54 protein-coding genes (1 of these 54 running past the window's edge) are annotated in these 56,156 nt (G+C 59.9%); 30 read left to right on the top strand and 24 right to left on the bottom strand.

Annotation, left to right across the window (positions count from 1 at the left end):
* The 3 genes from ccoM to ACEN8Z_RS08995 form a co-directional block, all read right to left on the bottom strand.
* Positions 1-100, bottom strand: partial view of a cytochrome c oxidase subunit CcoM gene (ccoM, locus tag ACEN8Z_RS09005; RefSeq protein WP_007998356.1) — the 5' portion only. The gene continues 11 nt to the left of window position 1, outside the view; the window shows 100 of its 111 coding nt (coding positions 1-100); the start codon lies at positions 98-100; its stop codon lies beyond the left edge, outside the window.
* 144 nt (positions 101-244) lie between these two features.
* Entirely contained in the window at positions 245-406 is a 162-nt protein-coding gene (locus tag ACEN8Z_RS09000; RefSeq protein ID WP_007998358.1) for a hypothetical protein, read from the bottom strand.
* 99 nt (positions 407-505) lie between these two features.
* Positions 506-847 carry a hypothetical protein gene (locus ACEN8Z_RS08995; protein WP_007998360.1) on the bottom strand — a complete coding sequence of 114 codons (342 nt, stop codon included), beginning with the start codon at positions 845-847 and terminating at the stop codon, positions 506-508.
* Positions 848-1,064: 217 nt separating this feature from the next.
* Between ACEN8Z_RS08995 and rapA the strand changes: the two genes are divergently transcribed.
* On the top strand, positions 1,065-3,911 hold the full coding sequence (gene rapA, locus ACEN8Z_RS08990; protein ID WP_495597405.1) for an RNA polymerase-associated protein RapA: 2,847 nt from the start codon (positions 1,065-1,067) through the stop codon (positions 3,909-3,911).
* A 168-nt stretch (positions 3,912-4,079) separates the two neighbouring features.
* Here rapA and ACEN8Z_RS08985 read toward each other — a convergent pair whose 3' ends face one another.
* Positions 4,080-5,429 carry a spinster family MFS transporter gene (locus ACEN8Z_RS08985; RefSeq protein ID WP_495597404.1) on the bottom strand — a complete coding sequence of 450 codons (1,350 nt, stop codon included), beginning with the start codon at positions 5,427-5,429 and terminating at the stop codon, positions 4,080-4,082.
* A 267-nt stretch (positions 5,430-5,696) separates the two neighbouring features.
* Between ACEN8Z_RS08985 and ACEN8Z_RS08980 the strand changes: the two genes are divergently transcribed.
* Positions 5,697-6,062: a YkgJ family cysteine cluster protein gene (locus tag ACEN8Z_RS08980; RefSeq protein WP_495597403.1), complete on the top strand. Its 366-nt coding sequence runs from the start codon at positions 5,697-5,699 to the stop codon at positions 6,060-6,062.
* 146 nt (positions 6,063-6,208) lie between these two features.
* Positions 6,209-8,425, top strand: a complete 2,217-nt coding sequence (locus ACEN8Z_RS08975) for a putative bifunctional diguanylate cyclase/phosphodiesterase (protein ID WP_495597402.1) — start codon at positions 6,209-6,211, stop codon at positions 8,423-8,425.
* On the opposite strand, the gene ACEN8Z_RS08970 is transcribed toward ACEN8Z_RS08975, so the two are convergent.
* The gene (locus tag ACEN8Z_RS08970) at positions 8,382-9,278 is read right to left on the bottom strand and encodes an NAD(P)-dependent oxidoreductase (protein WP_495597401.1); all 897 of its coding nucleotides are present in this window, start codon (positions 9,276-9,278) and stop codon (positions 8,382-8,384) included. The genes ACEN8Z_RS08975 and ACEN8Z_RS08970 overlap by 44 nt on opposite strands.
* A gap of 197 nt (positions 9,279-9,475) precedes the next feature.
* Between ACEN8Z_RS08970 and ACEN8Z_RS08965 the strand changes: the two genes are divergently transcribed.
* Positions 9,476-11,674, top strand: a complete 2,199-nt coding sequence (locus ACEN8Z_RS08965) for a hypothetical protein (RefSeq protein WP_495597400.1) — start codon at positions 9,476-9,478, stop codon at positions 11,672-11,674.
* A 285-nt stretch (positions 11,675-11,959) separates the two neighbouring features.
* On the opposite strand, the gene ACEN8Z_RS08960 is transcribed toward ACEN8Z_RS08965, so the two are convergent.
* Complete coding sequence (locus tag ACEN8Z_RS08960; protein ID WP_108227850.1) at positions 11,960-12,265, bottom strand: DUF2288 domain-containing protein; 306 nt, start codon at positions 12,263-12,265, stop codon at positions 11,960-11,962.
* Between the two features lie 351 nt (positions 12,266-12,616).
* Between ACEN8Z_RS08960 and ACEN8Z_RS08955 the strand changes: the two genes are divergently transcribed.
* From ACEN8Z_RS08955 to ACEN8Z_RS08935, 5 genes are all read left to right on the top strand, one after another.
* Positions 12,617-13,744 carry a branched-chain amino acid ABC transporter substrate-binding protein gene (locus ACEN8Z_RS08955; protein ID WP_007996776.1) on the top strand — a complete coding sequence of 376 codons (1,128 nt, stop codon included), beginning with the start codon at positions 12,617-12,619 and terminating at the stop codon, positions 13,742-13,744.
* 227 nt (positions 13,745-13,971) lie between these two features.
* Entirely contained in the window at positions 13,972-14,895 is a 924-nt protein-coding gene (gene livH, locus ACEN8Z_RS08950) for a high-affinity branched-chain amino acid ABC transporter permease LivH (protein WP_204930031.1), read from the top strand.
* On the top strand, positions 14,892-16,148 hold the full coding sequence (locus tag ACEN8Z_RS08945; RefSeq protein WP_495597399.1) for a high-affinity branched-chain amino acid ABC transporter permease LivM: 1,257 nt from the start codon (positions 14,892-14,894) through the stop codon (positions 16,146-16,148). Before livH ends, ACEN8Z_RS08945 begins: the two co-directional genes overlap by 4 nt.
* Complete coding sequence (gene livG / locus ACEN8Z_RS08940) at positions 16,145-16,912, top strand: high-affinity branched-chain amino acid ABC transporter ATP-binding protein LivG (protein ID WP_495597398.1); 768 nt, start codon at positions 16,145-16,147, stop codon at positions 16,910-16,912. The genes ACEN8Z_RS08945 and livG overlap by 4 nt, the downstream gene beginning before the upstream one ends.
* Positions 16,913-17,614, top strand: a complete 702-nt coding sequence (locus tag ACEN8Z_RS08935) for an ABC transporter ATP-binding protein (RefSeq protein ID WP_495597397.1) — start codon at positions 16,913-16,915, stop codon at positions 17,612-17,614. It begins immediately after the preceding gene.
* A gap of 186 nt (positions 17,615-17,800) precedes the next feature.
* Here ACEN8Z_RS08935 and ACEN8Z_RS08930 read toward each other — a convergent pair whose 3' ends face one another.
* On the bottom strand, positions 17,801-18,709 hold the full coding sequence (locus tag ACEN8Z_RS08930) for a LysR family transcriptional regulator (protein WP_495597396.1): 909 nt from the start codon (positions 18,707-18,709) through the stop codon (positions 17,801-17,803).
* A gap of 107 nt (positions 18,710-18,816) precedes the next feature.
* On the opposite strand from ACEN8Z_RS08930, the gene ACEN8Z_RS08925 reads away from it, so the two are divergent.
* Entirely contained in the window at positions 18,817-19,416 is a 600-nt protein-coding gene (locus ACEN8Z_RS08925) for a short chain dehydrogenase (protein ID WP_495597395.1), read from the top strand.
* A gap of 35 nt (positions 19,417-19,451) precedes the next feature.
* On the opposite strand, the gene ACEN8Z_RS08920 is transcribed toward ACEN8Z_RS08925, so the two are convergent.
* Positions 19,452-19,820, bottom strand: coding sequence for a hypothetical protein (locus ACEN8Z_RS08920; RefSeq protein WP_495597394.1), 369 nt, complete (start codon positions 19,818-19,820; stop codon positions 19,452-19,454).
* Between the two features lie 177 nt (positions 19,821-19,997).
* Between ACEN8Z_RS08920 and ACEN8Z_RS08915 the strand changes: the two genes are divergently transcribed.
* The gene (locus tag ACEN8Z_RS08915; protein ID WP_495597393.1) at positions 19,998-20,666 is read left to right on the top strand and encodes a COG3650 family protein; all 669 of its coding nucleotides are present in this window, start codon (positions 19,998-20,000) and stop codon (positions 20,664-20,666) included.
* Positions 20,667-20,761: 95 nt separating this feature from the next.
* Positions 20,762-22,375 (top strand): NAD(P)/FAD-dependent oxidoreductase, encoded by a 1,614-nt coding sequence (locus ACEN8Z_RS08910; protein ID WP_495597392.1) that lies wholly within the window; start codon positions 20,762-20,764, stop codon positions 22,373-22,375.
* Positions 22,376-22,518: 143 nt separating this feature from the next.
* Here the strand turns inward: ACEN8Z_RS08910 and ACEN8Z_RS08905 are convergent, their stop codons facing one another.
* A complete protein-coding gene (locus ACEN8Z_RS08905; protein WP_495598106.1) occupies positions 22,519-23,616 on the bottom strand; it encodes a PLP-dependent cysteine synthase family protein in 1,098 nt (365 codons plus the stop codon).
* A 247-nt stretch (positions 23,617-23,863) separates the two neighbouring features.
* Here ACEN8Z_RS08905 and nhaA point away from each other — a divergent pair, with 247 nt between their 5' ends.
* Positions 23,864-25,051: a Na+/H+ antiporter NhaA gene (nhaA, locus tag ACEN8Z_RS08900; protein WP_495597391.1), complete on the top strand. Its 1,188-nt coding sequence runs from the start codon at positions 23,864-23,866 to the stop codon at positions 25,049-25,051.
* Between the two features lie 104 nt (positions 25,052-25,155).
* On the opposite strand, the gene ACEN8Z_RS08895 is transcribed toward nhaA, so the two are convergent.
* Positions 25,156-25,620 (bottom strand): outer membrane lipoprotein, encoded by a 465-nt coding sequence (locus tag ACEN8Z_RS08895; protein WP_495597390.1) that lies wholly within the window; start codon positions 25,618-25,620, stop codon positions 25,156-25,158.
* Between the two features lie 164 nt (positions 25,621-25,784).
* On the opposite strand from ACEN8Z_RS08895, the gene ACEN8Z_RS08890 reads away from it, so the two are divergent.
* On the top strand, positions 25,785-26,021 hold the full coding sequence (locus tag ACEN8Z_RS08890; protein WP_495597389.1) for a hypothetical protein: 237 nt from the start codon (positions 25,785-25,787) through the stop codon (positions 26,019-26,021).
* A 5-nt stretch (positions 26,022-26,026) separates the two neighbouring features.
* Here ACEN8Z_RS08890 and pdxH read toward each other — a convergent pair whose 3' ends face one another.
* From pdxH to dinG, 5 genes are all read right to left on the bottom strand, one after another.
* Positions 26,027-26,674: a pyridoxamine 5'-phosphate oxidase gene (gene pdxH, locus ACEN8Z_RS08885; RefSeq protein WP_007996798.1), complete on the bottom strand. Its 648-nt coding sequence runs from the start codon at positions 26,672-26,674 to the stop codon at positions 26,027-26,029.
* 24 nt (positions 26,675-26,698) lie between these two features.
* A complete protein-coding gene (locus ACEN8Z_RS08880; RefSeq protein WP_495597388.1) occupies positions 26,699-27,706 on the bottom strand; it encodes an OmpA family protein in 1,008 nt (335 codons plus the stop codon).
* Positions 27,707-27,819: 113 nt separating this feature from the next.
* A complete protein-coding gene (locus ACEN8Z_RS08875; RefSeq protein ID WP_495597387.1) occupies positions 27,820-28,965 on the bottom strand; it encodes a serine hydrolase domain-containing protein in 1,146 nt (381 codons plus the stop codon).
* Positions 28,966-29,206: 241 nt separating this feature from the next.
* Positions 29,207-31,594, bottom strand: coding sequence for a beta-agarase (locus tag ACEN8Z_RS08870; RefSeq protein WP_495597386.1), 2,388 nt, complete (start codon positions 31,592-31,594; stop codon positions 29,207-29,209).
* 96 nt (positions 31,595-31,690) lie between these two features.
* Positions 31,691-33,835, bottom strand: coding sequence for an ATP-dependent DNA helicase DinG (gene dinG, locus ACEN8Z_RS08865; RefSeq protein WP_008016067.1), 2,145 nt, complete (start codon positions 33,833-33,835; stop codon positions 31,691-31,693).
* 99 nt (positions 33,836-33,934) lie between these two features.
* On the opposite strand from dinG, the gene ACEN8Z_RS08860 reads away from it, so the two are divergent.
* Positions 33,935-34,402: a CopD family protein gene (locus ACEN8Z_RS08860; RefSeq protein ID WP_495597385.1), complete on the top strand. Its 468-nt coding sequence runs from the start codon at positions 33,935-33,937 to the stop codon at positions 34,400-34,402.
* Positions 34,403-34,472: 70 nt separating this feature from the next.
* Here the strand turns inward: ACEN8Z_RS08860 and ACEN8Z_RS08855 are convergent, their stop codons facing one another.
* The 4 genes from ACEN8Z_RS08855 to ACEN8Z_RS08840 all read right to left on the bottom strand — a co-directional run bounded on the left by ACEN8Z_RS08855 (position 34,473) and on the right by ACEN8Z_RS08840 (position 37,141).
* Positions 34,473-35,231: a hypothetical protein gene (locus ACEN8Z_RS08855; protein WP_007996807.1), complete on the bottom strand. Its 759-nt coding sequence runs from the start codon at positions 35,229-35,231 to the stop codon at positions 34,473-34,475.
* A complete protein-coding gene (locus tag ACEN8Z_RS08850) occupies positions 35,224-35,502 on the bottom strand; it encodes a DUF1145 domain-containing protein (RefSeq protein WP_007996809.1) in 279 nt (92 codons plus the stop codon). The genes ACEN8Z_RS08855 and ACEN8Z_RS08850 overlap by 8 nt, the downstream gene beginning before the upstream one ends.
* Before the next feature lie 148 nt (positions 35,503-35,650).
* Complete coding sequence (locus tag ACEN8Z_RS08845) at positions 35,651-36,361, bottom strand: PA1041 family peptidoglycan-binding anchor lipoprotein (protein ID WP_495597384.1); 711 nt, start codon at positions 36,359-36,361, stop codon at positions 35,651-35,653.
* A 90-nt stretch (positions 36,362-36,451) separates the two neighbouring features.
* Positions 36,452-37,141 carry a PA1041 family peptidoglycan-binding anchor lipoprotein gene (locus ACEN8Z_RS08840; RefSeq protein WP_495597383.1) on the bottom strand — a complete coding sequence of 230 codons (690 nt, stop codon included), beginning with the start codon at positions 37,139-37,141 and terminating at the stop codon, positions 36,452-36,454.
* Positions 37,142-37,330: 189 nt separating this feature from the next.
* Between ACEN8Z_RS08840 and ACEN8Z_RS08835 the strand changes: the two genes are divergently transcribed.
* The 4 genes from ACEN8Z_RS08835 to ACEN8Z_RS08820 all read left to right on the top strand — a co-directional run bounded on the left by ACEN8Z_RS08835 (position 37,331) and on the right by ACEN8Z_RS08820 (position 39,101).
* Positions 37,331-37,828, top strand: a complete 498-nt coding sequence (locus ACEN8Z_RS08835) for a DUF6231 family protein (RefSeq protein WP_495597382.1) — start codon at positions 37,331-37,333, stop codon at positions 37,826-37,828.
* A 4-nt stretch (positions 37,829-37,832) separates the two neighbouring features.
* Positions 37,833-38,309 carry a YchJ family protein gene (locus ACEN8Z_RS08830; RefSeq protein ID WP_007992374.1) on the top strand — a complete coding sequence of 159 codons (477 nt, stop codon included), beginning with the start codon at positions 37,833-37,835 and terminating at the stop codon, positions 38,307-38,309.
* An 88-nt stretch (positions 38,310-38,397) separates the two neighbouring features.
* Positions 38,398-38,892: an LEA/WHy family protein gene (locus tag ACEN8Z_RS08825; protein WP_007996870.1), complete on the top strand. Its 495-nt coding sequence runs from the start codon at positions 38,398-38,400 to the stop codon at positions 38,890-38,892.
* On the top strand, positions 38,889-39,101 hold the full coding sequence (locus ACEN8Z_RS08820; RefSeq protein ID WP_495597381.1) for an SEC-C metal-binding domain-containing protein: 213 nt from the start codon (positions 38,889-38,891) through the stop codon (positions 39,099-39,101). The genes ACEN8Z_RS08825 and ACEN8Z_RS08820 overlap by 4 nt, the downstream gene beginning before the upstream one ends.
* A gap of 160 nt (positions 39,102-39,261) precedes the next feature.
* Here the strand turns inward: ACEN8Z_RS08820 and ACEN8Z_RS08815 are convergent, their stop codons facing one another.
* A complete protein-coding gene (locus ACEN8Z_RS08815) occupies positions 39,262-39,816 on the bottom strand; it encodes a cysteine hydrolase family protein (protein ID WP_495597380.1) in 555 nt (184 codons plus the stop codon).
* A 194-nt stretch (positions 39,817-40,010) separates the two neighbouring features.
* Between ACEN8Z_RS08815 and ACEN8Z_RS08810 the strand changes: the two genes are divergently transcribed.
* From ACEN8Z_RS08810 to ACEN8Z_RS08785, 6 genes are all read left to right on the top strand, one after another.
* Entirely contained in the window at positions 40,011-42,461 is a 2,451-nt protein-coding gene (locus tag ACEN8Z_RS08810) for a penicillin acylase family protein (RefSeq protein WP_495597379.1), read from the top strand.
* Between the two features lie 477 nt (positions 42,462-42,938).
* Positions 42,939-43,721, top strand: a complete 783-nt coding sequence (locus ACEN8Z_RS08805) for a transporter substrate-binding domain-containing protein (protein ID WP_007996874.1) — start codon at positions 42,939-42,941, stop codon at positions 43,719-43,721.
* A 56-nt stretch (positions 43,722-43,777) separates the two neighbouring features.
* Positions 43,778-44,506, top strand: a complete 729-nt coding sequence (locus ACEN8Z_RS08800) for an ABC transporter permease (protein WP_495597378.1) — start codon at positions 43,778-43,780, stop codon at positions 44,504-44,506.
* Positions 44,503-45,213: an ABC transporter permease gene (locus tag ACEN8Z_RS08795; protein ID WP_495597377.1), complete on the top strand. Its 711-nt coding sequence runs from the start codon at positions 44,503-44,505 to the stop codon at positions 45,211-45,213. Before ACEN8Z_RS08800 ends, ACEN8Z_RS08795 begins: the two co-directional genes overlap by 4 nt.
* Positions 45,214-45,239: 26 nt before the next feature.
* The gene (locus ACEN8Z_RS08790; protein ID WP_495597376.1) at positions 45,240-46,358 is read left to right on the top strand and encodes a succinylglutamate desuccinylase/aspartoacylase family protein; all 1,119 of its coding nucleotides are present in this window, start codon (positions 45,240-45,242) and stop codon (positions 46,356-46,358) included.
* 13 nt (positions 46,359-46,371) lie between these two features.
* Positions 46,372-47,136 (top strand): ABC transporter ATP-binding protein, encoded by a 765-nt coding sequence (locus ACEN8Z_RS08785; RefSeq protein ID WP_495597375.1) that lies wholly within the window; start codon positions 46,372-46,374, stop codon positions 47,134-47,136.
* Positions 47,137-47,266: 130 nt separating this feature from the next.
* Here ACEN8Z_RS08785 and ACEN8Z_RS08780 read toward each other — a convergent pair whose 3' ends face one another.
* Entirely contained in the window at positions 47,267-47,476 is a 210-nt protein-coding gene (locus ACEN8Z_RS08780; RefSeq protein ID WP_442095644.1) for a hypothetical protein, read from the bottom strand.
* Positions 47,477-47,583: 107 nt separating this feature from the next.
* Positions 47,584-48,150, bottom strand: coding sequence for a dCTP deaminase (dcd, locus tag ACEN8Z_RS08775; protein ID WP_007940589.1), 567 nt, complete (start codon positions 48,148-48,150; stop codon positions 47,584-47,586).
* Between the two features lie 353 nt (positions 48,151-48,503).
* Between dcd and ACEN8Z_RS08770 the strand changes: the two genes are divergently transcribed.
* Positions 48,504-48,713, top strand: a complete 210-nt coding sequence (locus ACEN8Z_RS08770; protein WP_002554837.1) for a cold-shock protein — start codon at positions 48,504-48,506, stop codon at positions 48,711-48,713.
* A gap of 149 nt (positions 48,714-48,862) precedes the next feature.
* On the opposite strand, the gene ACEN8Z_RS08765 is transcribed toward ACEN8Z_RS08770, so the two are convergent.
* Positions 48,863-49,870 (bottom strand): DUF481 domain-containing protein, encoded by a 1,008-nt coding sequence (locus ACEN8Z_RS08765; protein ID WP_495597374.1) that lies wholly within the window; start codon positions 49,868-49,870, stop codon positions 48,863-48,865.
* Positions 49,871-50,033: 163 nt separating this feature from the next.
* On the opposite strand from ACEN8Z_RS08765, the gene ACEN8Z_RS08760 reads away from it, so the two are divergent.
* The 4 genes from ACEN8Z_RS08760 to ACEN8Z_RS08745 all read left to right on the top strand — a co-directional run bounded on the left by ACEN8Z_RS08760 (position 50,034) and on the right by ACEN8Z_RS08745 (position 54,823).
* Entirely contained in the window at positions 50,034-50,387 is a 354-nt protein-coding gene (locus ACEN8Z_RS08760; protein ID WP_495597373.1) for an MGMT family protein, read from the top strand.
* Positions 50,388-50,431: 44 nt separating this feature from the next.
* Complete coding sequence (locus ACEN8Z_RS08755) at positions 50,432-51,991, top strand: AmpG family muropeptide MFS transporter (RefSeq protein ID WP_495597372.1); 1,560 nt, start codon at positions 50,432-50,434, stop codon at positions 51,989-51,991.
* A 143-nt stretch (positions 51,992-52,134) separates the two neighbouring features.
* Positions 52,135-53,850 (top strand): proline--tRNA ligase, encoded by a 1,716-nt coding sequence (locus ACEN8Z_RS08750; protein ID WP_495597371.1) that lies wholly within the window; start codon positions 52,135-52,137, stop codon positions 53,848-53,850.
* Positions 53,851-53,869: 19 nt separating this feature from the next.
* Complete coding sequence (locus ACEN8Z_RS08745; protein WP_495597370.1) at positions 53,870-54,823, top strand: hypothetical protein; 954 nt, start codon at positions 53,870-53,872, stop codon at positions 54,821-54,823.
* A gap of 119 nt (positions 54,824-54,942) precedes the next feature.
* On the opposite strand, the gene dinB is transcribed toward ACEN8Z_RS08745, so the two are convergent.
* The gene (gene dinB / locus ACEN8Z_RS08740; RefSeq protein WP_495597369.1) at positions 54,943-56,004 is read right to left on the bottom strand and encodes a DNA polymerase IV; all 1,062 of its coding nucleotides are present in this window, start codon (positions 56,002-56,004) and stop codon (positions 54,943-54,945) included.
* Between the last annotated feature and the right edge of the window lie 152 nt (positions 56,005-56,156).

Here is a 56,156-nt window from a genome sequence, read left to right as displayed (position 1 = left end):
TCTGCGAATCCTTCCAGATAAAAAGTCCGAACCCTGCAAAAAACACGAACATGAGGCTGACAGTCAGCACTCCGGCGATCACCACGTTGTCGAAAAACATGACGCGTCTCCTGCACCTAGCCTGTTGCGATAGGGCTAAGTTAACCAAACGGGCAGGAGAGAATATTGACCGGGATCAATGTCGCCCGAGACTGGGCAAGAGGAAGGGGAAAATTTGACCCGCATCAATGAATGCGGGGGGACTTCAGCGCTTTTTCGGTTTGTTTTTCGGCTTTTTCTTTGCCTTGCCCAACGGCATGGCCTGCTCGAACGCCTGGCGGACTTCATTGAGCCGCTTGTCATTGAGGTCATGGATACGCTTGGCGCGTTCAGCGTTGAGGTCAATCAGTTTGTCATCTTGGCTCATGGCGGTCAGTGCATCGCTTGAAATGAATTTCAGCCACCGTAGCGTTCGGCAACCCTGCGCCAATAATGCGGCCTGACGGCCGCGCTGACCAGCCTGCGCTCAAATCTCGATATCGACCCACAGCCCCTGCCGCGGCTGATCTTCCATCAGCGGCGCCACCGGCACGGTGTTGTCGGCATTGAGTTCATCGCCGGGAATCGCCAGGTGCGCCTCGGGGTCATTGTCGGCCTCACGGCGGCGCCGTTCCTGCTCCTGCCTGCGGCGCTGTTCCTCGCGCAGCACTAACCCGTCTTCCTCAGGATTGCGCTTTTGCAGGTCAATGGTGCTTTCACTGGAGCTTTCCTGCACCGGCACCACCGGTGGAATATCCGGACGCTGGCGGATCGGGTCAGTCTGTGAAGTGATCGGCACGGCACTCAAGGGGAGCATCGGTGGCAGCATGGTTTTCGGTCTCCTGTCAGCAGGCTGTCGGCTGCGGGGATGGCGACTTGAGCCATCGGTCGCAAACTGTGACCCAATTGGCACTCATTAGTGCACTGAGCGGCGCGTCATGCACAGGTGGGCTAACGTATGACTGTGAGTTTTTCTGAGAGTCCTTTGGCCCTGAAGCGCTCATTCCGTTAAGATAGCCCGCTTTTTCAGGTGGGAGTCAGGCAGCATGGCGCAGCAGTATCAACCGGGGCAACGCTGGATCAGTGACAGCGAAGCCGAGCTGGGTTTAGGCACCGTTCTGGCACAGGACGGCCGCTTGTTGACCGTGCTCTACCCGGCCACTGGCGACACCCGCCAGTACGCGCTACGGAATGCGCCTCTGACCCGTGTGCGGTTTTCGCCGGGTGACACCATCACTCACTTCGAAGGCTGGAAACTGACCGTACGCGAAGTCGACGACGTTGATGGCCTGCTGGTTTACCACGGCCTCAACGGGCAGAGCGAAGTGGTCACCCTGCCGGAAACCCAGCTGTCGAACTTCATCCAGTTCCGCCTGGCCAGCGACCGTCTGTTCGCCGGCCAGATCGATCCGCTGGCCTGGTTCTCCCTGCGCTATCACACCCTGGAACACACCAGCCGCCAATTGCAGTCCTCGCTGTGGGGTCTGGGTGGCGTGCGTGCGCAACCGATCGCGCACCAGTTGCACATTGCCCGCGAAGTCGCCGACCGTATCGCGCCACGGGTTCTGCTGGCCGACGAAGTGGGTCTGGGCAAAACCATCGAAGCCGGCCTGGTGATCCATCGCCAATTGCTCTCGGGCCGTGCCAGCCGTGTGCTGATCCTGGTTCCGGAGAACCTGCAGCACCAGTGGCTGGTAGAGATGCGCCGCCGCTTCAACCTGCAGGTCGCGCTGTTCGACGAAGAGCGCTTCATCGAAAGCGATGCCAGCAACCCGTTCGAAGATACCCAACTCGCGCTGGTAGCGCTTGAGTGGCTGGTGGACGACGAGAAAGCCCAGGACGCACTGTTCGCGGCAGGCTGGGACTTGCTGGTGGTCGACGAGGCTCACCACCTGGTGTGGCACGAAGATCAGGTCAGCCCTGAATACTCGCTGGTCGAGCAACTCGCCGAAACCATTCCTGGCGTGCTGCTGTTGACCGCCACCCCGGAACAACTTGGCCAGGACAGCCACTTCGCGCGTCTGCGCCTGCTCGACCCGAACCGCTTCCACGACCTGCAAGCCTTCCGCGCCGAGAGCGAAAACTATCGCCCGGTGGCTGAAGCCGTTCAGGAGTTGCTGGATCAGGGACGCCTGTCGCCGCAAGCCCACAAGACCATCCACGGGTTCCTCGGCAACGAAGGCGACGCCCTGCTGGCCGCCGTCAACGATGGCGACACCGAAGCCAGCGCCCGCCTGGTGCGCGAGCTGCTCGACCGTCACGGCACCGGCCGCGTGCTGTTCCGTAACACCCGCGCCGCCGTGCAAGGCTTCCCGGAGCGCAAGCTGCACCCGTACCCGCTGCCGTGCCCGGACGAATACCTTGAGCTGCCGTTGGGCGATCACGCCGAGCTGTACCCGGAAGTCAGTTTCCAGGCCCAGCCGGATGCCAGCGAAGAAGAACGCTGGTGGAAGTTCGACCCGCGCGTCGAGTGGCTGATCGACCAGCTGAAAATGCTCAAGCGCACCAAAGTGCTGGTGATCTGCGCCCACGCCGAAACCGCCATGGACCTGGAAGACGCCCTGCGCGTGCGCTCCGGCATCCCGGCCACGGTGTTCCATGAGGGCATGAACATCCTCGAGCGTGACCGCGCCGCCGCCTACTTCGCCGACGAAGAGTTCGGCGCGCAAGTGCTGATCTGCTCGGAAATCGGCAGTGAAGGTCGCAACTTCCAGTTCTCCCATCACCTGGTGCTGTTCGACCTGCCATCCCACCCGGACCTGCTGGAACAACGCATCGGTCGTCTGGACCGGATTGGCCAGAAGCACATCATCGAACTGCACGTGCCATATCTGGAAACCAGCCCGCAAGAGCGTCTGTTCCAGTGGTACCACGAAGCGCTGAACGCGTTCCTCAATACCTGCCCGACCGGCAACGCCTTGCAGCACCAGTTCGGCCCGCGCCTGCTGCCACTGCTCGAAGAAGCCGACGATGGCGAGTGGCAAGCGCTGATCGACGAAGCCCGCACCGAGCGTGAGCGCCTGGAGGCCGAACTGCACACCGGCCGTGACCGCTTGCTGGAGCTGAACTCCGGTGGCGCGGGCGAAGGCGATGCGCTGGTGGAAGATATCCTTGAGCAAGACGACCAGTTCGCGCTGCCGATCTACATGGAAACCCTGTTTGACGCCTTTGGCATCGATAGCGAAGACCATTCGGAAAACGCCCTGATCCTCAAGCCGAGCGAAAAAATGCTCGACGCCAGCTTCCCGCTGGGCGACGACGAAGGCGTGACCATCACTTACGACCGTAACCAGGCGCTGTCTCGTGAAGACATGCAGTTCATCACCTGGGAGCACCCGATGGTTCAGGGCGGCATGGATCTGGTGCTGTCCGGTTCCATGGGCAACACCGCCGTGGCGCTGATCAAGAACAAGGCACTCAAGCCGGGCACCGTGTTGCTGGAACTGTTGTATGTCAGCGAAGTGGTTGCACCACGCTCACTGCAACTGGGCCGCTACCTGCCGCCGGCTGCCCTGCGCTGCCTGCTCGATACCAACGGCAACGACCTGTCGGCCCGCGTGTCGTTCGAAACCTTGAACGATCAGCTCGAAAGCGTGCCCCGTGCCAGCGCCAACAAGTTCATCCAGGCCCAGCGTGACCAACTGACGCCACGGATCAATGCCGGTGAAGCGAAGATCCTGCCTCGCCACACTGAACGTGTCGCCGAGGCGCAGCGTCGCCTGGCTGCCGATACCGAAGAAGAACTGGCACGTCTGACCGCGCTGCAAGCGGTCAACCCGACCGTGCGCGACAGCGAACTGGTGGCCCTGCGCAATCAACGCGAGCAAGGCCTAGCCATGCTCGACAAGGCTGCGCTGCGACTGGAAGCGATTCGGGTGCTGGTGGCGGGTTAATCCCCTTCTTTGCCCTGTTAAATAGAAGGCCTGCAGCGATGCGGGCCTTTTTGTTTACTTCAATTTCAGTAGTGCTGCTGATGGCCTCTTCGCGGGCAAACCCGCTCCCACAGGGATCTCATATGCACTGAAGATCCAATGTGGGAGCGGGCTTGCTCGCGAAGGCGATCAGGCAGTCACCGCAGAACCTTCAGGCTCAACCACCGCCACCAACCCTGCCTTCATCCGCTTGGCATCGCGCACAAAACAACGCGAAGCCAGGAACAGAAACACCACGGTGAGCAACAGCGCCACCGGAATCAGGTACATCGCGTCATGCAGGCCGACCGCCTTGAAGGCTTCGGTCATCTGTTCCGCCCCCGCCGCAAGCATCGCCGTGTGCGCAAAGTGATCCGACAAGGCCCCGACCACCACCGGCCCCAGGCCACCGCCCAACAGGTAGAGCCCGGCAAAGAACAGCGCCATCGCCGTTGCCCGCAACCGCGGCTCGACCACATCCTGAATCGCCGTGTACACGCAGGTGTAGAAGTTGTAGGCGAACAGCCAGCCGACACTGAATACAGCGACAAATACTCCGATTTCGATGCGCCCGGAATGCAGCGCCCAAGCAGTGCAGAGCGTCGAAATCATCAGGCTGAAGGCCGCAAACAGCAGGCGCCCGTTGGCGACCCGTTGGTGAATCTTGTCCGCGATCCAGCCCCCCAGAGTCAGGCCGAACAGCCCGGTCACGCCGACAATAACCCCGGTGGCGACCGCAGCTTCCTGCAATGGCATCAGGAAATACCGTTGCAGCATCGGCACCAGAAACGAGTTACAAGCATAAGTGGCGAAGTTGAAACACAGGCCGGCCATCACCAGCCACAGGAAGGTCGGCACGGCCAATACCCGACGGATCGGCCGATCGATCTTTTCCTGCGAAACCTGAACGCTCTCGGCAGCGCCGCGTTTCGGTTCCTTGATGAAAAACATGAAGATCGCGAGGATCAGGCCGGGCACCGCCGCGATAAAGAACGGCGCGCGCCAGCTATCGAAGGCCTTGACCATCGCACCGATGGTGAAGAACGCCAGCAACAGCCCCAATGGCAGCCCGAGCATGAAGATGCCCATGGCCCGCGCCCGGCGGTGAGCGGGGAATAAATCGCCGATCAGCGAGTTGGCGGCCGGCGCATAACTGGCCTCGCCGATGCCGATGCCCATGCGCACGATCAGGAAGCTCCAGAAACTGCCCACCATGCCGTTGACAGCCGTCAGCCCGCTCCACACCGCCAGCCCCCAGCCCATCAGTTTGCTGCGCGAGCCGGTATCGGCCATGCGCCCCAGCGGCAGGCCGGCAATCGCGTAGACGATGGTGAATGCCGTCCCGATGATCCCCAACTGGAAATCACTGAGGTGCCATTCCATGCGAATGGGCTCGATGATGATGGCCGGGATGGTGCGGTCGAAAAAATTGAACAGGTTGGCCAGGAACAACAGGAACAGAATGCGCCAGGCATTGGCCGCTTGGGTCGAGTTCTGCATGGGTCCGTCTCTTTTATTGTTTTTGGGGCGTCACTGCCCCCGGACTTTGCAATCTAGACAGGCCGGCCAAAACTGTCTTTCATTATTCGCCAGGCTGATACCAACCCATGGGACGCAACCTGTAGGAGCTTTCGCAGGGTGGGCATTTCGCAGTTCGTCCGGCCGATAAAAAATACCTTTCACCCCCCCTTCCCAAGCCGTTGGCGAAGCCTAGAATAGCGGCCTTGTTTCCCCCTGTGTCTCCACTCCTCCTTACGATAATCGCCCATGTCCGAAGCCAGTCCGTGTCTGAATTGCGGTGCCTGCTGTTCTCATTTTCGCGTGTCATTTTTCTGGGGTGAATGCGCTTCGTCCGGGGGGACGGTACCCGATGAGCTTGTCGAGCAGATCAGCCCCAGTCGGGTCGCGATGCTCGGTACCGGCTGCAAACCCGTACGCTGCACCAGCCTGGTGGGAGAGGTGGGCAGTACGGTGCAATGCTCGATTTACGAAAAACGCTCCAGCACCTGTCGGGAGTTCGAAGCGTCCTGGGCCGATGGCGTGGCTAATCCCGATTGCGACGCGGCCCGTGCCGCTTTCGGCTTGCCGGCCCTGCAACCCGTATTCGAGACGCCTCAGAAGCAATTCGCCTGAGTCATAGCACTAATCGCTATCAGGCTAATATCAAAAAGATTGGCATCAATGTGCCACTACCGCTTGCGCTCCATCCATGCCCTCTATACTCCAAGGCATTCGCCGGCGCTCCTTGCGCCAGCCTGAGGATAACAATGGGGCATGCTATGGAATGGCTTGGTTTGCATTTCCTTACCGAGCTACCAGAGAGTGGGCAGGTCGTACTTAATTGCACACATGACCCTTTTCTGGTGCTGCTGGCTTACCTGGTCGCCTGTGTCGGCTGTTTCGCGACACTGGACATGGCCGAACGGGTTGCTCACGCTGAAAATTCCGCTTCCAAGACACGCTGGCGCTGGGTTGGCAGCGGATGCCTGGCCGGCGGTATCTGGGCCATGCACTTCGTCGCGATGTTGGCATTCCAGACACCTATCGATCTTCACTATCAACTGCCTGTCACAGTGTTCTCACTAACCATCGCGCTGCTCGCCGCGTGGCTGGCCATGCACACCCTCAGCCTTCCTGAGCTGAGTTTTCGACAGTGCCTCACATCATCGATCGGGATCGGCCTGGGTATCGCGACCATGCATTACGTGGGCATGACGGCCATGCACTCCAATGCCGAGGTCTATTACCATCCGGGCCTGTTCGCCCTTTCGATCGCGATCGCGATCGGTGCCGCGCTGGCAGCCTTGTTGCTGGCATGGTATCTGCGCGACGGCACCGGCATGCTGCATCAGCTCTTCAAATACAGCGCCAGCCTGTTGCTCGGGGCTGGCATCCTCAGCATGCACCTCACTGCGATGGCCGCCTTCAACATGGTGCTGCCCGGCGACAGCCTGCCAGCGCAAACCGGCGAACACAGCCAACTGCAACTGGCACTGACCGTAACGGTCATGGCCCTGCTGATCATCGGCAGCAGCATCAGCGCGGCACTGGCGGACAAGAAATTGCAACACAAGGATCACGACCTGCAGCGGGTCAACTCCCTGCTCAGCCAGCTGGACCAGGCACGCATGTCACTGCAACAGGTGGCGCACTACGACCCGCTGACCAACCTGATCAACCGCCGCGGGTTCAACCAGATCTTCGCCGAAAAACTCATGGAGAAAACCAACGAAGGCGGGATGCTGGCGGTCATGTTCCTGGACATCGACCATTTCAAGCGGATCAACGACAGCCTTGGTCACGATGCCGGTGACGATCTGCTCAAAGTGCTTGCGCAACACATCAAGAGCTCGATTCGCAGTCACGAGGATGTGGTCGCGCGCTTCGGTGGTGACGAGTTCTGCCTGCTCATCAACCTGCATGATCGTGAGGAGGCGCGGCATATGGCCCAACGCATCATGCTGAAAATGAAGGAGCCCATCGAGCTGGCCGGCAGGCGCATGGTCATGACCACCAGCATTGGCATCAGTCTGTTTCCGGAAGACGGCAAGACGTGTGAGGAACTGCTGAAGAACGCCGACCTGGCGCTGTATCAGTCCAAGGGCAGCGGCCGCAACGGCCTGAGTTTTTTCAGTGCCAATCTGAAAACCCGCGCCACACTTGAGCTGCAACTGGAAGAAGAACTGCGCCACGCCCTGCGTGAAGACACCGGACTGATGCTCTATTACCAGCCGATCTATGACCTCAAGACCGGTCAGGTCAGCAAGCTCGAAGCCTTGATTCGCTGGCAACACCCGGTCCATGGTTTACTCGTACCGGATCGTTTTATCGCCATCGCCGAGGCCAACGGCCTGATCGCCGAGCTGGACAACTGGGTGCTGCGCAAGGCCTGCGAGGACCTGGGCGAGTTGTCGCGCAAAGGCTGTGAAGACCTCAAGATCGCCGTGAATTGCTCGCCGCTGAACCTCGCACGCGAAGAACTGGCCGATGAAATCGAGTACGCATTGCGGGTCGCCGGTGTGGCGCCCAACCGGCTGGAACTGGAAGTCACGGAAAACGCCTTGATGGGCAATATCGCCAACACACTGGTGTTGCTGCGACAGATTCGCGCCCTCGGCGTTTCGCTGTCGATCGATGACTTCGGCACCGGCTATTCATCCCTGGCCTACCTCAAGCGCTTGCCACTCAACACGCTGAAAATCGACCGTTCCTTCATCCAGGACATCCCCAAGGCCACCCAGGACATGGAGATTGTCCAGGCGATTATCGTCATGGCCCATACCCTGCACCTGCAAGTGGTCACCGAAGGAGTCGAAACCTTCGAGCAGTATCAGTTCCTGGAAAACCACGGCTGTGACTTCGTCCAGGGCTATCTGCTGAGCCGGCCGGTACCACTGGCCGAGCTGCATCCGGTGCTGAACGAAATCAACCAGCGCAAGCACGCCTATACCGTCACGACGCCGAGCCTGGCTCACGGTACATCTGCACTAACGTAGACGGATCTTTCTCAAGGAAACCCTGACTCCCATGCAGGCGCATCAACTGCGCGGCCAGACCGCTGATCGGTGTTGCCGAGCCTTGTTCGCGGGAAAACTTCACCGCCGTATCCAGATCCTTGAGCAACGTGCGCACATGCCACTTGACCGGTTCGAAACGGTTTTCCGCCATCTGCGGTGCCAGGATCTGCAACGGTTTCGAATCAGCAAAGCCGCCGGCCAGCGCTTCGGCGATCAGGCTCGCATCAACCCCAGAACGCTCCGCCAGCGCAACCACTTCGGCAATCACCAATGCATTGCAGGCGACGATCATCTGATTGCACGCCTTGGTCACCTGCCCTGCCCCGACGCCACCCATGTGCGTCACACGCTGCCCCAGGGTCAATAGAACAGGCCGGACCCGTTCCAGATCCTGTACGTCACCGCCGACCATGATCGCCAGGCTCCCGGCTTCAGCCCCCACCACGCCGCCGGACACCGGCGTGTCGAGCCAGTGCATGCCGGTTCTACCGGCGAGGTCTGCGGCCATCTCCCGCGTTGCGTTGGGCTCCAGGCTGGAAAAATCCACCAGTAGCTGGCCTTTTTTCGCCCCTTCGATAATGCCTGTCGGACCAAACACTACCTCGCGTACGACCGACGTATCCGCCAGGCACAACATCACCACGTCAGCGTGCCGGCACAGTTCGGCCGGGCTGGCGGCCTGACGGGCGCCTGCTTCCACCAGCGGCTCGCACTTGTCCGGGTTGCGATTCCATACCGCCAACGGATAACCCGCGGCCAGCAGGCGCCGGCACATCGGCAACCCCATCAGGCCGATCCCGGCAAACCCTAGTGAAGGTAGCATTGACATCATTTAGCCTCCTTTTGATTAAAGATCACTGAATACTGGCCGATTCATCATGACTTAGGAAAGGATTCCCCCCCGAGTGATGCTCAGGCTAAAGACCAAGGCATGGTCCGAGTACGCGCTGAAAAAAGACGCGATTCTATTCCGTGACGGTTCGACGACAGCGAGTCGGCCAACCAATCAGCCCAGGTAGATGGCGAACAATGACTTCTAAAAACAACCCGGCCACTGCGGTAACCGATCTGACGTTGAGCCCCGCGGCCAACAGCCCGTCATCACCGAAGCCATTGATTCAATCCCGTCCGTTGGCGACCCAGCAGTACCTGTACTTCACGGAAACCAACACCGACCGCATCCTCGACAACCTCGACGGCCTGCGCGACATGGTGTTCCCGCGCGCACCGCATCTGGAAGGCGACAGCGAACAGCACAACGATCAGGAATTCCCCTCGGTGTGCCTGATCGGTCTGGGCCGCTGCGGCTCGAACATTGCGCTGGACGTGGCGGAGCTGGTGTACAACGCCCGCAAGTTCTACCTCAACGAATTCAACAACGAAGATCGCCTGTCACCGGACAAGCGTTTTGCCGAAAAGGGCTACAGCCCGGCCCAGTGGATCCGCAACAACCTGCGCCTGGGCCAGAACAAAAACACCAAGCCGGTGTTTCTGGTCGAGCCACTGGTGATGCTCGGCGACCTGGACAAGGACATTGCCGGACGCATCCGCTTCTCGCGCAAGGGCGAAAAAAGCGGCTTCCTGCGCGACTACAGCAAGATGAAAATCATGGACTTGTCGGAAGTCCACGCCGGTGGCGCCGGTAACGCGCCGATCCTCGGCCAGTATCTGGCCAAGATCATCCTGAACAAGGACACCCAACGTTTCTCCAGCCCTGACTGGAAAATGATTCACTCGTACCTGATCGACAGCTGCGGCATCAAGGCCAACCAGTCGCGCCTGTATTTCTCGATCTTCAGTGCCGGCGGCGGTACCGGTTCGGGCATGGCCTCGGAATTCGGCCTGGCCCAGCAGCACTCGTACATGAACAAGACGTTCGACACAAAGCCGATGGACGAGCACGACAGCAAGAGCGGCCACTCCTTCGTCTTCGAACCGATCTTCACCAGTGGCATCTGTGTACTGCCGAACATTTCCGATCACCGCAGTGAAATGTCCGAGGCGCTGCACATCAATGCCGGCCGCCTGCTGTGCAAATACCTGTCGGAAGAGTGGGACTTCTCCTACAACTTCGCCAACGAAGACAGCAGCGAAGCCAGCGTCATGGGACGCATCCGCCCATGGAACGCGATGATGCTGATTTCCAACGACATCATGCGTTACGCCGAAGAGAACGATGACGGCAATATCCAGAACATTGATGTCAATGCCATGGAAAAGCATGCCAACCAATATATCTCGCAGCAGATCTTCAACATTCTGACGGCCCAGGCGGTAACCACCGACTACGACCAGAACTATTTCCGTCGCGCCGGCATCGACATCGGCGAAACCATCCGCCTGGACGCCAACGACCTGTTCATGAGCCTGGCCGGCCCTGTGGCGATTGCCTATGCCGAGTCCGTGGTGCCGGAAACCCCGCCGCCGAGCAGCGACAAATTCAAGGTATTCGAGAAAGAGCCGCAACGCCTGAACATCGACGACCTGTTCTTCCGTTCGATCGACCTGCCGCATTTCAACAAGGTCACCCAGGCCATCGAAGGCATCAGCCTGTTGCCGATCGAATCCAAGCGCTATCGTGCGTCGCTGGAGCAGTACAAGAACTCGGGGTACGACGCGGCTGCCCTGCATGACCTGCACTTCTTCAAGAATTGCTCGTCGGTGGTGTCGATCGTTTCCTTGCCGAAAGACTACAAGCTGTCCTATATGGATCTGAACCGGTTGAAGACTCACCTCAACAGCCTGTTCCCCAACACCACGCTCAAGCGCTACGCGCTGGTGATCGGTGCTTCGGCCAACCTGTCGCTGACCACCCTGATCGCCAAGAGCCCGTGCCTGTCGGACGACTTCCTGACGCTGATCGTGGCCTTCATCAAGCGCTGCTTTGCGAAGCCTGCGTACCGTTTCGACGAAACCCTGGACAACTCGATCCTGGATTTCATCGTCCAGGAGGAATTCGATGAGGACCGCATCGACGACTTGCTCAACGAATTCGAGAACCCGGCGAAGATCCTCGATACCAACTGGTACGCGATCAAGCCGATGTACGAGAAGAAGTACCGCGAGCTGATCAACGACAAGGAAAAATTCGTCTCGATCAACGACATCCGCCTGTCGCGCGACTGTGTGAAGAAATCAATCAAGTACCTGCGCGAGATCTACCGTCACCGCATTGGCAAGACCAAGGTTATTTCGCTGAATAACCATACGGGCAAGACTGCTTACTAAGCGTCGCCCCCATTCGCGAGCAAGCCCGCTCCCACATTCGACTGCATTCCTTCTGAAAAAACGCGGTCACCTGTGGGAGCGAGCCTGCTCGCGATGGCGTCCTCAAACGCACCACTTAATCAACATCCAGAAACAATTGATCAGCCGTTCAGTTGCGCTCTCAACTGTTCCCGTTACGTTTACGTCACCGTGAAGCTGTGGCCTTTCTCTACGGCAACATGCCATCACGCTACTCGGCTACACACTTTTCCCTTTGCAAAGAGCGCACCAAGAAGGTGCAACCTTTTAAGCCTGCGCCCTTTCCTGGATCAGAATCCACGGCGAAACAACCACCGCCCACAACTGCGGATCACGTTCAAAAAGGTCCAGCGCCCGCGTTTCAGACAGTTTGGCGAGCTTGTCAGCGGCCAGCCAGGCAGCCACTTTCTCCCCTTCATCCTGGGCCACGGCCTCGGCTGCAGCGATCAAATCCAGGCCGGGATCGACCCACAATAGGGCACCCTTGGCGAAGAACGGCTCCAGCTCTTTCCAGGTAATAGATGCAGTTTCACCAAGCAGCTTGGCATAGAGGGTGCTAGGTTCTTGATTCATGGGACTGTCCGGAAAAGAAATCGACGCGAATGATAACGTCGGTGGTCCGGCAGAAAAACCCGGATGCAATTGAGTGACCGAAATGAAAAACGCAGGAAAGCCAGGGAATGCAATGAATCCGGCTATAAGCCTCTCAATGTCCCCGCCGCAATTCTGTCTTTTACTTTCAATAAAGCGACACTCGCAGGTTTTGCCCCTCGGCGCCGCCTTCCCAGGCTGACAATCGGCGCTCTACACTGTACCGGTACAGTTGCCGAGGGGCTTTTCCGGGGAATGTCGCAGCTATCTGACCCGGTTCTGCTGCCCAAGGCGCCAGGACTATAAAAACTACAACAGTAAGAGTGGAGCACTATGACTAAGGCTACTAAGCAGATTTCCAAACTGTTTGCCGCTATGGTTCTGGCCGGGGTTGCCAGCCATTCGTTCGCAGCTGACACCATCAAGATCGGCATCGCCGGCCCTAAAACCGGCCCGGTCACTCAATACGGCGACATGCAGTTCATCGGCGCCAAGATGGCCATCGAGCAGATCAACGCCAAGGGCGGCGTCGACGGCAAGATGCTCGAAGCCAAGGAATACGACGACGCGTGCGACCCTAAACAAGCCGTGGCCGTCGCCAACAAAGTGGTCAACGATGGTGTGAAATTCGTTGTAGGTCACCTCTGCTCCAGCTCCACTCAACCGGCTTCGGACATCTACGAAGACGAAGGCGTGATCATGATCACCCCGGCCGCCACCAACCCGGACATCACCACCCGTGGTTACAAACTGGTGTTCCGCACCATCGGTCTGGACAGCGCCCAGGGCCCTGCCGCCGGCAACTACATCGCCGACCACGTCAAGCCGAAGGTCGTAGCGGTACTGCACGACAAACAGCAGTACGGTGAAGGCATCGCCACCGCCGTGAAGAAAACCCTCGAAGGCAAAGGCGTCAAGGTTGCCGTGTTCGAAGGCCTCAATGCCGGTGACAAGGACTTCTCCTCGATCATCCAGAAGCTCAAGCAAGCCAACGTCGACTTCGTTTACTACGGCGGCTACCACCCGGAGCTGGGTCTGATCCTGCGCCAGTCCCAGGAAAAGGGCCTGAAAGCCAAGTTCATGGGACCTGAAGGCGTCGGCAACGACTCCATCTCGCAAATTGCCCAGAACGCTTCCGAAGGCCTGCTGGTGACCCTGCCGAAATCCTTCGACCAGGACCCTGCCAACAAGGCGCTGGTACAAGCCTTCGCCGACAAGAAGCAGGACCCGAGCGGCCCGTTCGTGTTCCCGGCCTACTCGGCCGTCGAAGTGATCGCCGAAGGTATCAAGTCCGCCAAGAGCGAAGACACCGCCAAGGTGGCTGAAGCCATTCACAAAGGCACCTTCAAGACTCCGACCGGCGACCTGTCGTTCGACGAAAAGGGCGACCTGAAGGACTTCAAGTTCGTGGTCTACGAGTGGCACTTCGGTAAACCAAAGACCGAAGTTTCGCCTCAGTAAGCGGGCTCCATGAGTCATAAAGCCCACTGCGCGAGCAGTGGGCTTTGTTTTACGAGATTAATGGGTCAGGGTCCCGTGATCCGGGAACTGATTCACCTGAAAATCTTAAAACCGTCACCAGCGGTTCGCTGGCAAACGTTCGAGCAAAAGTGGCCACAGACCACAGCGCCCGGGCTGGAACATGACTCCACCAGTGAAATGCGTATCAGGTTTTTAGGAGCGTTGTAATGCCTGAGATCTATCACTTCTTCCAACAGCTGGTTAATGGGATGACCATTGGCAGCACCTATGCCTTGATAGCCATTGGCTACACAATGGTTTACGGCATTATTGGAATGATCAACTTCGCCCATGGCGAGGTCTACATGATCGGTTCCTACGTGGCCTTCATCGTCCTTGCCGGACTGGCCATGCTGGGTTTCGATTCACTGCCGCTGTTGATGACCGCCGCTTTCCTGGCGACCATCGTTGTTACCAGTGCCTACGGCTACAGCATCGAACGGATCGCCTACCGCCCCCTGCGGGGCAGTAACCGCCTGATCCCGCTGATCTCGGCCATCGGCATGTCGATCTTCCTGCAAAACTCCGTACTGCTCTCGCAGGACTCCAAGGACAAATCGATCCCCAACCTGATTCCAGGCAGCTTCAGCTTCGGTCCGGGCGGCGCACAGGAAGTGCTGATCTCCTACATGCAGATCCTGGTGTTCGTGGTGACCCTGGTGGTGATGCTCTGCCTCACCGGGTTCATCTCGCGTTCACGCCTGGGACGTGCCTGCCGGGCCTGTGCCGAAGACATCAAGATGGCCAACCTGCTGGGCATCAACACCAACAACATCATCGCCCTGACCTTCGTCATCGGTGCCGCCCTGGCGGCCGTGGCGGCTGTACTGCTGAGCATGCAGTACGGCGTGATCAACCCCAACGCCGGCTTCCTGGTAGGTCTCAAGGCCTTTACCGCAGCGGTTCTGGGTGGCATCGGCAGCATTCCGGGCGCCATGCTCGGCGGGCTGGTGCTGGGGGTGGCAGAAGCATTCGGCGCCGATGTATTCGGTGACCAGTACAAGGACGTGGTGGCTTTCGGCCTTCTGGTTCTGGTGTTGTTATTCCGGCCAACCGGCCTGCTGGGCCGTCCGGAGGTTGAGAAAGTATGACTAGGAATCTTAAACAGGCGCTGTTCAGCGCATTGCTGGTATGGGCCGTGGCCTATCCGGTGCTCGGTCTGAAACTGTCCATCGCCGGTATCAACCTCGAAGTGCAAGGTGCCAGCACCTCCACCCTGATCATCATCGCTACCTGCTCGGTGCTGATGTTCCTGCGTGTGCTGTTCGATCGCCAATACTCGGCGGCCATGCGCTCCATGCCCACGGGTAAACTGATCCCGGCCAGCGCGAGCCACTTCCTGACCCTGCCGACAACCCAGCGCTGGATCATCATGGCGTTGATTGTCGTTGCACTGGTCTGGCCGTTCTTCGGCTCACGCGGCGCGGTGGACATTGCCACGCTGATCCTGATCTACGTACTGCTCGGCCTGGGCCTGAACATCGTGGTCGGTCTGGCCGGCCTGCTCGACCTCGGCTACGTCGGCTTCTACGCCGTGGGTGCCTACAGTTATGCACTGCTGTCGCACTACTACGGTCTGAGCTTCTGGATCTGCCTGCCGATCGCCGGGCTGATGGCGGCCACCTTCGGTTTCCTGCTGGGTTTCCCGGTACTGCGTTTGCGCGGTGACTACCTGGCGATCGTGACCCTGGGCTTCGGTGAAATCATCCGTCTGTTCCTGCGCAACCTGACCGACCTCACCGGCGGACCGAACGGCATCAGCAACATTCCCAAACCGTCGCTGTTCGGCCTGAGCTTCGATAGAACGGCCACCGAAGGCATGCAGACCTTCCACGAGTTCTTCGGCCTGACCTACAACCCCGTCAGCAAGGTGGTTTTCCTCTACCTAGTTGCGTTGTTGCTGGCGCTGTTCGCGCTGTTCGTGATCAACCGCCTGCTGCGCATGCCGATCGGCCGTGCCTGGGAAGCCTTGCGCGAAGACGAAATCGCCTGCCGTGCCCTGGGCCTGAACCCGACCGTGATCAAGCTGTCGGCCTTCACCCTGGGTGCCTGCTTCGCCGGTTTCGCCGGTAGCTTCTTCGCCGCGCGTCAAGGGCTGGTCACGCCGGAGTCGTTCACCTTCATCGAGTCGGCCACCATCCTCGCCATCGTGGTGCTGGGCGGCATGGGCTCGCAGCTGGGCGTGGTCCTCGCGGCTGTCGTGATGATCCTGTTGCCCGAGCTGATGCGTGACTTCAGCGAATACCGCATGTTGATGTTCGGCGCCCTGATGGTGCTGATGATGATCTGGCGTCCTCAAGGTCTGCTGCCCATGCAACGTCCTCACATGGAGCTGCGCAAATGAGCCGCGAGATCCTGAAGGTAGAAAACCTGAGCATGCGCTTCGGCGGTTTGCTGGCGGTCAACGGCGTAGCCTTGAGCGTGAAGGAAAAACAGGTCGTGGCCTTGATCGGCCCTAACGGCGCCGGCAAGACCACCGTGTTCAACTGCCTGACCGGCTTCTACAAGCCGAGCGGTGGCAGCATCCAGCTCGATGGTGAGTCGATCGAGGGCATGCCCGGTCACAAGATCGCCCTCAAAGGCGTGGTGCGTACCTTCCAGAACGTACGGTTGTTCAAGGACATGACGGCGGTCGAGAACCTCCTGATCGCCCAGCACCGCCACCTGAACACCAACTTCCTGTCCGGCCTGTTCAAGACCCCGGCGTTCCGCAAAAGCGAACGCGAGGCCATGGAATACGCCGAGTACTGGCTGGAAAAGGTTCACCTCAAAGAGTTCGCCAACCGCCCGGCCGGTACCTTGGCCTATGGTCAGCAACGTCGCCTGGAAATCGCTCGCTGCATGATGACCCGTCCGCGGATCCTCATGCTCGACGAACCGGCTGCCGGCCTGAACCCGAAGGAAACCGAGGACCTCAAGGCGCTGATCGGCATGCTGCGTGAAGAGCACAACGTCACCGTACTGCTGATCGAACACGACATGAAACTGGTCATGAGCATTTCCGACCACATCGTCGTGATCAACCAGGGCACGCCCCTGGCCGACGGCACGCCGGAACAGATCCGTGACAATCCTGAAGTGATCAAAGCCTACCTGGGGGAAGCGTAAATGCTGCAGTTCGAAAACGTTTCCACCTTCTACGGCAAGATCCAGGCCCTGCATGGCGTCAACGTCGAAGTCCGCCAGGGCGAGATCGTGACCCTGATCGGTGCCAACGGTGCCGGCAAGTCCACGCTGCTGATGACCCTGTGTGGTTCGCCACGCGCTCACAGCGGCAGCATCCGCTACATGGGTGAGGAACTGGTCGGCCAGGACTCTTCGCAGATCATGCGCAAGAGCATTGCCGTGGTGCCGGAAGGTCGTCGGGTGTTTTCCCGCCTGACCGTGGAAGAGAACCTGTCCATGGGTGGTTTCTTCACCGCCAAAGGCGATTATCAGGAGCAGATGGACAAGGTCCTCGGACTTTTCCCGCGCCTGAAAGAACGCTTCGCCCAGCGTGGCGGCACCATGTCCGGCGGCGAACAGCAAATGCTCGCCATCGGCCGTGCGCTGATGAGCAAGCCCAAGCTGCTGCTGCTCGACGAACCTTCCCTGGGCTTGGCGCCAATCATCATCCAGCAGATCTTCGACATCATCGAACAGCTGCGCAAGGACGGTGTGACCGTGTTCCTGGTCGAGCAGAACGCCAACCAGGCGCTGAAGATCGCTGACCGCGCCTACGTTCTGGAGAACGGCCGGGTGGTGATGCAAGGCACCGGTGAAGCGCTGTTGACCGACCCGAAAGTGCGTGAAGCGTACCTCGGCGGTTGAGCCATTGCGGTAAACAAAAGACGGCCTTCGCGGGCCGTTTTTTATGCCCGCCACAATCTCGGGTGATGACGAAAATCCTTGTGGGAGCGAGCTTGCTCGCGATAGCGGTGGGTCAGGCAACATCTCTTTTGAATGTGAAATTGCTATCGCGAGCAAGCTCGCTCCCACAGTGTGCTTTGTGATGATTTAGAGCCGATCCAGAGCTTCCCCGCTGCGCTTGAACCACCCGATCAAATAATCCGCCAGTACCTGCGTGCGCTTGGGCAACCCACCCTGATACAGATGCACCAGGTACATCGGCATGCTGCGGGTCTGATAATCGCGCAGCAGCCAGCGCAAACGCCCGTCGGCCAGTTCGGTTGGCAAACAGTAGGATGGCAGGCGCGCAATACCGGCGCCGACCAGTGCGGCTTTCTTCAACAGGTTGTAGTGGTTGCTGGCGAACGGCCCCGACACCCGCACCCGCAACAACTCGTGCTGCTGGTGATATAGCCATTCTTCGCGGCCGCTGTAGTGGCTGTTGAGCAGGCAGCGATGCTCTGCCAGCGCCTGGGGCGTTTGCGGTTCACCGTATTGCTGCAGATAGGCCGGGCTGGCACAGGTCAGTTCTTGCCACGCCAGCAACGGGCGCGCCACCAGTCGCTGGTCAATGGCCACGTCAGAGCGAATCGCCAGGTCGAAGCCGTCGCGGGACAGATCGCGGTAGCTGTTGTTGAGCTCCAGCTCGATCTGCACCTGAGGGTATTTGGCGGAGAACTCCAGCAACAGACCATCGAAGAAGGTTTCACCGAGCGACACCGGCACCGTCATCCGCACCGGACCAGCCATGTCGTCCTTCAGACGCGCCAGGGCCTGACGCGCCCGCTCGACTTGCACCACCAGCGCCTGTGCCTGTGGCAACAACGCCGCACCGGCTGCAGTCAGGCTCAAGCGGCGAGTGGTACGTTGCAACAGCACCACGGAAAACTGCGCTTCCAACTGGCTGATGCGCTTGGACAGCTGGCCTTTGCTGCAACCGAGCTGTTGCGCCGCCAGGGTGAAACTTCCCGCTTCGATCAATACGGCGAACGCGGCCAGGTCATCCATCTCGCTCACGGATTGTTTCCATTTGAAAACCAAAGGTTGCCTATTAGTGCGCTTATCTAGGGAAAAAACCACCCTAAACTGATACCTCGTTCAACCCACAACGAGGATCAGCCTCCATGAAAATTCTTTTGATCGGCGCAGGCGGCACCATCGGTTCGGCCATCGACAAGGAACTGTCGCAACGCCACGAAATCATCCGCATCGGTCGCACCAGCGGCGACTTTCAGGTGGACATCAGCGACAGCGCTTCGATTCGCAAACTGTTCGAACAAACCGGCAAGTTCGATGCGCTGGTCTGTGCCGCCGGCAACGTAACCTTCGCACCGCTCAACGAGATGACCGAAGAGAGCTTTGCCCTGGGCCTGAAAGACAAACTGATGGGCCAGGTCAACCTGCTGCTGATCGGCCGCGAGTTTGCCAATGACGGTGCCTCGTTCACCTTCACCACTGGTGTGCTCAGTCACGATCCGATTTACAGCGGTACCTCGGCAGCGCTGGTCAATGGCGCGCTGGACAGTTTCGTCCGCGCCGCCGCCATCGAGCTGCCCCGCGGCCTGCGCGTCAACTCGATCAGCCCCAACGTGCTGGTCGAAGCCATGGGCAAGTACGCACCGTATTTCCGCGGCTTCAAGCCGGTTCCTGCAGCAGATGTGGCGTTGGCCTATGCCAAAAGTGTCGAAGGATTGCAGACGGGCCAGACGTTTCACGTGGGTTGAACTGGCTCGGCATGCGGCGCTGCTTCAGCGTCGCATCAGGGTGTCGAAGGCTCCAGCAATGTGGGCAGAAGATCGCGTGCAATTTTACGCGGCACGGCTATCACCAGCCCCGGGCCTTCGATCACCGAATGAATCATCGAGTTCGATACCGCTATGTTGTTGATCGATAGCTGCAAATATTTATGCATTTCCTGGCGCGTTACGAGAGCCAATCGGCGCTGCGCGTCGGGGCTGAGCATCACTCTTAGCTCCATGCTATCCGGATTCAAATTGTCAGCCTGTCTGAGCTTCAGCGTCATTTCGGTAAAGTCCGTCTCCGACGAAAGCGCGATTTCTGCCGCTAGACTCTGCTGCGCTCCCAACATTGCCAACACTGCAAAAACCAGCTTGCCTGCACTTTTCATACAACCTCCTCCCACGAAAAAGGACGACGAGGTTACGCCAAAATCCCTCTCGCCCTGATGCCTGAAGTAAAGCCGAATGTTACTTGCGCAGCTTCGGTCCGGTGACAAGTCCAACTCATGGGTTGTGATGAACGGTCAGCCTGAGTAACGTGGCGGCACTTGTCAGGAGACCCCAAGATGCGTGTTGCCCGTTCCTTAGTCCTCGTTGCCCTGCTTCCGCTGTTCGCCGCTTGCCAGTTGTTCGAGGGTGAGCGGCAGAGCGCCTCCCATGTCGGCCAGACGCGCATGCAAGGCCAGTTGACCGCGGCGGACGGCAAACTGGTGTTCCAGCCGTGCAACCAGGCAAACCGCTATGTGGTCAACGACACGGGCGGTACCAGCGTCCTGCAGCAGGCCGCAAACCTGGCGGACAAGCAGGGCAAGCTGTTTGCCGACGTGCGCGGGCGGGTTGTAGCCGGCAGCGGTGGTGACGGCCAGCTCGATCTTGAGCAGTTGTACCGCGTCGAGCGCTCGGGCACCGCGTGCGACGATCCGAACTTCAAGCAACTGATCCTGCGCGCCACCGGCCACGCCCCGGAATGGAGCGTGAAAGTCAGCGGTAAAGGCATGGTCATCGACCGCGCCGGTCAGCCTCCCCTCGCCGTGCCCTACGTCGAAGAACAACTGGGCGACGGCCGCTTCAACCTCAGCACCGAAGCCAACAATCAGCACGTCGAGTTGTGGGTCGCACCGCAACGTTGCGTCGATAGCAGCACCGGCAGCATCCAGCACATGAGTGCCGAACTGCGTATCAACGGCCAGGTGCAGCGCGGTTGCGGGTATTTCGGCGGATCGCGCGACGACTGATCGTTTAGGCCTCACGGGACTGCGCCATTGCGGCTTATAATCGCCGGCTTCAAACGCCCTGGCGCAGTTGTGCGCCCCGCGAACCGGATCCCGTCATGTTACGAATTACCGAACTCAAGTTGCCGATCGACCATCCCGATGAAGACCTGCGCCCTGCCATCGTGCAGCGCCTGGGCATCAACAGCGATGACCTGCTCGATTTCACCTTGTTCAAACGCAGCTACGATGCGCGTAAAAAATCCTCCGAGCTGTGTTTCATCTACACCATCGACCTTGAAGTTCGCGATGAGGCGGCGGTGCTGCACAAGTTCGCCGATGACCGTAACGTCAACGTGGCACCGGATGTCAGCTACAAAATGGTTGGCCAGGCACCGGCCGACCTGAGCGCACGTCCGATCGTCGTCGGCTTCGGCCCCTGCGGAATTTTCGCCGGGCTGCTGCTGGCGCAAATGGGCTTCAAGCCGATCATCCTCGAACGCGGCACTGAAGTGCGCCAGCGCACCAAGGACACCTGGGGCCTGTGGCGCAAAAGCGTGCTCAATCCGGAATCCAACGTGCAATTCGGCGAAGGCGGCGCGGGGACATTCTCCGACGGCAAGCTCTACAGCCAGATCAAGGACCCGAAGTTCATCGGTCGCAAGGTCCTGCACGAGTTCGTCAAAGCCGGCGCACCGGAGGAAATCCTCTACGTCAGCAAACCGCACATCGGCACGTTCCGTCTGACCGGCGTGGTGGAAAACATGCGTGAGCAGATTCGCGCCCTGGGCGGTGAAGTGCGTTTCCAGCAGCGGGTCACCGACGTGCTGATCGACGACGGCCAACTGGTCGGCGTCGAACTCAATGGCGGTGAGCAGATACACTCCAAACACGTGATCCTGGCCCTCGGCCACAGCGCCCGCGACACCTTCCGCATGCTCCACGGCCGTGGCGTGTTCATGGAAGCCAAGCCGTTCTCGGTGGGTTTCCGCATCGAGCACCCGCAGTCGCTGATCGACCGTGCGCGCCTGGGCAAGTACGCCGGCCACCCGAAACTGGGCGCTGCCGACTACAAACTGGTGCACCACGCCAAGAACGGCCGCTCGGTCTACAGCTTCTGCATGTGCCCGGGCGGCACCGTAGTGGCGGCGACGTCCGAGCCGAACCGCGTGGTTACCAATGGCATGAGCCAGTACTCGCGTAACGAGCGCAATGCCAACTCCGGGATCGTCGTCGGCATCACCCCGGAAGTCGATTATCCGGGCGGCCCGCTGGCCGGAATCGAGCTGCAGGAACGCCTGGAATCCCATGCCTTTGTGCTGGGCGGCAGCAACTACGAAGCCCCGGCGCAACTGGTCGGCGATTTTATCGCGGGCAAACCGTCCACCGAACTGGGCACGGTCGAACCATCCTACAAACCGGGGGTTGCCCTGGGTGACCTGGCGCTGGCGCTGCCGGCGTTCGCCATCGAAGCGATTCGCGAAGCCTTGCCGGTATTCGAAAAGCAGATTCGCGGTTACTCGCTGCACGACGCGGTGTTGACCGGGATCGAGACCCGTACTTCGTCGCCGCTGCGTATTACCCGCAACGAGTCGATGCAGAGCCTGAACGTGAAAGGTTTGTTCCCGGCCGGTGAAGGTGCCGGTTATGCGGGCGGGATTCTGTCAGCGGGTGTTGATGGTATTCGCATTGCAGAAGCAGTAGCCCGGGACATCCTCGGCCTCGAGGCCTGATTCTAGCAATCTGAAACAACACAAAACCCTGTGGGAGCGAGCTTGCTCGCGATTGCGGTAGATCAGCCAACATCACCGTTGAATGCTAATCCGCCATCGCGAGCAGGCTCGCTCCCACATTGATATTCAGCGTCTGGGCGTTCTCAGATATTTGCGCGCAGCACGCTCGCCGGCAGCGGCTCCCCTCTCTCCACCGTCGCGGCCACCGCAGCCATCAAGCCACTCAACTCATATCCCTGAGCCTTGAGCCACTCCGGATCGTAATAGGTCGTGGCGTAGCGCTCTCCGCTGTCACATAGAATCGCCACCATCGACCCCGTCTCCCCCGCCGCCTTCATGTGCTGAGCAGCCATCAATGCGCCGATCAGGTTGGTCCCGCTCGACCCGCCCACATGGCGTCCCAGGCGCTCGGCCAGGTAGTGCATGGCCGCCAGTGACAGGGCATCCGGCACCTTGACCATCGCGTCGATCACCTTGGGCAGAAACGACGCTTCCACACGCGGCCGGCCAATGCCTTCGATGCGCGAGCCGTGGTCCAGGCGCAGGCTGGCATCGCCGGTCTGGTAGTAATCGAAGAACACCGAACGCTCGGCATCGGCACACAGCACGCGGGTGCAGTGCTGGCGATAACGCACGTAACGACCCAGGGTGGCCGTGGTGCCGCCAGTGCCTGGGCTGGAAATCAGCCAGCTCGGCTCGGGATGCTGCTCGAAACGCATCTGATGAAAGATCGACTCGGCAATGTTGTTGTTCGCCCGCCAGTCGGTGGCGCGCTCGGCGTAAGTGAACTGGTCGATGAAATGCCCGTCGTGTTCGCGAGCCAGACGCTCGGACTCGGCGTAGATCTGGGTCGGGTCGTCCACCAGATGGCTTTGGCCACCGTAGAAGGCAATTTGCGCGATCTTTTCTTTCGAGGTAGTTGCCGGCATCACCGCAATGAACGGCAAGCCCAGCATGCGCGCGAAGTACGCTTCGGAAATCGCCGTCGAACCGCTGGATGCTTCAATCACCGGCGCACCGGGCTTGAGCCAGCCGTTACACAGTGCATAAAGGAACAACGAGCGCGCCAGCCGGTGCTTCAGGCTACCCGTTGGGTGGCTGGACTCATCCTTGAAGTACAACTCGATACCCGGAAAACCTGGCAGCGGCAAAGGGATCAGGTGGGTGTCGGCGCTGCGCTGGTAGTCGGCTTCGATGATCCGGATCGCTTCGCGGGACCACTGTCGGTTGTCGCTCATGATGGTTTTCTCATTGAATCAGGCAAGAGTCGGCCTTGTCACAGGGCTCAACCATCAAGCTTAGGAAAAAACCTACATCCAGCACAGGTACAGCTGAGATCCAATACGCCCGGCAACTGCTAGGCTCAGTTCGCTGCTGGCGGATCACGTTGTAACGACATATAACAAAAAAGAATATAACTTTTGTTTTAACAACTAACGGTACTTGTTAGGGTGTAACACCTTTTGAATTCACGGATGGAGAGCGACCTTGCCTCTGCGTAGCACTTTCACGCGTTTCTTTCAGTTGGAAGCTGCCAGCGGTCTGTTATTGATCGCCGCTGCCGTTCTGGCTCTGATCATCAACAACTCGCCGCTGTCGTGGCTGTACAACGGCCTTCTGGACACCCCCGTGGTGGCGCAGATCGGCGCGCTGAAAATCGCCAAACCGTTGCTGCTGTGGATCAACGACGGCCTGATGGCGCTGTTCTTCCTGCTGATCGGCCTGGAAGTGAAGCGCGAAGTCCTCGACGGCCAGTTGTCCAAACCGTCGCAAATCGTCCTGCCTGGCGCAGCGGCGATTGGCGGCATGGTGGTGCCGGCGCTGATCTACTGGTATCTCAATCGCGACACGCCACCGGCCCTGAACGGCTGGGCAATCCCGACCGCCACCGACATCGCCTTCGCCCTTGGCGTGCTGGCGCTGTTGGGTAAACGGGTTCCGGTTTCGCTGAAGCTGTTCCTGATGACCCTGGCGATCATCGACGACCTCGGTGCGATCATCATCATTGCGATCTTCTATTCCGGCGCGCTGTCGACCCTGTCCCTGGCGCTGGCCGCAGCCTGTATTGCGGCGCTGATCGGGATGAACCGGCTTGGTGTGGTCAAGCTCGGGCCGTACATGATCATTGGCTTGATCCTCTGGGTCTGCGTGCTCAAGAGCGGTGTCCACGCCACGCTGGCCGGCGTGACCCTGGCCTTCTGCATTCCGCTGCGCACTAAAAATGCCGAGCCCTCCCCGCTGCTGACCCTGGAACACGCCCTGCATCCGTGGGTGGCCTACGGCATCCTGCCCCTGTTCGCCTTCGCCAATGCCGGCCTGTCCCTGAGCGGCGTCACCGTCGAAAGCTTCACTCACCACGTCCCCATGGGCATCGCCATCGGGCTGCTGTTGGGCAAGACTGTCGGTGTCTTCGGGCTGACCTGGCTGGCCGTGAAAACCGGTATCGCCGCCCTGCCCCAAGGCGCCAACTGGGGCCAGATACTGGGCGTGGCGATTCTCTGCGGCATCGGTTTCACGATGAGTCTGTTTGTCGGCTCGCTGGCCTTTGAGCCGGGTGTGAGTGATTTCGCCGGGATGGACCGCATGGGGATCCTGACCGGTTCGATTCTGGCCGCGCTGATCGGTTATGGGGTAACGGCGATGGCGAGCCGCAAGAGCTCCAACCAGGCATCCTGACAAACCGCGATACCGCCTGACGCCAATCAGGACTCACCTGAGCTGAAAAACAAAAAACCCGATCAGTCACCTGATCGGGTTTTTTGTTTATCCGGTGTTTGCGCTTAGTGCGAAACGCGGCTGGTGCCACCCACACTGGCGATACGCACACGCTCGCCAACACGGAACACTTCGTTCGGCTGAACTTCCTGAACGTAGGCGCGCATGCTGCCATCGTCTTCGCGCACGGTGATTTCCACGCCCTGGGTGCGGGTCAGGCCTTCTTCCGCGGCCGAACCGAGCAGACCGCCGGCCACAGCACCGATGACAGCAGCAACGACGCTGCCCTTGCCGCCACCAACGGAGCTGCCACCAACGCCGCCGACCACTGCGCCTGCAGCGCCGCCGATCGGGGTTTTGGTGCCTTCGATTTTCACCGGACGCAACGCTTCGATAGTGCCCATGCGAACGGTCTGCACGCGACGCGCCTCGTCACGGGAGTAGGAGTCACCGGTCAGGCTCGATTGGCAACCAGTGAGCAACATCGCCATCGTGGAAAAGGAAGCAACCAGTAGAACAGACTTACGCATAGCATCAACTCCAAAGAAACAGATATTCATTAGACTCCGCAGCTTGACGCCTGTCACGACACCGCCCGGATAAAATTGTTTTGATTCAGGCTCCGTTAAGGCGCCTCCACGAACTCACACAGTAGCGGCAAAACCGGAAAACTGCCCACTGGCCAAGGATTCTCATGGACTACTTTATCATCGTCGTCACGACTGTTGCCGGTTTGTACTTCCATTGGTGGCTGTACGTGCGGATCAAACGCTGGATGGACCGCGACCTGGCACTAGCGCTGGCGGGCAAGGACGAGCAGAAAAAAGCCTTCATGCTCGAACAGTTGACGAGTGCCCGGGCGCAGAAGATCAAGCGTCGAGACCTGCCGAAGTGGCTGGAGACCGCTGCGGCAGGCTATCCCGGTCGGTAGATTGCTCAGGGTGCCAGACGTTCAAGAATCCAGTCGGCGCCCTGCTGGCGGTAATTGAGGCGATCGTGCAGGCGGCTTGGGCGGCCCTGCCAGAATTCGATGCGTTCCGGCAGCAGGCGATAACCGCCCCAGTGTTCCGGGCAATGCGGCTGGGTGTCGCTGAAACGTTGCTCGGTGTCCTTGAGCAGCGCTTCGAGTTCGCCACGATCGGCGATCACGCGGCTCTGCGGCGATGCCCAGGCCCCCAGGCGACTGCCCAGTGGGCGGACCTGATAATAAGCGTCGGACTCCTCAGGCGTAACCTTCACCACCCGCCCTTCGATGCGCACCTGGCGCTCCAGCGCCGGCCAGAAAAACGTCATGGCCGCGAACGGATTCGCGGCCAGGTGCTGGCCCTTGGCGCTTTCGTAGTTGGTGAAAAAGGTGAAGCCCTGCTCGTCCAGGCCTTTGAGCAACAGAATGCGACAGTGTGGTCGACCGTCCGGGTCGACGGTGGCCAAGGTCATGGCGTTGGCTTCCACGGGCGCCTGTTCGGTTTTCACCGCGTCGGCGAACCACTGGTGGAACAGCGCAAACGGCTCGGCCGGGGCTTGTGCCTCGGTCAGGCCATCACGGGTGTAGTCACGACGCATATCAGCCAGGCCCTTGGTCATGGCGCATTCCTTTTGGTTAACGATTCACTGCTTTGCAGTATCGGTGGCGGCGACTTTCTTGTCAGCCGCGGAGGCTTTGGCTGGCGTGGTTTTCTTCGCCGGCGTTGCAGTTTTCGCAGGTGCTTTCTTGGCCGGAGCTTTTTTCGCCGGGGCTTTCTTCACCGCTGGAACAGCAGCCTTTTTAGTCGCCGGGGCCGGTGTCACAGGCTTTGCCACCGGCTTGACGTCAGCGGCAGCGACCATGGTCACAGGCGCCGGCGCCGGCATGTTGTACTTGCTCAGCAGCGCGACCATGGTGTTTTGCGGGGTCACCAGCAGTTCCACGCGGCGGTTCAACGCACGCCCTTGCACGCTGTCGTTGGCAGCACGCGGCGCTTCACCGCCCAGGCCACGCAGCATCAAGCGATCACGCTGCAAACCACTGAGACGGAAAATCGCCGCAACGGCCTGGGCACGCTCCTGGCTCAGTTTGACGTTGGCAGGCGCAGCGCCGGACGTATCGCTATGGCCGAGGATCAAGACAGCAGTCTTTGGATCGGCTTCAAGGATTTTGGCAACCCGGGTAAACGGACCGAGTGTGACCGGCAGCAGCATGGCCGGACGATCAGGGTTGAACGAGCCTTCGACCGGCGCGGTCACCACCAGTACGTCTTCGCGGCGCTCGAGTTGCATGTTGCTGCCCTTGACCGCCTCGCGCAGACGCGGTTCGTAGTCGTCAAGCCAGGCCTGGGTGACTTTCGGATCTGGCATCGGCACGGCCTTGGCGGCGCTCTGTTCGCTACCGCCGAACGGCCAGTACCACTTGCTACCGCTATCGGTTCCGGACTTGGCCACCGCAACGGGTTTGACTTCAGGTTTCACCTGCGGCTTGACCGCGGGTTTGCCGGCGCTGTCGTCGGAACTGAACGGCCAGTACCAGTGGCTGCTGCTTTCAGTCTTGGCGACAGGTGCCGTCGCGTCTTTCTGTGGAGTCTGTGCGCAACCGGTAATGGCGAAGCACAGGGCCAAGGCGAGGGTTTTATTGGATGACATTGGATATCCACAAAAATGAAGTCAAAAAAATCAGGCCACATCGGCCCGTACAAACTGACGCTTTGAAACTGGAAAGGTTATCGGGTTCCAGTCCTGGAACCCGATAATCGTTTTTACAGACAAGTGGCCAGGACCCGCACCAGCTTTTGCGCTCGTGGGTCCATCAAGACGTACGGCCCCAGGGTATTTGTCACAAATCCGAAGGCTACATCGTGCTCCGGGTCAGCAAAACCGATGGAACCGCCGGCACCCGGATGACCAAACGCCCGTGGGCCAAGGCCGAACGTGGCATTCGCAACGTCCGGTTGATCGAGCATGCAACCCAGGCCGAAACGGGTCCGTGTCAGTAAAGTCTTGTCCTCGCCGAGGCTGTGCTCACGAGTCAATTCATCGAGCATTTCGCTTTCCAGCAGGCTGCCGTCGAGCAGGCCGGCGTAGAACCCGGCCAGGCTGCGGGCATTGCCATGGCCATTGGCGGCTGGCTGTTGCATGCGTCGCCACTCGGGTTTGTTGGTGCTGGTCATGATCGACGGCGGGTTGGTGAACGCCCGGGTCGTCATGGCCGTTGGCTCACGCATGGTCACTTGCAGCAGGCGCTGGGCGGCGGCATCGCCGACATTGCCCTTGCCCCGCGCAATGTGGGCCACACGATAGAACTCTTCGTCGGCCAACCCCACATGAAAGTCCAGTCCCAATGGCCTGGCGACCCGCGCCACGATGGACTCCCCCGGCCCACGACCGTCGGCACGGCGCAGCAATTCACCGATCAACCAGCCATAGGTGATCGCCGCGTAACCGTGACCTTCGCCCGGCGTCCACCACGGCGTTTCGGCGGCCAGGGCGTCGACCATGGTTTGCCAGTCGTACAGGGCTTCAGGGGCCAGTAATTCGCGCAATGCCGGAAGGCCGGCCTGATGGCAGAGCAGTTGACGCAGGGTGACGGACTCTTTGCCGGCAGCGGCAAATTCGGGCCAGTAGCGTGCAACCGGGGCATCCAGTTGCAGCTTGCCTTCGGCCACCAGTTGCAGCGCGGTGACGGCAGTAAAGGTCTTGGTGCAGGAGAACAGGTTGGCGATGGTATCGCTGTGCCAGGCCTCGGCCCCGTCCTTGTCGGCAGTGCCGGCCCACAGATCGACGACGGTTTCGCCACCTATCTGAATGCACAACGCTGCGCCACGCTCCTGGGGATCGTCGAACAGCGCGGCGAACGCCTCTCGCACCGCTTCGAACTTAAGCTCGTAATGACCCTGAATCTGCACCCGCAACTCCCCGGATTAACGCTCTACAAAGTGGCGGGCATTGTTCCAGCCCTTGAGGGTTTTGGGAACAGGGTTGGGCTGGATGGTTGTGGCGAGGGGGCTTTTCGGATCGCCGCACCGCCCCGTTGGAGTGCGCAGCGCTCCCAATTTTTCGGCCATTGCCGAGATTTTGGGGTTGCTACGCAACCCAGCGGGGCGGTGCGGCGATCCGACAAGCCCCCTCGCCACAGGGTTTCAGCGATTAATGGCCTTTCCCGGAATGCCCACCAGCGCCCTTCCCCGGTCCCTTGCCGGCCTCGGCTTTCCTGCCGCCCTCGGCATCGTGGCTGGCTTTGTCGGCTGCGACTGCGGCCTTCTCGGCTTCTTTGGCCAATTGCTCGACCGTCGCCAGATTGCTCTTGCGCACGCTGTCGACAAAGCCCTGGAACGGCAGATCAGTGACGCCCACCAACCCGAAGTGACCGTTTTCACCGTCAAGCAGGCGCCCGGTGACCGGTTGATCGAGGTACTGGAACCAATGCACGCCAACAATCGACGGCTCGCTCAATGCCTGCTTGAGGAAGTTGGCGTACGCCGGACCGCGGTCCTCCTCCTTCACCAACGGCGTGACGCCGCCCCAGAACGGCCCACGATCAACCGAGCCGAAATTGAACTCGGTGATCAGCACCGGTTTGTCGAGACTGCGCAGTTTGGCGAAGTCGTAACCATCCCGGGGTTGCAGGGTGTACATGTTGAAGCTCAACACGTCGCAATACTGGGCGCAGGACTCCACGGCTTCCGGCGTGCTGATCGCGAAACGGCCGCCGAGCAGCAGCTGGTTCGGCGCGTGCCATTTGAGTGAGTCGGAGATGGTCTTGAAATAAGTGTCGGCAAAGACCTTCTGGAAGTATTTGAAGTCCGCTTCGATTTCCGGGTGCTCGGCGCTTGGCAGTGGCGGCACGAACCCTGGGTCTTCCATCAATTCCCAGGCCGGCAGATCAATGCCCCAGGCTTTCGACAGGCCCGCCTGGTTGCGGTACTTGTCGCGCAGTTGCTTGAGGAACGCGCGCTTGGCCGGCACGTCAGTGGTCATTTTCAAGGTGCCGTAGGCCAGGGCATAACGGGCTTTCGGGTCATCGCCGGGACCGGCCCAGGCCAGTTCGTTGTCGGCGTAGTAACCGATCAGCCACGGATCGTCGCGATGATCGCGGGCGGCAATGGCCACGGCACGTTCAGTGGCCATGGCGAAACGCGGGTCGAACGGGTCGGGCATGCCGCCCCACCAGTCGGTACCGGTGCTGATGCTGGCATAGTCGCCGACAATCGACAGCGGCAAGGTGTACGGCACGCGATCAGCGTTGCCCAGTACGGGTGCGCTCCAGTTGCCAATGGTGTTGAAGCCCCAGGCCTGCAAGCGGTCGAGGGTGTGACTGGCCCAGCGTTGCTCGTCGAACAGCGCCTTGCACGGTTCGACAGATTTGGGCTCATCGGCTGTCGCTACCGTCGCTTCGGCGACACTGGCCTTGGCATCGCTGCCCTTCGCGCATGGATCGCCATACAGACGCTGCAGGTTGGCACCGTAGAAGTCGTACCAGCGACCGGCATTGTAGCCGCGCCCTTGATCGGCACCGTTACCGCCACGGTTGTCGCCTTCGCCGTAGTGATTGGCCAGGGTCTCGTCAGCCTTGGGCAGGGATTCGAACATCCACTCGCGGCCGGCAACGTAGGTCTGGTTGACATCCGGGGCCACGGTATTGACCCCGAGGGAATAGAACGGGTGGCCTTCAGGCGTCACCAGATACCAGCGACCATCGCGTTTCTCGGTGCGGAAAAAGCCGCTGGCCTTGAATGACGGGCCTTTGGTCAAACCACCGAATTTGTCCAGGGAGGACTTTTCGCGCTCGGCCAGCCAGGTTTTCAGTTGCTGCTGCTCCTTGCCAGCTGCACCTTTAAGTTGTTCGTCGCTGCTGACTTTTTCCGGCCATTTGGTCCGGGTCGACTGGCCATATGCATCCACCAATCCGCCATAGACGGCTTGGGTGACCGACTCGCCGTCCTGCACACCAAAGCGCTCCAGCAGGATGCTTTGCGCGGCTTTCGGCTGGTCCATCGACAACGTCACGGACACCACCTGGCTGCGATCCAGCTCACCGGCACTACTGGCCAGCAACACACGCTGCCCCTCGACGGTCATCGGCATCGGCGGGCCAGCCTTCATGCCCTGGCTCAGCGGTGATGTCGCCTGCAAAGGCACCAACAGGGTTTGCGCAGGCCCCGCCGGCAAATCGACGCGGCTGACCAGTGTCTTGCCGTCGTTGCTCTGAATGGTTACGTACAGGGTCAAGGCCCAGTTCATCGCACTCTGGATCCGCAGGCTCATGACACCCGACTGCGACCAGTCCCAGGCACCGGTTTGTGGGGTCAGGCGCAAAGCCGGCCGGGCGACCGGGTTGAACGTCACTCGGCGCAGCACTTCGCCTTCAGGGGTTTGCTCGGCGTTGGACTGCGGCAGGCTGGCGTCCTGAGTCGCCACCTGGACCACGTCGGCGGGGCGCACAAAGTTGAACAGCGTCTGCTGGCTGGCAGGAGCGGCCAACAGCGGTGTTGCGAACAGCAGGGCAAAAACGGCAGGCAACGAACGGCAAATCATGAGAACGAAAATCTCCCTAACGACCTTCAATGGGCCAGTGGAAAAGCGATGGCAGAGAGATAGACAACGCGGTGGGCAAAACTGCCCACCGGTGCTTCAGGAAATTTCTCGACGGAACGGCGGCAACGCGTTGAGGATGGCTTTGCCATAGCGCTGGGTCACCAGGCGCCGGTCGAGCAAGGTGATGGTGCCGCGGTCTTCTTCGGTGCGCAGCAAGCGCCCGCAGGCCTGGACCAGCTTCAGCGAGGCGTCCGGCACGGAGATTTCCATGAACGGATTGCCACCCCGGGCTTCGATCCATTCCGACAGCGCCGCTTCGACGGGATCATCGGGTACCGAGAAAGGAATCTTGGCAATGACCACGTGCTCGCAATAGGCACCGGGCAAGTCTACCCCTTCGGCGAAGCTCGCCAGGCCGAACAACACGCTGGAATCCCCGCCATCGACTCGCGCCTTGTGCTTGTTCAGGGTTTCCTGTTTCGACAGGTTGCCTTGAATGAACACTTGCTTGCGCCAGTCACGGTCGAGGCCATCGAACACGTCCTGCATCTGTTTACGCGAGGAAAACAGCACCAGCGTGCCCCGCGAGCCTTCTACCAACTCAGGCAGATCACGAATGATCGCGGCGGTATGCGCCGCTGCATCACGCGGGTCGGCGTTCAGGTTCGGCACCCGCAGCACACCGGCGTCGGCGTGATGGAACGGGCTCGGCACCACCGCCGTCACGGCTTTTTTCGGCAGGCCGGCGCGCATGCGGAAGCGGTCGAAGGTGCCGAGGGCCGTCAAGGTCGCCGAAGTCACCAGACAGCCATACGCCACGTTCCACAGGTTGCGCCGGAGCATTTCCGCCGCGAGGATGGGACTTGCGTTGACCTCGATGTCGAACAGCGAACCACTTTCGGCCAGAGTCAGCCAGCGGGCCATGGGCGGGTTGTCTTCCGGGTCTTCGACGGTGAAGGCTGTCCACAGCTCCCAGTTGCCGGAAGAACGCGACAACAGGCTGCCGAACAGCGGATACCACTCTTCAGCCTGGTTGCTGGCGATGCCAATGTTGACCTCGCCGTCCATGCCTTCCTTGAGCAGGTCGGTCAGGCGGGTAAACAGATCGGTCAGACGCGCGAAGCCTTTTTTCAGTTCGATGCCCATTTCACGCATGTGCTCGGGAATCACCCCGCCGACGAATCGGTGACGCGGGCGCTCGCGGCCTTCAACGTCTTCGCCGGGTTTGAAATCGGCAATCTGCTCGCAGGCGGTGAACATGAATTGCTGCTGGGTCTTGATCTCCCGCGCCAGCTCCGGCACCTGCTCGATCAACTTGCCCAGGTCGCCGGGCAACGGGTGCTGGGCCAGCAGTTTGGTGAGGTTCTTGGCGGTGGTTTCCAGCCAGTCGGCGGTGGAGCGCAGGCGCGTGTAATGGGCAAAGTGACCAATGGCCTTGTCCGGCAGGTGATGGCCTTCGTCAAACACGTAGATGGTGTCACGCGGGTCCGGCAGCACAGCGCCGCCGCCCAGGGCCAGGTCAGCCAGGACCATGTCGTGGTTGGTGACAATCACGTCGACCTTGCCCATGCCTTCGCGGGCCTTGTAGAAGGCGCACTGGCCGAAGTTCGGGCAATGGCGGTTGGTGCACTGGCTGTGATCGGTGGTCAGGCGCGCCCAGTCGGCGTCTTCCAGGGCGGTGGACCAACTGTCGCGGTCGCCGTCCCACTTATTGCCGGCGAGCTTCTCGATCATGCTGGTGAACAGCTTCTGGCTGGCCTCGTCGACCTCGATCTTGAAGCCTTCTTCTTCGAACAGTTGCGCAGTGGCAGTCTGCGCGTGGCCTTCCTGGAGCAACATATCGAGCTTGGACAGGCACATGTAGCGCCCGCGTCCCTTGGCCAAGGCGAAGCTGAAGTTCAGCCCGCTGTTGCGCATCAGGTCGGGCAAGTCCTTGTAGACGATCTGCTCCTGCAGGGCCACGGTAGCCGTGGCGATCACCAGGCGCTTGCCGGCGGCCTTGGCCGTGGGAATCGCCGCCAGGCTGTAGGCCACGGTCTTGCCGGTACCGGTGCCGGCTTCCACCGCGACTATCGCGGGGTCGCCACTGCGCCGGCCTTCGTCGTCGGTGTCGATATCACCCAGGACCTTGGCGACTTCGGCGATCATCAGGCGTTGGCCGTAGCGCGGCTTGAGGCTCTTGGCTTCGAGAAAACGCGAGTAGGCGCCCTGGATCGTGGTTTTGAGTTCGGTGCTGATCATGGATTGTCGGGCGCAAAAAACGCTGGATAAATTTTCAGTGGTTCGGTTCGGTCGCTATCATACCCCGCTAATGAATCCTGCGCAGAACGGAGTAACCCAATGACGCCTTTTAGTCTCGTTTACAGCCTGCATGTACTGGCCGCCCTGGTCTGGGTCGGCGGCATGTTTTTCGCCTGGATGGTCCTGCGCCCCGCCGCGATGAAGGCACTTGAAGGCCCTGCCCGGCTGAAGTTGTGGGTAGAAGTGTTTCAAGGTTTTTTCCGCTGGGTCTGGGTGGCGGTTGTACTGCTGCCAATCAGCGGCGTGGGCATGCTGCATCTGCACTTCAACGGCTTTGAAGCCGCACCGCGCTATGTGCAGGTGATGATGGGGTTGTATGTGGTGATGACCGCATTGTTTATCCGCATTCAGGCGCTGATGCTGCCGGAGTTGCGCGCAGCCGTGGCCGAGCAGGATTGGCCGGCCGGGGCGGCGGTACTGGGGCGGATTCGCCGATTGGTGGGGATCAATTTGTTGGTGGGGTTGGCTGTGGTGGCGATTGCTGCAGCACGGCCGCCGATGTTCTGAAGCAACTCTGGCTTGGGAGCTTGGTGTAGCGAGGGAGCTTGCTCCCTCGCCACAGGGATCTCAGTGTTGCTTACATCCGCTGCACAGTCACCGAACCCGCCGCACCTTCTGGCCCTGGCTGACCATCAGCCCCAGGTTTACCGCTCTTGCCGCCATCGGCCTTGTAAACCAGGCAGCCCTTGGCCTTGCCACCCGCACCCGGTTTGCCGCCAGGGCCGGCCAGGCCACCGACACCACCGGCCACCTGAACCTTGATCCGGTCGGCCGGGAAATCGTGCGGCACTGCCAGTTTGACCAGCGCCCCCGGTGCCCCCGGCTGACCATTGCTGCCATCACTGCCATCGGCACCGCGACCGGCCTGCCCCCAGGTGCAGCCCGGTTCCTGGCCGTTGGCCCCATCAAGACCCACAAACCCCGGTGCGCCCGCACCACCGCGGGCATCAACGATCAATTGCGGTGCGTTGAGTGCCTTGATCTGCAAATCAAGGTTGCGCCCGGATCGAGCGGCCTTCTGGTAGGTCCCAGGTGCGCCACGAGCGGTAATCTGGCTGCCTTCGGATAAATCGGCCCGACGGACCTTCAGCGCCAGCGCCTGTTCCCCAGGCACTATGGCAATGCGTGCTTCACGCCCCAGATGCAATTCACCCACGGTAACTTCGGTCACATTCGAGGGGATCAGCAAGGTGCCGTAATCGGCCACTTCCAGGCGTTCCAGTTGCAGGGTGCTGGTGGTGTTGGGCAAGCGCATCAGCGAGTTGGGTTCGACACTCACCACCTGTGCGCTGGCCAATGGGCTGATGAGTGCGGCGAGCAGACAGAGTTTACGCATGGGAAGCCTTCGAAGCGGTGGGGGCTGGAATGGTTTGCAGGTGGAACACACCAAAAATGATGATCTTCAGACGGTCAAGCCAGGGATGGGCGCGACCCCGGAGGCTGCGATAGCACAGCAACGCTTCCAGAAGATGGATGCCCCCCAACAGGCCACCGGCCAGATTGACCAACAGGTGTAGCGGAAAGACGAACGGCGTGAGCAGATTGACCAGCACCACCGACCAGAACAGCAGGGTCAGCAACCGCCCCAGCCCCCATAAGACTTTCATACGCTCCCCCGATGAGAATTATTGTTTGCGCGCACAGTAACGGCTTCCACGCGGGATAAGCCAGAGGGCAATGGAAAAATCTTCACGATGGCCGCCGAACGGCCATCACAGCGATCAAACCTGTCGCCCGACGGCTCTATCTCTTGGCTCAGCGGTTTATATGCAGGTCCACGCGACGATTTTTCGCACGGCCTTCTTCTGTTTCGTTATCGGCGATCGGCTGGCTCTTGCCCTTGCCTTCGCTGGTGACTTTGTTCGGCGCCACGCCCTGGCTCAGCAAGTATTCCGCCACGCTGCTGGCGCGCCGTTCCGACAGGGCCAGGTTGTAGGCATCCGAACCGACGCTGTCGGTATGACCGACAACCTTGATGCCGACCACATCGGCATCCTCGAACTTGCTCATCAACGCATCCAGTTGACTCTTGGCCGTCGGGGTCAGGTCGGATTGATTGAAGGCAAACAGCACGTCATCGCTCAAGGTGATGACTTCGGACTGCGCGGGCTCGGACTTGACGCTGTCCGGATACTGCGGCACCGAGCATCCGTGGTGATCGACCCGGGTATTGGCGGGTGTGTCAGGGCAACGGTCACGTCGGTCGAAAATGCCATCGCCGTCTTCGTCGCCATCCTGTGCATAGCAGATCAAGCCGCCGGACAGGATACCCAGCGCCGCCCCACCCGCAGCCCAACCGCCACTCTCGATTGCGCCCAGACCACCACCGACCAGGCCGCCGATGAGGCTGCAAACTGGCCAGGTTCGTTGATTGAGGGGAGCAGTGCCATCACTGTGGGTCGCACAGCCGGTCAAGAGGCTGCCAAGTAGCAGAACCGGCAAGACGGTCCTTGTGAGAACTATCATGTTGAAAGCTCCTGTGTCCCCGGCCAATACCGGTTACACAGGAGTAAAGACCCGCATCCGCGACTGCACAAGGCGCGGATGCGAGGGGGCTTAACGCTGTATTTTGATTTCCGTACGACGGTTCTGTGCACGACCGTCAGCGGTTTTGTTGTCCGCAACCGGCTGGCTTTCACCGGCACCGACAACCGACACGAAATTGCTGCGAGGTACGCCTTGCGAGATGAGGTATTCAACCACCGAGTGGGCGCGTTTATCCGACAGTTTCTGGTTGTAGGAATCGCTGCCCACGCTGTCGGTATGGCCGGTTACGGTCAGTCGAGCAGTAGGGGCTTCGGCTTTCAGGCGAGTGGCAATCTTGTCGAGTACCTGTTTGTCGGACGAGGTAAGCGTGGCTTTATCAAACTGGAAGTGAACATCGCGGATGACGATGGTTTCTTCCTTGACCACAACCGCCTCTTCGACCACAGGTGCCGGTGGTGGGCAACCGTTGGCATCGACATGAACGCCTTTAGGCGTGCCCGGGCACTTGTCGCGGCTATCCGGTACACCATCGCCGTCTTCGTCGCCATCACCATGAACCCAGCAATAAGCCGCTGCCGTACCGCCGACGAGCAGAGCACCATACCCTGCCCATGCCGAGCTTTCGGTCGCACCGAGGCCCGCACCCACGACACCACCAACCGCCGCACAGGTCGGCCAGTCGGTTTTCTGCAAACCTGCGCAACCAGTCAAGACACTGGTTAGCAGAACCAAGGGTAATGCTGTCCGAACTATGCTCATCTAGTTTTCTCCTGAAGGATCGGCTTGGAACCGATTCAGGTAGTAAAGACCCGAGTTTTAATCTCCGCCAGCAATAGGCCATGCTGTTTATACACGCGTTAACGACGGGTTGGCGCTTTTACCGCCAAGCCGCTCTAGGCCCGAACGTTCGGGCAGGCTAGTCTTGGCAGATCTGATTGAGGATCTTTGATGATTGCAGGTATTTCTTCACGCACGCCGCAGCAGGCACTGGCCGCGTTACTTGACCGATATGCCCCCGCGCGCCTGTTGTTGATCGGCGCCAGCGAGTTCCCGGCGCTGGAGGCTTTCAAACTCGCTCACCCGGACAGTTGCGTCGCTTTCGCGTCCCCCGGCCCGTTGCCCGATGATTTGGCGGCCTGCCGATTCGACCTGGCCCTGGTGGTCGATTGCCTGGAGCATTTGCCCAAGCGCGACGGCCTGAACCTGCTGGGCGGCATCCGCAACCTCAACGCCAGTCGTATAGCAGTGCTGGCAGATCTGCCGGCCTGTGGCTGGCAGGAAACGGACTTTTTCTCCCTGGCCCTGCAAGCCAGCGAGCGCTTTCAACGGGACGAACAGGTCTTGACCCTGTTCACCTACGATCTGCTTGAATACAAACAAGTCCCCGACTGGCTCAATTCGCGCTTCTGGGCCAATCCGGAAAACTTCGGGAAATACTGGTGGTAATGCAATGAGTACATCCATTTGCCCTTGCGGCAGCGGCACCCTGCTCGATGCCTGCTGCGGTCATTACCATGCCGGGCACCCGGCGCCATGCGCCGAAGCCTTGATGCGTTCGCGCTACAGCGCCTACGTGCTGGGATTGGTCGATTATCTGGTGGCCACCACCCTGCCCGCCCAACAGGCCGGCCTGGATCGTCAATCGATCAGCGACTGGAGCGCGCAAAGTACGTGGCTGGGCCTTGAGGTGGAAAGCTCCGAAGTGCTGGGCGGCCAGCCCGAACACGCTTTCGTGACCTTCACCGCGCGGTGGCACGACAGCAACGGCGAGCACAGCCACCGCGAGCGTTCGTCATTTGTGCAAAACACCGGCCGTTGGTATTTCATCGACCCCACCGTGCCGCTCAAGCTCGGACGCAATGACGCCTGTCCGTGCGCGAGTGGGCAGAAGTTCAAGAAGTGTTGTGCGGGGTATTTCAGCAGTTAGGACATGAAGTACCTGTCCACCCCCGCAGGAGCTGCCGAAGGCTGCGATCTTTTGGGTCTAGACTGTGGCTCAAGGGAGAAACACTACGATGATCATCCGGCGCGGTGCACTTTATCTACTCACTTTGTTCCTGACACTCGGACTCGGTGGCTGTGCATCGTGGTTCGACGACGACTTGCCGGACCCCGAGGTCCATCTGGTGAAGATCGAGGTGGTCAGCGCCAAACTGCTGGAACAGAAATTCCTCCTGCATTTTCGCATCGACAACCCCAACGACAGCGACCTGACCGTGCGCAGTCTGGAGTACCGCGTTCACCTGGGTGACATACTGCTGGCCGACGGCGAGTACGAACACTGGTTCACCATCGGCCCCAGGCACAGCACTTACTTCAAGGTGCCGATCCGCACCAACCTGTGGTCCAAGGTTCGTGAAATGGCCAAACTTCTGAAAAAATCCGATCAGCCCATCCCCTATCGTCTGGAAGGTGAACTGGAAACCGGTATATTCATCGCCCACTACGTGCACCTGGCGCGCAATGGCGTGATAATCGCCGCCGATTTAATTCCGGAGCAACACCGATGACCCAGCAACCCCATGTCCACGGCCCTGACTGCAACCACGATCATGACCATCACCACCATGATCACGACCACGACCACGGCCATGTCCACGGTCCGAACTGCGGCCACGCTCACCAGGAACCGGTGCGCAACGCCCTGAAAGACGTCGGCCGCAACGATCCGTGCCCATGCGGCAACGGCAAGAAATTCAAGAAGTGCCACGGCGCCTGATGCTTCGGGCGGATATCGATATCGCCTGTTGAACCACCGCATCCTCCTGTGGGAGCGAGCTTGCTCGCGATGACGGCAGCACATTAACTATCAATGTGTCAGTCAGACCGCCATCGTCGGAACGCCGCCCGGAGCAAGCTTGCTCCTACAGGTTTTTCAGTCAGCCTTTTAATACACATGCACTGCCGACCACCGTCGCATACTCGCCGTGCAGATTCCCCAGCGACATCGCATGCACCTCTTCAGCGCTATGGGCATGGCCGAAAAAATCAGCCTTGTCGAAGGTAAAGCACGCATCCTCGGCCACCCACGTATCAAACCCCAGATTGCCCGCGGTACGCGCCGTGGATTCCACCGAGTTGTGGGTCGCGACGCCCACGATGATCAACTGCCCGATCCCCGCCTCGCGCAACTGCGCCTCCAGCCCCGTGGAACAAAACGCATCCGGCACCTGCTTCTGGATCAGGCGTTCACCGGCCATTGGCTGAAACCGCTGCTGAAACTCCACCCCCGACTGCTGTGGCCAGAACACCGAGTCCACTGAGCGGGACAGGTGCTGCACATGGATCACCGGCCGAGCGGTGCGCCGCCAATGGTCGAGCAATTCCAGCATGCGCGCTTCAGCCTGAGGGTTATTCCTGCGGCCGAGTCTGGGATGCAGGATGCCTTTTTGTTGATCGATGATGATCAGTGCCGCGTTTGTCTTGAGCTCCATGCCGACTGTTCTCCTGGATTGTTGACCGAGTCGCACTTCAACATCTCCCATTGCGACCGGCAAGGCTGCGATTTTTTGGGTTTATCAGACAAATCCTGAAATAACCTTGTACCCCGCTTGCACGGCCACCTCCTGCTCACTAACGTAGCGCCTTTATTGCGCGCCGCCGCCTCTACCCCCGCAGGAGCTTTGCCATGGCCTCGCCAGCCCTTACTCATTTTCTACCCCGGTTCGGCGTTGCCGCAGCAGTGGCCGGCGTCTTGAGCCTGACCGGTTGTCAGAGCTTCAACGCCCAGGACACCCTCCCGCCGACCTCCGGCGTGCAACCGCTCAAGGGCCTGGCGCAGAACGTTTCGGTGCGCCGCAATGCCATGGGCATGCCGCTGATCGAAAGCAACAGCTTCCACGACGCGCTGTTCACCCTCGGTTACGTGCATGCCAGCGACCGCATCACGCAGATGGTCACCCTGCGCCTGCTGGCCCAGGGCCGATTGGCCGAGATGCACGGTGCAGACCTTCTGGATGCCGACCGCTACATGCGGGCGGTCAACCTGAAGAAAAGTGCCGGCGAGTTGTACAAGGCCTCTTCGCCGCGCCTCAAGCGTTTCTTCGAAGTCTATGCACGGGGCGTCAACGCCTACCTGTTCCGCTACCGCGACAAACTGCCGGCGGACCTCGCGGCCACCGGCTACCAGCCTGAATACTGGCAGCCGGAAGATTCGGCGCTGATTTTCTGCCTGTTGAACTTCAGCCAGTCGACCAACCTGCCGGAAGAAATTTCCTCGCTGGTACTGGCCCAGACCGTCACCACCGACAAACTGGCATGGCTGACGCCGTCGGCTCCCGACGAAAAACTGCCGGTCGCCGAAAGCGAAAAACTGCAAGGCATCAAGCTCAACGGGCAAGTGCCGGGGCTGGCTGAACTCAGCAAAGCCACGGGGCAACTGTCGGACCTGAACCTGCTGGGCGCCACCTCGTCGAACAACTGGGCCATCGCCCCGCAACGCAGCCGCAGCGGCAAGAGCCTGCTGGCCAGTGACAGTCACGGCCCGCTGGGCGTGCCTTCGTTGTTCAGTTACGTGCAGATTCGCGCGCCGAAGTATCAGGCGTCCGGCGTGACCATCGCGGGCCTGCCGATGGTGCTTGGCGGTTTCAACGGCAAAGTGGCGTGGAGCATGACGTCCGTGATGGGCGACAACCAGGACCTGTTCCTGGAGAAGCTCAAACGCCAGGGCAACGGGCTCACCTACGAAAACGCCGGGAAATGGCAGCCGGCGATCGTGCGCAACGAAACCTATTTCGTCAAAGGCCAACGGCCGATTCGCGAAGCCGTGTACGAAACCCGCCACGGCCCGCTGCTCAACAGCGCCCAGGGCACCACGCTGGCCAATGGTTTCGGCCTGGCCTTGCAGACGCCGAGTTTCACCGATGATAAATCCCTGGATGCGTTCTTCGACCTGTCCCGCGCCCAGAGCGTCGAGAAAGCCTCGGATGCCAGCCGCGAAATCCGCGCCATTGCGCTGAACCTGGTGTTTGCCGACGCGAGCCACATCGGCTGGCAAGTCACCGGTCGTTACCCGAACCGCCGCGAAGGCGAAGGCCTGCTGCCCTCGCCGGGCTGGGAAGGTCGTTACGACTGGGACGGTTATGCCGACCCGATGCTGCACCCGTACGACCAGGACCCGGCCCAAGGCTGGCTCGGCACCGCCAACCAGCGAGTCATTCCCCATGGCTACGGCATGCAGTTGTCCAATTCCTGGGCCGCTCCGGAGCGCGGCGAGCGCCTGGCCGAACTGGCCGGCGCAGGTAAACACGACAGCCGCAGCCTGATCGCCATGCAATACGACCAGACCACTACCTTCGCTGCCAAGCTGAAGAAAATGTTCGAAGCGCCGGGCATGGCCCAGCCGCTCAAGCAAGCCATCGACGCCTTGCCCGCGGCCGATCGCGCCAAGGCACACGAAGCCTACAGCCGCTTGATGGCGTTCGACGGCAAACTCAGCCCGACCTCCACCGATGCGACAATCTACGAACTGTTCCTGCAGGAAAGCACCCGGCAGATCTTTCTCGACGAACTGGGCCCAGAAAGCAGCCCGGCGTGGAAGGCCTTTGTCGCCGACGGCAAGTTGTCCTACGCGGCCCAGGCCGATCACTTGCTGGGGCGTGAGGACAGCCCGTTCTGGGATGACGTGCGCACCGCGCAGAAAGAAGACAAACCGGCCATCCTCGCTCGCAGCCTCGCCGCAGCGATCAGCGCAGGCGACAGCCAGTTGGGCGGTGATCACAAAGCCTGGCAGTGGGGCAAACTGCATCGCTATGAATGGAAGAACACCAGCGGCCAGACCGTACGCGGTCCGCTGCCGGCCGGTGGCGATCACACCACGCTCAACACCGCTGCCTTCACCTGGGGCCAGGACTTCAACACCACGCTGGCACCAGCCATGCGCTTTATCGTCGACTTCGGCCAGTCCGAACCGCTGATGGCACAAAACGGCACCGGTCAGTCCGGCAACCCGGCCAGCCCGAACTACCTCAACAGCATCGAACCGTGGCTCAAGGGCCAGTACATGAGCCTGCCGATGCAGCCACAGAACTTCGACAACGCCTATGGCAAGGCACGGTTGACGCTGACTCCAGGTAAATGAACCTCCACTGTGGGAGCAAGCTTGCTCCGGGCGGCGTTCCGACGATTGCACCCTGTCAGTCAACATTGTGGATGACTGACATACCGCTATCGCGAGCAAGCTCGCTCCCACAGGTGGCTGTCATTGGCCCCCAAAAAAGATAGAACTTCTCGCTTCGCGCCAACCTCATTCCGCGGATGTTGCGCTGGCGCGAGGACAAGTCGGTCGACGAAGCCGATAGTTTGACGACCCTGTAAAATCTGCTCAGCCAAGACCTCTTCTCATACCGGATTTTTTTCTTTTTGAGCCGAATGAGTGCGGCCATTTCCCTGCGCCCGTTTTCGTGCATAAATCTGTCTCCGACCATTCTCCAAGCACCTTTTAAAACGCTTGTTCGGCACTCTGGTTCGGAAATTGCTACTTTCAATAGGTCTTACGCTTTCCAGTAACAATAATTCTGCGCCACAAGCGCTCATATTGGTTTTTAGGGATTGAATAATGAAAAAAGCATTGCTGACCCTTTCTGCACTGGCGTTGTGCATGGCTGCTGGCTCCGCCATGGCGAAGGAGTACAAAGAACTGCGTTTCGGCGTTGACCCTTCCTACGCACCGTTCGAGTCAAAAGCGGCCGATGGCAGCCTGGTAGGCTTCGACATCGATCTGGGGAACGCGATCTGCGCCGAGCTGAAGGTCAAGTGCAAGTGGGTCGAAAGTGACTTCGATGGCATGATTCCGGGCCTCAAAGCCAATAAATTCGACGGTGTGATCTCGTCGATGACCGTGACCCCGGCCCGTGAAAAAGTCATCGACTTCTCCAGCGAGCTGTTTTCCGGCCCAACCGCTTACGTGTCCAAGAAAGGTTCCGGCGTGACCGCAGACGTCGCGTCCCTCAAGGGCAAAACCGTCGGCTACGAACAAGGCACCATTCAGGAAGCCTATGCCAAAGCCATTCTGGACAAGGCCGGCGTAAAAACCCAGGCCTACGCCAACCAGGATCAGGTCTACGCTGACTTGACTTCCGGTCGTCTCGATGCAGGGATCCAGGACATGCTGCAAGCCGAACTGGGTTTCCTGAAGTCGCCACAGGGTGCCGACTACGAAGTCAGCAAGCCGGTCGACAATGAACTGCTGCCGGCCAAAACAGCGGTCGGTATTAAGAAAGGTAACACCGAGCTGAAAGCACTTTTGGATAAAGGTATCAAAGCGTTACACGATGATGGCACCTACGCCACCATTCAGAAGAAACACTTTGGCGATCTGAATCTGTACAGCGGCAAATAATGCCCGGCGCCCATCTCGCGATGGGCGCTTTTTTCATCCGATCAGGTTGCTGATTTATGTTCGAAAACCTACTGGAAAATCTTGGGCTCTCTGCCTTCAGCCTCAAGGGCTTCGGTCCGCTGCTGATGCAAGGCACCTGGATGACGATCAAGTTGTCGGCGTTGTCGCTGTTGCTGGCCGTGTTGCTCGGGCTGCTCGGCGCCAGTGCCAAGTTGTCAAAAGCCAAACTGATGCGCATGCCTGCCCAGCTCTACACCACCCTCATTCGCGGCGTTCCGGACCTGGTCCTGATGCTGCTGATTTTCTATAGCCTGCAAACCTGGCTGACATCGTTTACCGATTTCATGGAATGGGAATACATCGAGATCAACCCGTTCAGTGCCGGGGTCATTACCCTGGGCTTCATCTACGGTGCGTATTTCACCGAAACCTTCCGTGGCGCGATTCTCGCAGTCCCACGGGGTCAGGTCGAAGCGGCCACCGCCTACGGCCTCAAGCGCGGCCAGCGCTTCTGGATCGTGGTGTTCCCACAGATGATGCGTTATGCCCTGCCGGGTATCGGCAACAACTGGATGGTGATGCTCAAGGCCACCGCGCTGGTGTCGATCATCGGCCTGGCCGATCTGGTCAAGGCTGCCCAGGACGCCGGTAAAAGCAGCTATCAGCTGTTTTATTTCCTGGTACTTGCCGCGCTGATCTACCTGGTGATCACCAGCGCATCCAACGTCATCCTGCGCTGGCTCGAACGTCGTTACTCCGCCGGTACCCGGGAGGCCGTACGATGATCGAACTCCTGCAGGAATACTGGAAACCCTTCCTCTATAGCGACGGCAACAACATCACCGGCCTGGCCATGACCATGTGGCTGCTCAGCGCTTCGATCTTCTTCGGTTTTATCGTGTCGATCCCGCTATCCATCGCCCGTGTATCGCCGCACTTCTACATCCGTTGGCCGGTGCAGTTCTATACCTACCTGTTCCGTGGCACGCCGCTGTATATCCAGTTATTGATCTGTTACACGGGGATCTACAGCCTGGCCGCCATTCGGGCCCAGCCATTACTGGACGCATTCTTTCGCGATGCAATGAACTGCACGATCCTGGCCTTCGCCCTGAACACCTGCGCCTACACGACGGAGATCTTCGCCGGGGCGATTCGCAGCATGAACCACGGTGAAGTCGAAGCGGCCAAGGCTTACGGTCTGACCGGCTGGAAGCTGTATGCCTACGTGATCATGCCATCGGCCTTGCGCCGCTCGTTGCCGTACTACAGCAACGAAGTGATTCTGATGCTGCACTCGACCACCGTGGCCTTCACCGCGACCATTCCGGACATCCTGAAAGTCGCGCGGGACGCCAACTCGGCGACCTTCCTGACCTTCCAGTCGTTCGGCATTGCCGCACTGATCTACCTGACCGTCACTTTTGCGCTGGTCGGCCTGTTCCGCCTTGCCGAACGTCGATGGCTGGCCTTCCTCGGGCCGACCCACTAGGTCTCAACCTGCTTCAGGAACAACAGATGCGCCACCAGAAACATGACCTGCTGGCCCCGCTGCCGGGGACCGCACGACAGATCCACAGTTTTCACTTCGGCCCACAACCGGCCAACGGCAAGATCTACATCCAGGCCTCCCTGCACGCCGACGAAATGCCCGGCATGCTGGTGGCCTGGCACCTCAAGCAACGCCTGGCGGGGCTGGAAGCCGCCGGTCGCCTGCGCAGCGAAATCGTGCTGGTGCCCATCGCCAACCCGGTAGGCCTGGAACAGGTACTGATGGATGTGCCGCTGGGCCGCTACGAGCTGGAAAGCGGCCAGAACTTCAACCGCTGGTTCGTCGATCTCAGTGAAGAAGTCGGCAACGCGATCGAGGGCAAGCTCGGTGACGATCCGCAGCACAACCAGCAATTGGTCCGCAGCAGCCTGCGCGATGCGCTGGCCCGGCAGACCGCCGACACCCAATTGCAATCCCTGCGCCTGACCTTGCAACGGCTGGCCTGCGACGCCGACATGGTGCTCGACCTGCATTGCGATTTCGAAGCGGTTACACACCTCTACACAACACCTGAAGCCTGGCCGCAGGTCGAACCGCTGGGCCGCTACATCGGCGCCGAGGCCAGCCTGCTGGCAACCGATTCCGGTGGCCAATCGTTCGACGAATGCTTCACCCTGCTCTGGTGGCAGTTGAAGGAGCGCTTCGGCGAGCACTTCGACATTCCGCCGGGGAGTTTTTCGGTGACCGTCGAACTGCGCGGACAGGGCGACGTCAACCACTCGCTGGCCAGCCTCGATTGCCAGGCACTGATCGATTACCTGATCCATTTCGGTGCGATCGCTGGCGAACCCGCGCCCCTGCCCGACCTGCCCTATCCGGCGACACCGCTGGCCGGTGTAGAACCGGTGGCCACGCCCGTCGGCGGGCTACTGGTGTTCACCGCGTTGCCGGGCCAGTACCTGGAAGCCGGGCAACTGATCGCCGAGATAATTGATCCGATCAACGATCGCGTCACCCCCGTTCATTGCTCCGCCGCCGGGTTGATGTACGCCCGTTCGCTGCGCCGCATGGCCACTGCCGGCATGGTGATTGCCCACGTCGCGGGCACCGAAGCCTATCGCAGCGGCTATCTACTTTCGCCTTGAGGATGCACGCCCCATGTACAAATTGACCATCGAAGGCCTGCATAAAAGCTATGGCGACCATGAAGTCCTCAAAGGTGTTTCGCTCAAGGCCAGGACCGGCGACGTCATCAGCCTGATCGGCGCCAGCGGCTCGGGTAAAAGTACCTTTCTGCGTTGCATCAACTTCCTGGAGCAACCCAACGACGGCGCCATGAGCCTCGACGGGCAGAACATCCGAATGATCAAGGATCGTCACGGCATGCACGTGGCCGACGCCAATGAACTACAGCGGATTCGCACCCGCCTGGCCATGGTGTTCCAGCACTTCAACCTGTGGAGCCACATGACGGTGCTGGAAAACATCACCATGGCTCCGCGCAGGGTGCTGGGCTGCGACAGGAAAGAAGCCGAGGACCGCGCCCGGCGCTACCTCGACAAGGTGGGGCTGGCCGCCCGTGTGGCGGACCAATACCCGGCCTTCCTGTCCGGCGGTCAGCAACAACGGGTAGCGATTGCCCGCGCACTGGCCATGGAGCCGGAAGTCATGCTGTTCGACGAACCGACTTCGGCCCTGGACCCGGAACTGGTGGGTGAAGTACTCAAGGTGATCCAGGGCCTGGCCGAAGAAGGCCGGACCATGATCATGGTGACCCACGAAATGAGTTTTGCCCGCAAAGTGTCGAGCCAGGTGCTGTTTCTGCACCAGGGCCTGGTGGAGGAAGAGGGCGCGCCGGAAGACGTGCTGGGCAATCCGAAAAGCGATCGGTTGAAACAGTTCCTGAGTGGCAACCTGAAGTAATGGTTCCAGAAAACCTGTAGGAGCGAGCTTGCTCGCGATGGCGCCGGTACAGCCAGCTTTGATGTTGACTGACCCACCGCCATCGCGAGCAGGCTCGCCCCCACTTTTTTGATATTTCGCGTCTGGTCTGTCAGACAACAGGCGCAGGCGGTGGCTCATCCGGCAAAGTGGGTTCACCAGGCTCCATCGGCTCTTCGTTCGGGGTATCGGGATCAGGCTGACCGGGGATGCCTCCTGACATGCTGACAGGCGGATGTGCCAACAAGGACCAGGCCAGAACGCCAACCTGATTGGGTTCAAGCCTTGCCAGTTCGGCACTGATTCGCGGATCGATCTTCATTCGGCACTCCTGAGCGATGGCCCGACCCGCCTTGCGCGGATCGGAACAGTACACCCCATAGAGTGTACGCCCGCTCAGGAATTCCCGGCATTTGTCAGACGGTTGACTCAGGTACGAGGCAGGGTCACGCCACGCTGGCCCTGATACTTGCCGCCACGGTCCTTGTAAGACACTTCACATTCTTCGTCAGACTCAAGGAACAGCATCTGCGCCACGCCTTCGTTGGCGTAGATTTTCGCCGGCAGATTGGTGGTGTTGGAGAACTCCAGGGTCACGTGACCTTCCCACTCAGGCTCGAGCGGCGTGACGTTGACGATGATGCCGCAGCGCGCGTAGGTGCTTTTACCCAGGCAAATGGTCAATACATTGCGTGGAATGCGGAAGTATTCGACGGTGCTGGCCAGGGCGAAGGAGTTCGGTGGAATGATGCACACGTCGCTGTGGATGTCGACGAAGCTGCCGGCATCGAAGTTTTTCGGGTCGACGATGGCCGAATTGATGTTGGTGAACACTTTGAAATGATTAGTGCAACGCACATCGTAGCCGTAGCTCGACACGCCGTAGGAGATGACACGGCTATCGTCGCTGCCGCGCATCTGACGCTCGACGAAAGGTTCGATCATGCCGTGTTCCTGCGCCATGCGGCGAATCCACTTGTCCGATTTGATGCTCATGGCGGGTGTCCTGAATAGCGAGGTCGAAAAATTCTGTCCGGCATCTTACCGGGCGCGCCGCCGGGTTCAAAGTCCGCGGTGCAATTCTCGCCGAACAGGCAGGAATTACCTGCGCTGGCGACGAACCGGCACACCGCCGATCCCTAAAACAGAGAAACCTGCGCAAGAAGCATTGGCACGTCCCGGAAAAAGGGTTAAGGTGGCGTCACTGTGCTGCTTGTGTCACTGAGAATCTCTACACGATATGTTGAATTTCGATCCAACCATCTACAAGAATTTTTCCTGCTCTTTGCACTCAGTCTCGGCCAGGGTTCTTCCTGAGTCGCAGTTATCTTTGTTCAAGGAGTTACACCATGTCTAATCGCCAAACCGGTACCGTTAAGTGGTTCAACGATGAAAAAGGCTTCGGCTTCATCACTCCACAATCCGGTGACGACCTGTTCGTTCACTTCAAAGCTATCCAGTCCGACGGCTTCAAAAGCCTGAAAGAAGGCCAACAGGTTTCTTTCATCGCTACCCGCGGTCAGAAAGGCATGCAAGCTGAAGAAGTTCAAGTTATCTAACTTGTACTTGCTTTAGTAAAAAGCCCCGCCCTCAACAGCGGGGCTTTTTTGTGGACGGGTGTTTTGTCCACACAAAAAAGATCGCCGCCTTCGACAGTTCTCGCGTTTACCTTGCAGGAGCTGCCGAAGGCGGCGATCTTTTGATGTTCTTACCAGGCCACGCCAAACCCTGCGGTGTAGCGTGTCGTGTCCAGATCCGCATCGTCGGTGCCACTGATGATGTCCCGCTCCGCCTTCAGGTTCAGCGAAGCCCAGTCAGTCACCTTGTAGCGCAATCCCATCTCGGCATCGAGTGCGTAGTCGGCCACACCCGACAGCGGCTTGGCGACCTCACCATTGGTGAAGAACTCGACACGCTTGCCGATCAGGTAGCGGTTGTAATCCCACTTCATGGCCAGGGCATAGAAATTGTCCTTGCTGCCATCGGAAAATTCATAGTCCGTGCGGTTGACCAGCGAGCCCAGGGAGAACGCCCCGAGTTCGTCATCCCAGAACTGATAGCCGGGACCGGTACCGACGGTGCGCTGCCGGGAAAGGTCTTCGACCTTGTCGCGCTTGTAGACCAGGCGCCCCTGCCAGAACCATTGATCGGTCAGGAATCGGTCGATGGAGTACTCGGCCCGCCAGTTGTCCGTGGTCACCACGTCGTCCTGGAATTCACGGTTGTATTCACCTTCAGCGGTGTGCCGCCAGCGACCATGACGCGCACTGGTCTTGAAATCGATGTCGTAGTCATCGGTGTCGTTTTCCGCCCGCTGATAATCCAGTGCGATATCGACGTTGCCTTTCCACACCAGATCCTCGACCACCGGTTTTGGCTTGAGAATCTGCTGAATGCTTGCCAGCTCGACCGTCTTCGGTGCTTCGCCATTGGCCAGCGTGACCTTGCCAGCGTCCGCCGCCTTCAGCGACTTGGCTTTCTCGCCACTGTAGGCATCCTGCTTGACCAGCAGCTCCTGATCGCTATCCAGGGTCTTGACCTGTTTCCAGTCGATCGTCACCGCACCGGCGTACTCGGTCTGGATCAACAGCTTGCCGCCATCGAACAGCGTGATCTTGCCACTCAGCTTGTCACCGTTGTTCAACCACACGGTATCGGCTAGCAAGGGAGTGGAAGCACCAAGGACGGCGAGACACAGCAGGGATCTGGACAACATAAGCAAAATACGGGCTCAGGCTTGCGAAAAAAGTCGGCATTATCCGTAGGAACAAGGCCCTGACAAGGACTGACCCAACTATTTCTCTTGAGTTCATTTCTCAACTGCCTGCGCAGGAATTACTCTAAAGACGGTAAAGCAAACCTCTTCAGGACTGACGGACGTGACCGATCCAACCGATGAACCCCAGAGTGCAACGCAAATCCGACGCACGGCGCTGTATTTGACACTTGCACAAATACCCGAGGGCAAAGTCGTCAGCTACGGCCAACTGGCCGAGCTTGCAGGACTGGGTCGCGCCGCGCGCTGGGTCGGCCGCACGCTCAGCCAATTGCCGGGCGACAGCAAGTTACCCTGGCACCGTGTTCTGGGAGCAAACGGGCGTATCAGCCTGCCGGCGGGCAGCCCTTCGGGTGATGAGCAGCGCGCACGATTACGCATGGAGGGCATCAGCATCCTGAATAATCGTGTTGATATTCAGCGCCATGGCTGGCGCCCGGTAGAGCACAGCGGTTAGAGTGCGCGCTTTGTTTCCGTATTTCTTGAGGCAGACTCCAGCCCATGCCCCGTAAAACCTGGCGCGCCGCGCTCGCCGCTTATGCCAGCCCTTCGACACTCGTGCTGTTGCTGCTCGGTTTCGCCGCCGGCCTGCCCTACATGCTGGTATTTTCGACGCTTTCGGTCTGGCTGCGTGAAGCTGGCGTCGCTCGTGAAACCATTGGCTATGCAAGCCTGATCGGCCTGGCGTATGCCTTCAAATGGGTCTGGTCACCGTTGCTCGACCAATGGCGACTGCCATTGCTCGGCAAACTCGGTCGACGACGATCCTGGCTCGTATTGTCTCAGGCACTGGTCATCCTCGGCCTGATCGGGATGGGCTTCTGCGACCCGCAAAAGCATTTGTCCTGGCTGATCGCCATCGCCGTGGTCGTCGCTTTCGCCTCGGCGACGCAAGATATTGCGGTAGACGCCTATCGCCTGGAAATCGCCGAAGACAACCGTCAGGCCGCACTGGCCGCCAGCTACATGTCCGGTTACCGGGTCGCTGCGTTGCTGGCTACTGCAGGCGCGCTGTACTTCGCCGAAGGCTTTGGCTCTACCGGCTTCAACTACAAGCATTCGGCCTGGGCCGGCACTTACATCTTGTTCGGAGTGCTGATGGTCCCCGCACTGCTGACGTCCCTGTTCATGCGCGAACCACCCGTGCCGTTGCGCACGCAACTGCAGGCCGGACGCTACAGCTTCGTGCATCAACTGGCATCGGTGTTCGTGCTGATCATATTGCTGGTGTCCGTGCCGGCCATGTTCACCCAGTTCTATAACACCGACTTCGCCAGCGTACTGTTCCAGGGCGTAAGCCTGCTTGACCTGTTGCTGGAGGACCGCGCCTTCCTTCGCGCGATTCTCTACACCACCCTCACCGCCCTGTGCCTCTCGGCCATGGGTCGTCGCGGCCTGGCGCCAGTGCTGACACCGGTCAACGACTTCATCCTGCGATACCGCTGGCAAGCGCTGCTGCTGCTCGGCCTTATCGCCACCTACCGGATGTCCGATACGGTCATGGGTGTGATGGCCAACGTGTTCTACATCGACCAGGGCTTCACCAAAGACCAGATCGCCAGCGTCAGCAAGATTTTCGGCCTGATCATGACTCTGGTGGGGGCCGGCATGGGTGGCCTGCTGATCGTGCGTTTCGGCATCCTGCCGATCCTGTTCATCGGCGGCGCGGCATCCGCTGCGACCAACATCCTGTTCCTGCTGCTCGCCGACATGGGCCCCAACCTGAACATGCTGGTGCTGACCATCTCCCTGGACAACTTCAGTTCAGGTCTGGCGACTTCGGCCTTCGTCGCCTACCTGTCGAGCCTGACCAACCTCAAGTTCTCCGCCACCCAATACGCCCTGCTCAGCTCGATCATGCTGCTGCTGCCACGCCTGATCGGCGGCTACTCCGGGGTCATGGTGGAAAAATTCGGTTACCACAACTTCTTCCTGATTACAGCCCTGCTGGGCGTTCCGACACTGCTGTTGATCGCCTTGCACTGGTTCCAGGAGAACCGCCGCGAAGGTCCGACACCTACACCGGAACCGGTGCAGACCCCGGTCGCCGAAGAATCGTAGGCTCTTAACGCAGGAAAAATCGCGGAGGGCCGTGTGAATCGCGCCCTCCTGCCACACCACCGACCGCATGCCTGTACGCCAGCGGATCTCGCCCGTACAATGCTCCGTCATTTCTCGTCATCAGCAATCGATAACGGCCAACCATGCGCACCAGTCAATTTTTGCTCGCCACACAAAAAGAAACGCCTTCCGACGCGGTCGTGATCAGCCACCAGCTGATGCTGCGCGCCGGCATGATCCGCAAACTCGCCTCGGGCCTGTACACCTGGCTGCCGATGGGCTTGCGGGTAATGCGCAAGGTCGAAGCCGTCGTTCGTGAAGAAATGAACGCCGCCGGCTCTCTCGAAGTGTTGATGCCGAGCACGCAACCGGCTGAGCTGTGGCAGGAATCCGGGCGCTGGGAAGAGTACGGCCCTGAATTGCTGCGCTTCAAGGATCGCCATGGCCGCGACTTCTGCGCCGGCCCGACCCACGAAGAAGTCATCACCGATCTGATGCGCAATGAACTGAGCAGCTACAAGCAGCTGCCGATCAACCTGTACCAGATCCAGACTAAATTCCGTGATGAAATCCGCCCACGCTTCGGCTTGATGCGCGGCCGCGAATTCATCATGAAGGACGCCTACTCGTTCCACGCAGACCAGCCTTCGCTGCAAGTCACCTACGACCGCATGCACCAGGCCTACTGCAACGTGTTCACCCGTCTGGGCCTGAGGTTCCGTCCTGTTGAAGCCGACAACGGCTCCATCGGCGGCGCCGGTTCCCACGAGTTCCACGTGCTGGCCGAGTCCGGCGAAGACGATATCGTTTTCAGCAACGGCTCCGACTACGCCGCCAACATCGAAAAAGCCGAAGCCGTGCCGCGCGAAACATCGCGTGCCGCTCCGACCGAAGAGCTGCGTCTGGTCGATACTCCGAATGCCAAGACCATTGCGCAACTGGTCGAAGGCTTCAACCTGCCGATCGAGAAAACCATCAAGACCCTCGTGGTGCACGCAGAAGAGAAAGGCAAGCTGATTGCCCTGATCATCCGTGGCGACCATGAGTTGAACGAAATCAAGGCCGCCAACCAGCCAGGTGTTGCCAGCCCCCTGGTCATGGCCTCGGAAAGTGAACTGCGCGACGCCATTGGCGCCGGCGCGGGCTCCCTCGGCCCGTTGAACCTGCCGCTGCCGATCATCATCGACCGTTCGGTCGAATTGATGAGCGACTTCGGCATCGGTGCCAACATCGACGACAAACACTACTTCGGCGTGAACTGGGAGCGCGACCTGCCTGTTCCGACCGTTGCCGACCTGCGCAACGTCGTGGCCGGCGACCCGAGCCCGGACGGCAAAGGCACCCTGGAAATCAAGCGCGGCATCGAAGTCGGGCATATTTTCCAGCTGGGCAACAAGTACAGCAAAGCGATGAAGTGCGAAGTGCTGGGCGAGAACGGCAAGCCGGTCACCCTGGAAATGGGCTGCTACGGCATCGGTGTGTCTCGCGTGGTGGCGGCTGCCATCGAGCAGAACAACGACGAAAACGGAATCATCTGGAGCGACACCCTCGCGCCTTTCCAGATTGCCCTGGTGCCGCTGCGCTACGAAACCGAACAGGTTCGTGAAGCCACCGACAAGCTGTACGCGGAACTCACCGCTGCCGGCTTCGAAGTGCTGCTCGATGACCGCGACAAGAAAACCAGCCCGGGCATCAAGTTCGCGGACATGGAGCTGATCGGCATTCCACACCGGATCGTGGTCAGCGATCGCGGCCTGGCCGAAGGCAACCTGGAATACAAGAGCCGTACCGAGGCCGACGCACAAGCGCTACCGGTCGCCGACGTGCTGTCGTTCCTTCAGGCCCGCATCCGCCGCTGATACCAGATATAGAGGCGTCATGTTCAAGCGAAACACCTTAGGCCTCGGTGGTGCCGCCCTGTGCGGCACCCTGCTGGTCAGCGGCTGTGCCAACCACATGTCACAACGCAGCGAGCAAGAGGAACGGATCGAGCGTAAATTGCTCGATCACAGCCTGCAAATCGATGTCGGTGAGCCCAAGGTGCTTGAGCTGCCGCAAAGGCGGGTGAAAATCCACGAGCAGAAGACTTTCGAAGTCACCGAATACGAAGTCACGCGTCACTACGACCGCTATACGCCGTACCAACCCTGGCGGGAGATTTACGAAATCCCGCTGGGCGCGGTGGCCGTGGTGGCGGGTATCGGTGCCAACGTGGTCAACGTGTTCACCCTCGGCAATCTGCCGGACAGCGTGACCAAGGACTGGCTGAGCTACGGTTTCGCCGGGCTCAACCCGTTCATGAACGTGCAGTCCCACGGCCGCGCGCAGCAAAACCTGGCCAGTATTGGTGAAGTCCAGCGCGACAAACGCACGGAGTACTCAAGCCTGCCCTGGAGCGAGCGCCCGGTTGAGGTCAAGGCCGGCAAGGAAACCTTCGAACTGAGCACCGACAAAAACGGCGTGTTACGCCTGAATCTGTTGGACAGCCCGTTCGCCGAACATGACATCAATCATCTGAGCCGATTGCTGATCCGTGTTGAGGATGCCCAGGGGAGCGTGCACAACGATTCCACCCTGACCATCAGCAGCAATTTGCGCAGCAAGCTCTATGAAGCCCATGGGTTGATTTATGACGACCTCGAAGGTGACGAAGTCAATCAGTGGGTCCACCGGGTCAAACGCCTGTCGGAGCTGGGTCTTGAAGAAGAAGCCAGCGAGCTGGAACAGAGCCTGATCGAACTGACGCGCAATGATCCTGAATTGCAGACCGAGTTTCTGAAGTCGCTGGCCCGCAATGGCGAGCGACTGGTGGCGAATCCGGGGCTCAATTAAAGCCAAAAAGTTTCGCGAGCAAGCCCGCTCCCACATTGGATTTGTGAACAACGGAAATTCCATGTGGGAGCGGGCTTGCGAAGGCGGCCAGACATTCACCGCCTAACCTCAATCCTCCACTACCGCTCAAACAACTCCATCTGTTCGAACCCGCCCCGCAAGTCCTCCAGCCGCACGCCGACGCCCAACAACCGAACCGGTTTACCGCCGCGATTGAAGGCCTGGGTCAACATCAACTGATAACTCCCCAGATCCCGCCCTGCCCCGGCCTGCTCCAGTGTGGTCTGGGTAAAATCATGGAATTTCACTTTGACGAATGGCTTGCCAGGCCGATAACTGCTGTCGATTCGCGCCATGCGACCGGCCAGGGTTTCCAGCAACTCGGGCAATTTATCCAGGCAACTCGCCAGGTCCGGTAGATCCACGTCGTAGGTATTTTCGACACTGATCGACTGACGACGACTGTCGTTGTGCACCACACGATCATCAATCCCACGGGCCAGGCTCCAGAGTCGCTCGCCAAAGCTGCCGAACTCTCGCACCAACGCCAACTTGTCCCACTCGCGCAATTGCAGGCAATCGGTGATACCCAGTTTGCCGAGCTTGTCGGCGGTGACTTTGCCGACCCCGTGCAATTTGCTCACCGGCAAGCCACTGACAAAGTCCTCGACCTGGTCCGGTGTGATGACAAACAGGCCGTTGGGCTTTTTCCAGTCACTGGCGATCTTGGCCAGAAACTTGTTTGGCGCCACTCCCGCCGACACGGTGATATGCAATTGGTTGGAGACCCGGCGCCGGATGTCCTGGGCGATTCGCGTTGCACTGCCGCCGAAATGCGCGCTGTCCGACACATCGAGGTACGCCTCGTCGAGCGAGAGCGGTTCAATGATCTCGGTGTAGTCGCGAAAGATCGTGTGAATTTCCCTGGACGCCTCTCTATAAGCATCCATGCGTGGCTTGACGATGGTCAGGTCCGGACACAGTTTCAAGGCATGCCCGGAGGACATCGCCGAACGCACCCCGTACGCTCGCGCCTCATAATTACATGTGGCAATCACCCCGCGCCGATCCGCCGACCCGCCCACCGCCAACGGCTTACCGGCCAGGCGCGGGTCGTCGCGCATCTCAATGGCGGCGTAGAAACAGTCACAATCGACGTGGATGATCTTTCGCTGAGTCATAGCAAAGCAGTGTTCATGGCAAGGAAAAGGCGTATTGGTGTGACGGACATCCAGTATCTCACCGGCACCTGTATATAGCACCAGTAGTCTGAATGTTCTTTTCGACTCGTGGGAAATGTCATTGGTAAATTTATTTCTTCAATCGAAAAAAC

It is taken from the genome of Pseudomonas sp. Pseusp10, from assembly GCF_059492225.1.
The sequence above is the reverse complement of the archived record's forward strand: the minus strand, read 5'-3'. Positions and strand labels throughout refer to the sequence as shown.

What these genes read in the sequence shown, in the direction of transcription:
- ACEN8Z_RS08765 (WP_495597374.1), bottom strand. Translation starts at nt 49,870, where the DNA reads ATGTTGTCCAGATCCCTGCTGTGTCTCGCCGTCCTTGGTGCTTCCACT.
- ACEN8Z_RS08995 (WP_007998360.1), bottom strand. Translation starts at nt 847, where the DNA reads ATGCTGCCACCGATGCTCCCCTTGAGTGCCGTGCCGATCACTTCACAG.
- ACEN8Z_RS08815 (WP_495597380.1), bottom strand. Translation starts at nt 39,816, where the DNA reads ATGGAGCTCAAGACAAACGCGGCACTGATCATCATCGATCAACAAAAA.
- ACEN8Z_RS08985 (WP_495597404.1), bottom strand. Translation starts at nt 5,429, where the DNA reads ATGCAGAACTCGACCCAAGCGGCCAATGCCTGGCGCATTCTGTTCCTG.
- dcd (WP_007940589.1), bottom strand. Translation starts at nt 48,150, where the DNA reads ATGAGCATCAAATCGGACAAGTGGATTCGCCGCATGGCGCAGGAACAC.
- ACEN8Z_RS08790 (WP_495597376.1), top strand. Translation starts at nt 45,240, where the DNA reads ATGCGCCACCAGAAACATGACCTGCTGGCCCCGCTGCCGGGGACCGCA.
- ACEN8Z_RS08820 (WP_495597381.1), top strand. Translation starts at nt 38,889, where the DNA reads ATGACCCAGCAACCCCATGTCCACGGCCCTGACTGCAACCACGATCAT.
- ACEN8Z_RS08980 (WP_495597403.1), top strand. Translation starts at nt 5,697, where the DNA reads ATGTCCGAAGCCAGTCCGTGTCTGAATTGCGGTGCCTGCTGTTCTCAT.
- ACEN8Z_RS08960 (WP_108227850.1), bottom strand. Translation starts at nt 12,265, where the DNA reads ATGAATCAAGAACCTAGCACCCTCTATGCCAAGCTGCTTGGTGAAACT.
- ACEN8Z_RS08890 (WP_495597389.1), top strand. Translation starts at nt 25,785, where the DNA reads ATGGACTACTTTATCATCGTCGTCACGACTGTTGCCGGTTTGTACTTC.
- ACEN8Z_RS08935 (WP_495597397.1), top strand. Translation starts at nt 16,913, where the DNA reads ATGCTGCAGTTCGAAAACGTTTCCACCTTCTACGGCAAGATCCAGGCC.
- ACEN8Z_RS08955 (WP_007996776.1), top strand. Translation starts at nt 12,617, where the DNA reads ATGACTAAGGCTACTAAGCAGATTTCCAAACTGTTTGCCGCTATGGTT.
- ACEN8Z_RS08920 (WP_495597394.1), bottom strand. Translation starts at nt 19,820, where the DNA reads ATGAAAAGTGCAGGCAAGCTGGTTTTTGCAGTGTTGGCAATGTTGGGA.
- ACEN8Z_RS08840 (WP_495597383.1), bottom strand. Translation starts at nt 37,141, where the DNA reads ATGAGCATAGTTCGGACAGCATTACCCTTGGTTCTGCTAACCAGTGTC.
- rapA (WP_495597405.1), top strand. Translation starts at nt 1,065, where the DNA reads ATGGCGCAGCAGTATCAACCGGGGCAACGCTGGATCAGTGACAGCGAA.
- ACEN8Z_RS08925 (WP_495597395.1), top strand. Translation starts at nt 18,817, where the DNA reads ATGAAAATTCTTTTGATCGGCGCAGGCGGCACCATCGGTTCGGCCATC.
- ACEN8Z_RS08745 (WP_495597370.1), top strand. Translation starts at nt 53,870, where the DNA reads ATGTTCAAGCGAAACACCTTAGGCCTCGGTGGTGCCGCCCTGTGCGGC.
- dinB (WP_495597369.1), bottom strand. Translation starts at nt 56,004, where the DNA reads ATGACTCAGCGAAAGATCATCCACGTCGATTGTGACTGTTTCTACGCC.
- ACEN8Z_RS08870 (WP_495597386.1), bottom strand. Translation starts at nt 31,594, where the DNA reads ATGATTTGCCGTTCGTTGCCTGCCGTTTTTGCCCTGCTGTTCGCAACA.
- ACEN8Z_RS08810 (WP_495597379.1), top strand. Translation starts at nt 40,011, where the DNA reads ATGGCCTCGCCAGCCCTTACTCATTTTCTACCCCGGTTCGGCGTTGCC.
- ACEN8Z_RS08795 (WP_495597377.1), top strand. Translation starts at nt 44,503, where the DNA reads ATGATCGAACTCCTGCAGGAATACTGGAAACCCTTCCTCTATAGCGAC.
- ACEN8Z_RS08975 (WP_495597402.1), top strand. Translation starts at nt 6,209, where the DNA reads ATGGAATGGCTTGGTTTGCATTTCCTTACCGAGCTACCAGAGAGTGGG.
- ACEN8Z_RS09000 (WP_007998358.1), bottom strand. Translation starts at nt 406, where the DNA reads ATGAGCCAAGATGACAAACTGATTGACCTCAACGCTGAACGCGCCAAG.
- pdxH (WP_007996798.1), bottom strand. Translation starts at nt 26,674, where the DNA reads ATGACCAAGGGCCTGGCTGATATGCGTCGTGACTACACCCGTGATGGC.
- ACEN8Z_RS08780 (WP_442095644.1), bottom strand. Translation starts at nt 47,476, where the DNA reads ATGAAGATCGATCCGCGAATCAGTGCCGAACTGGCAAGGCTTGAACCC.
- ACEN8Z_RS08850 (WP_007996809.1), bottom strand. Translation starts at nt 35,502, where the DNA reads ATGAAAGTCTTATGGGGGCTGGGGCGGTTGCTGACCCTGCTGTTCTGG.
- ACEN8Z_RS08750 (WP_495597371.1), top strand. Translation starts at nt 52,135, where the DNA reads ATGCGCACCAGTCAATTTTTGCTCGCCACACAAAAAGAAACGCCTTCC.
- ACEN8Z_RS08880 (WP_495597388.1), bottom strand. Translation starts at nt 27,706, where the DNA reads ATGTCATCCAATAAAACCCTCGCCTTGGCCCTGTGCTTCGCCATTACC.
- livG (WP_495597398.1), top strand. Translation starts at nt 16,145, where the DNA reads ATGAGCCGCGAGATCCTGAAGGTAGAAAACCTGAGCATGCGCTTCGGC.
- ACEN8Z_RS08770 (WP_002554837.1), top strand. Translation starts at nt 48,504, where the DNA reads ATGTCTAATCGCCAAACCGGTACCGTTAAGTGGTTCAACGATGAAAAA.
- ACEN8Z_RS08970 (WP_495597401.1), bottom strand. Translation starts at nt 9,278, where the DNA reads ATGATGTCAATGCTACCTTCACTAGGGTTTGCCGGGATCGGCCTGATG.
- ACEN8Z_RS08785 (WP_495597375.1), top strand. Translation starts at nt 46,372, where the DNA reads ATGTACAAATTGACCATCGAAGGCCTGCATAAAAGCTATGGCGACCAT.
- ACEN8Z_RS08855 (WP_007996807.1), bottom strand. Translation starts at nt 35,231, where the DNA reads ATGCGTAAACTCTGTCTGCTCGCCGCACTCATCAGCCCATTGGCCAGC.
- ACEN8Z_RS08825 (WP_007996870.1), top strand. Translation starts at nt 38,398, where the DNA reads ATGATCATCCGGCGCGGTGCACTTTATCTACTCACTTTGTTCCTGACA.
- ACEN8Z_RS08800 (WP_495597378.1), top strand. Translation starts at nt 43,778, where the DNA reads ATGTTCGAAAACCTACTGGAAAATCTTGGGCTCTCTGCCTTCAGCCTC.
- ACEN8Z_RS08895 (WP_495597390.1), bottom strand. Translation starts at nt 25,620, where the DNA reads ATGCGTAAGTCTGTTCTACTGGTTGCTTCCTTTTCCACGATGGCGATG.
- ACEN8Z_RS08945 (WP_495597399.1), top strand. Translation starts at nt 14,892, where the DNA reads ATGACTAGGAATCTTAAACAGGCGCTGTTCAGCGCATTGCTGGTATGG.
- ACEN8Z_RS08910 (WP_495597392.1), top strand. Translation starts at nt 20,762, where the DNA reads ATGTTACGAATTACCGAACTCAAGTTGCCGATCGACCATCCCGATGAA.
- ACEN8Z_RS08915 (WP_495597393.1), top strand. Translation starts at nt 19,998, where the DNA reads ATGCGTGTTGCCCGTTCCTTAGTCCTCGTTGCCCTGCTTCCGCTGTTC.
- dinG (WP_008016067.1), bottom strand. Translation starts at nt 33,835, where the DNA reads ATGATCAGCACCGAACTCAAAACCACGATCCAGGGCGCCTACTCGCGT.
- ACEN8Z_RS08835 (WP_495597382.1), top strand. Translation starts at nt 37,331, where the DNA reads ATGATTGCAGGTATTTCTTCACGCACGCCGCAGCAGGCACTGGCCGCG.
- ACEN8Z_RS08755 (WP_495597372.1), top strand. Translation starts at nt 50,432, where the DNA reads ATGCCCCGTAAAACCTGGCGCGCCGCGCTCGCCGCTTATGCCAGCCCT.
- ACEN8Z_RS08805 (WP_007996874.1), top strand. Translation starts at nt 42,939, where the DNA reads ATGAAAAAAGCATTGCTGACCCTTTCTGCACTGGCGTTGTGCATGGCT.
- ACEN8Z_RS08965 (WP_495597400.1), top strand. Translation starts at nt 9,476, where the DNA reads ATGACTTCTAAAAACAACCCGGCCACTGCGGTAACCGATCTGACGTTG.
- ACEN8Z_RS08860 (WP_495597385.1), top strand. Translation starts at nt 33,935, where the DNA reads ATGACGCCTTTTAGTCTCGTTTACAGCCTGCATGTACTGGCCGCCCTG.
- livH (WP_204930031.1), top strand. Translation starts at nt 13,972, where the DNA reads ATGCCTGAGATCTATCACTTCTTCCAACAGCTGGTTAATGGGATGACC.
- ACEN8Z_RS08830 (WP_007992374.1), top strand. Translation starts at nt 37,833, where the DNA reads ATGAGTACATCCATTTGCCCTTGCGGCAGCGGCACCCTGCTCGATGCC.
- ACEN8Z_RS08845 (WP_495597384.1), bottom strand. Translation starts at nt 36,361, where the DNA reads ATGATAGTTCTCACAAGGACCGTCTTGCCGGTTCTGCTACTTGGCAGC.